Annotated in this window: 59 protein-coding genes, 5 pseudogenes and 1 riboswitch (1 of these 65 only partly in view); of the genes and pseudogenes, 50 read left to right on the forward strand and 14 right to left on the reverse strand. The window is 60.9% G+C overall.

Annotated elements, in window-relative coordinates; genetic code table 11:
* A pseudogene (locus ACEW8Q_RS13835) lies at positions 1-119 on the forward strand (IS110 family transposase); the annotation flags it as partial.
* 18 nt (positions 120-137) lie between these two features.
* On the opposite strand, the pseudogene ACEW8Q_RS13840 reads toward ACEW8Q_RS13835, so the two are convergent.
* From ACEW8Q_RS13840 to ACEW8Q_RS13865, 6 genes and pseudogenes are all read right to left on the reverse strand, one after another.
* A pseudogene (locus tag ACEW8Q_RS13840) lies at positions 138-698 on the reverse strand (recombinase family protein); the annotation flags it as partial.
* Positions 695-1,150, reverse strand: coding sequence for a DUF2924 domain-containing protein (locus tag ACEW8Q_RS13845; protein WP_373504641.1), 456 nt, complete (start codon positions 1,148-1,150; stop codon positions 695-697). The gene ACEW8Q_RS13845 and the pseudogene ACEW8Q_RS13840, both read right to left, overlap by 4 nt.
* Before the next feature lie 225 nt (positions 1,151-1,375).
* Positions 1,376-1,513 carry a hypothetical protein gene (locus ACEW8Q_RS13850; RefSeq protein ID WP_373504642.1) on the reverse strand — a complete coding sequence of 46 codons (138 nt, stop codon included), beginning with the start codon at positions 1,511-1,513 and terminating at the stop codon, positions 1,376-1,378.
* A gap of 49 nt (positions 1,514-1,562) precedes the next feature.
* Complete coding sequence (locus tag ACEW8Q_RS13855; protein WP_373504643.1) at positions 1,563-2,183, reverse strand: hypothetical protein; 621 nt, start codon at positions 2,181-2,183, stop codon at positions 1,563-1,565.
* A 145-nt stretch (positions 2,184-2,328) separates the two neighbouring features.
* Entirely contained in the window at positions 2,329-2,610 is a 282-nt protein-coding gene (locus ACEW8Q_RS13860; protein WP_373504644.1) for a helix-turn-helix domain-containing protein, read from the reverse strand.
* A complete protein-coding gene (locus tag ACEW8Q_RS13865; protein WP_373504645.1) occupies positions 2,607-3,350 on the reverse strand; it encodes an ImmA/IrrE family metallo-endopeptidase in 744 nt (247 codons plus the stop codon). The genes ACEW8Q_RS13860 and ACEW8Q_RS13865 overlap by 4 nt, the downstream gene beginning before the upstream one ends.
* A gap of 290 nt (positions 3,351-3,640) precedes the next feature.
* Here ACEW8Q_RS13865 and ACEW8Q_RS13870 point away from each other — a divergent pair, with 290 nt between their 5' ends.
* From ACEW8Q_RS13870 to ACEW8Q_RS13920, 11 genes are all read left to right on the forward strand, one after another.
* Positions 3,641-4,213 carry a sigma factor gene (locus ACEW8Q_RS13870; RefSeq protein ID WP_373504646.1) on the forward strand — a complete coding sequence of 191 codons (573 nt, stop codon included), beginning with the start codon at positions 3,641-3,643 and terminating at the stop codon, positions 4,211-4,213.
* Positions 4,207-4,641, forward strand: a complete 435-nt coding sequence (locus tag ACEW8Q_RS13875) for a hypothetical protein (RefSeq protein WP_373504647.1) — start codon at positions 4,207-4,209, stop codon at positions 4,639-4,641. Before ACEW8Q_RS13870 ends, ACEW8Q_RS13875 begins: the two co-directional genes overlap by 7 nt.
* A gap of 188 nt (positions 4,642-4,829) precedes the next feature.
* Positions 4,830-5,267 (forward strand): hypothetical protein, encoded by a 438-nt coding sequence (locus ACEW8Q_RS13880; RefSeq protein ID WP_373504648.1) that lies wholly within the window; start codon positions 4,830-4,832, stop codon positions 5,265-5,267.
* Positions 5,268-5,391: 124 nt separating this feature from the next.
* Entirely contained in the window at positions 5,392-6,276 is an 885-nt protein-coding gene (locus ACEW8Q_RS13885) for an ATP-binding protein (RefSeq protein WP_373504649.1), read from the forward strand.
* 32 nt (positions 6,277-6,308) lie between these two features.
* Positions 6,309-6,989: a hypothetical protein gene (locus ACEW8Q_RS13890; RefSeq protein WP_373504650.1), complete on the forward strand. Its 681-nt coding sequence runs from the start codon at positions 6,309-6,311 to the stop codon at positions 6,987-6,989.
* 4 nt (positions 6,990-6,993) lie between these two features.
* Positions 6,994-7,224 (forward strand): hypothetical protein, encoded by a 231-nt coding sequence (locus ACEW8Q_RS13895; protein WP_373504651.1) that lies wholly within the window; start codon positions 6,994-6,996, stop codon positions 7,222-7,224.
* Positions 7,221-7,589 carry a DUF6511 domain-containing protein gene (locus tag ACEW8Q_RS13900; protein ID WP_373504652.1) on the forward strand — a complete coding sequence of 123 codons (369 nt, stop codon included), beginning with the start codon at positions 7,221-7,223 and terminating at the stop codon, positions 7,587-7,589. Before ACEW8Q_RS13895 ends, ACEW8Q_RS13900 begins: the two co-directional genes overlap by 4 nt.
* A gap of 16 nt (positions 7,590-7,605) precedes the next feature.
* The gene (locus ACEW8Q_RS13905; RefSeq protein WP_373504653.1) at positions 7,606-8,367 is read left to right on the forward strand and encodes a hypothetical protein; all 762 of its coding nucleotides are present in this window, start codon (positions 7,606-7,608) and stop codon (positions 8,365-8,367) included.
* Positions 8,364-9,110, forward strand: coding sequence for a hypothetical protein (locus ACEW8Q_RS13910; RefSeq protein WP_373504654.1), 747 nt, complete (start codon positions 8,364-8,366; stop codon positions 9,108-9,110). Before ACEW8Q_RS13905 ends, ACEW8Q_RS13910 begins: the two co-directional genes overlap by 4 nt.
* On the forward strand, positions 9,107-10,426 hold the full coding sequence (locus tag ACEW8Q_RS13915) for an ATP-dependent RecD-like DNA helicase (RefSeq protein WP_373504655.1): 1,320 nt from the start codon (positions 9,107-9,109) through the stop codon (positions 10,424-10,426). Before ACEW8Q_RS13910 ends, ACEW8Q_RS13915 begins: the two co-directional genes overlap by 4 nt.
* Positions 10,427-10,437: 11 nt before the next feature.
* Positions 10,438-13,011, forward strand: a complete 2,574-nt coding sequence (locus ACEW8Q_RS13920; RefSeq protein ID WP_373504656.1) for a VapE domain-containing protein — start codon at positions 10,438-10,440, stop codon at positions 13,009-13,011.
* A gap of 17 nt (positions 13,012-13,028) precedes the next feature.
* Here ACEW8Q_RS13920 and ACEW8Q_RS13925 read toward each other — a convergent pair.
* Positions 13,029-13,186 (reverse strand): annotated as a pseudogene (locus tag ACEW8Q_RS13925) (IS5/IS1182 family transposase); the annotation flags it as partial.
* 174 nt (positions 13,187-13,360) lie between these two features.
* On the opposite strand from ACEW8Q_RS13925, the gene ACEW8Q_RS13930 reads away from it, so the two are divergent.
* The 5 genes from ACEW8Q_RS13930 (at position 13,361) to ACEW8Q_RS13950 (ending at position 16,809) form a co-directional block, all read left to right on the forward strand.
* Complete coding sequence (locus ACEW8Q_RS13930) at positions 13,361-14,407, forward strand: sensor histidine kinase (protein ID WP_373504657.1); 1,047 nt, start codon at positions 13,361-13,363, stop codon at positions 14,405-14,407.
* An 81-nt stretch (positions 14,408-14,488) separates the two neighbouring features.
* Entirely contained in the window at positions 14,489-14,857 is a 369-nt protein-coding gene (locus ACEW8Q_RS13935) for a response regulator (RefSeq protein ID WP_373504658.1), read from the forward strand.
* A gap of 573 nt (positions 14,858-15,430) precedes the next feature.
* Positions 15,431-15,967 (forward strand): crossover junction endodeoxyribonuclease RuvC, encoded by a 537-nt coding sequence (locus ACEW8Q_RS13940; protein WP_373504659.1) that lies wholly within the window; start codon positions 15,431-15,433, stop codon positions 15,965-15,967.
* Positions 15,967-16,245: a DUF6378 domain-containing protein gene (locus ACEW8Q_RS13945; RefSeq protein WP_373504660.1), complete on the forward strand. Its 279-nt coding sequence runs from the start codon at positions 15,967-15,969 to the stop codon at positions 16,243-16,245. The genes ACEW8Q_RS13940 and ACEW8Q_RS13945 overlap by 1 nt, the downstream gene beginning before the upstream one ends.
* Before the next feature lie 3 nt (positions 16,246-16,248).
* Positions 16,249-16,809, forward strand: a complete 561-nt coding sequence (locus ACEW8Q_RS13950; RefSeq protein WP_373504661.1) for a hypothetical protein — start codon at positions 16,249-16,251, stop codon at positions 16,807-16,809.
* Between the two features lie 63 nt (positions 16,810-16,872).
* On the opposite strand, the gene ACEW8Q_RS13955 is transcribed toward ACEW8Q_RS13950, so the two are convergent.
* Entirely contained in the window at positions 16,873-17,550 is a 678-nt protein-coding gene (locus ACEW8Q_RS13955) for a gamma-glutamylcyclotransferase (RefSeq protein ID WP_373504662.1), read from the reverse strand.
* Positions 17,551-18,226: 676 nt separating this feature from the next.
* Between ACEW8Q_RS13955 and ACEW8Q_RS13960 the strand changes: the two genes are divergently transcribed.
* The 3 genes from ACEW8Q_RS13960 to ACEW8Q_RS13970 all read left to right on the forward strand — a co-directional run bounded on the left by ACEW8Q_RS13960 (position 18,227) and on the right by ACEW8Q_RS13970 (position 21,084).
* Positions 18,227-19,492, forward strand: a complete 1,266-nt coding sequence (locus tag ACEW8Q_RS13960; protein ID WP_373504663.1) for a site-specific DNA-methyltransferase — start codon at positions 18,227-18,229, stop codon at positions 19,490-19,492.
* Between the two features lie 210 nt (positions 19,493-19,702).
* The gene (locus ACEW8Q_RS13965) at positions 19,703-20,089 is read left to right on the forward strand and encodes a YkvA family protein (protein ID WP_373504664.1); all 387 of its coding nucleotides are present in this window, start codon (positions 19,703-19,705) and stop codon (positions 20,087-20,089) included.
* Positions 20,086-21,084 (forward strand): carbohydrate ABC transporter permease, encoded by a 999-nt coding sequence (locus ACEW8Q_RS13970; RefSeq protein ID WP_373504665.1) that lies wholly within the window; start codon positions 20,086-20,088, stop codon positions 21,082-21,084. The genes ACEW8Q_RS13965 and ACEW8Q_RS13970 overlap by 4 nt, the downstream gene beginning before the upstream one ends.
* A 109-nt stretch (positions 21,085-21,193) precedes the next feature.
* Here ACEW8Q_RS13970 and ACEW8Q_RS13975 read toward each other — a convergent pair whose 3' ends face one another.
* Both ACEW8Q_RS13975 and ACEW8Q_RS13980 read right to left on the reverse strand, forming a co-directional pair.
* Entirely contained in the window at positions 21,194-21,772 is a 579-nt protein-coding gene (locus ACEW8Q_RS13975) for a DUF3489 domain-containing protein (RefSeq protein WP_373504666.1), read from the reverse strand.
* A 106-nt stretch (positions 21,773-21,878) separates the two neighbouring features.
* Positions 21,879-22,100 (reverse strand): hypothetical protein, encoded by a 222-nt coding sequence (locus ACEW8Q_RS13980; RefSeq protein WP_373504667.1) that lies wholly within the window; start codon positions 22,098-22,100, stop codon positions 21,879-21,881.
* A 107-nt stretch (positions 22,101-22,207) separates the two neighbouring features.
* On the opposite strand from ACEW8Q_RS13980, the gene ACEW8Q_RS13985 reads away from it, so the two are divergent.
* The 10 genes from ACEW8Q_RS13985 (at position 22,208) to ACEW8Q_RS14030 (ending at position 29,890) form a co-directional block, all read left to right on the forward strand.
* The gene (locus tag ACEW8Q_RS13985) at positions 22,208-22,756 is read left to right on the forward strand and encodes an elements of external origin (RefSeq protein ID WP_373504668.1); all 549 of its coding nucleotides are present in this window, start codon (positions 22,208-22,210) and stop codon (positions 22,754-22,756) included.
* Positions 22,698-24,677 carry a phage terminase large subunit family protein gene (locus ACEW8Q_RS13990; protein ID WP_373504669.1) on the forward strand — a complete coding sequence of 660 codons (1,980 nt, stop codon included), beginning with the start codon at positions 22,698-22,700 and terminating at the stop codon, positions 24,675-24,677. Before ACEW8Q_RS13985 ends, ACEW8Q_RS13990 begins: the two co-directional genes overlap by 59 nt.
* Before the next feature lie 5 nt (positions 24,678-24,682).
* On the forward strand, positions 24,683-24,898 hold the full coding sequence (locus tag ACEW8Q_RS13995) for a phage head-tail joining protein (RefSeq protein WP_373504670.1): 216 nt from the start codon (positions 24,683-24,685) through the stop codon (positions 24,896-24,898).
* A gap of 4 nt (positions 24,899-24,902) precedes the next feature.
* The gene (locus tag ACEW8Q_RS14000) at positions 24,903-26,420 is read left to right on the forward strand and encodes a phage portal protein (protein ID WP_373504671.1); all 1,518 of its coding nucleotides are present in this window, start codon (positions 24,903-24,905) and stop codon (positions 26,418-26,420) included.
* A 4-nt stretch (positions 26,421-26,424) separates the two neighbouring features.
* Positions 26,425-27,453, forward strand: coding sequence for a head maturation protease, ClpP-related (locus ACEW8Q_RS14005; protein ID WP_373504672.1), 1,029 nt, complete (start codon positions 26,425-26,427; stop codon positions 27,451-27,453).
* A gap of 4 nt (positions 27,454-27,457) precedes the next feature.
* A complete protein-coding gene (locus ACEW8Q_RS14010; RefSeq protein WP_373504673.1) occupies positions 27,458-27,823 on the forward strand; it encodes a head decoration protein in 366 nt (121 codons plus the stop codon).
* Positions 27,824-27,873: 50 nt separating this feature from the next.
* Positions 27,874-28,308: a major capsid protein gene (locus ACEW8Q_RS14015; RefSeq protein WP_373504674.1), complete on the forward strand. Its 435-nt coding sequence runs from the start codon at positions 27,874-27,876 to the stop codon at positions 28,306-28,308.
* A gap of 63 nt (positions 28,309-28,371) precedes the next feature.
* Positions 28,372-28,743, forward strand: coding sequence for a hypothetical protein (locus ACEW8Q_RS14020; RefSeq protein WP_373504675.1), 372 nt, complete (start codon positions 28,372-28,374; stop codon positions 28,741-28,743).
* Positions 28,740-28,979, forward strand: a complete 240-nt coding sequence (locus tag ACEW8Q_RS14025) for a hypothetical protein (RefSeq protein ID WP_373504676.1) — start codon at positions 28,740-28,742, stop codon at positions 28,977-28,979. The genes ACEW8Q_RS14020 and ACEW8Q_RS14025 overlap by 4 nt, the downstream gene beginning before the upstream one ends.
* A 347-nt stretch (positions 28,980-29,326) precedes the next feature.
* Positions 29,327-29,890, forward strand: a complete 564-nt coding sequence (locus tag ACEW8Q_RS14030) for a hypothetical protein (RefSeq protein ID WP_373504677.1) — start codon at positions 29,327-29,329, stop codon at positions 29,888-29,890.
* 80 nt (positions 29,891-29,970) lie between these two features.
* Here ACEW8Q_RS14030 and ACEW8Q_RS14035 read toward each other — a convergent pair whose 3' ends face one another.
* Positions 29,971-30,297 carry a YnfA family protein gene (locus ACEW8Q_RS14035; protein ID WP_373504678.1) on the reverse strand — a complete coding sequence of 109 codons (327 nt, stop codon included), beginning with the start codon at positions 30,295-30,297 and terminating at the stop codon, positions 29,971-29,973.
* A 161-nt stretch (positions 30,298-30,458) separates the two neighbouring features.
* On the opposite strand from ACEW8Q_RS14035, the gene ACEW8Q_RS14040 reads away from it, so the two are divergent.
* The 7 genes from ACEW8Q_RS14040 to ACEW8Q_RS14070 all read left to right on the forward strand — a co-directional run bounded on the left by ACEW8Q_RS14040 (position 30,459) and on the right by ACEW8Q_RS14070 (position 39,249).
* Positions 30,459-31,226 carry a sulfite exporter TauE/SafE family protein gene (locus tag ACEW8Q_RS14040; protein WP_373504679.1) on the forward strand — a complete coding sequence of 256 codons (768 nt, stop codon included), beginning with the start codon at positions 30,459-30,461 and terminating at the stop codon, positions 31,224-31,226.
* A 49-nt stretch (positions 31,227-31,275) separates the two neighbouring features.
* Positions 31,276-31,336, forward strand: a riboswitch (Fluoride riboswitch).
* A gap of 100 nt (positions 31,337-31,436) precedes the next feature.
* Entirely contained in the window at positions 31,437-32,645 is a 1,209-nt protein-coding gene (locus ACEW8Q_RS14045) for an MFS transporter (protein WP_373504680.1), read from the forward strand.
* Positions 32,642-33,016 (forward strand): EamA family transporter, encoded by a 375-nt coding sequence (locus ACEW8Q_RS14050; RefSeq protein ID WP_373504714.1) that lies wholly within the window; start codon positions 32,642-32,644, stop codon positions 33,014-33,016. Before ACEW8Q_RS14045 ends, ACEW8Q_RS14050 begins: the two co-directional genes overlap by 4 nt.
* 789 nt (positions 33,017-33,805) lie before the next feature.
* Positions 33,806-34,198 carry a FixH family protein gene (locus tag ACEW8Q_RS14055; protein ID WP_373504681.1) on the forward strand — a complete coding sequence of 131 codons (393 nt, stop codon included), beginning with the start codon at positions 33,806-33,808 and terminating at the stop codon, positions 34,196-34,198.
* Between the two features lie 74 nt (positions 34,199-34,272).
* Positions 34,273-35,601 carry an efflux RND transporter periplasmic adaptor subunit gene (locus ACEW8Q_RS14060; protein ID WP_373504682.1) on the forward strand — a complete coding sequence of 443 codons (1,329 nt, stop codon included), beginning with the start codon at positions 34,273-34,275 and terminating at the stop codon, positions 35,599-35,601.
* Positions 35,598-38,762, forward strand: coding sequence for an efflux RND transporter permease subunit (locus tag ACEW8Q_RS14065; protein ID WP_373504683.1), 3,165 nt, complete (start codon positions 35,598-35,600; stop codon positions 38,760-38,762). Before ACEW8Q_RS14060 ends, ACEW8Q_RS14065 begins: the two co-directional genes overlap by 4 nt.
* Positions 38,763-38,772: 10 nt before the next feature.
* Positions 38,773-39,249, forward strand: a complete 477-nt coding sequence (locus ACEW8Q_RS14070) for a DUF411 domain-containing protein (protein ID WP_373504684.1) — start codon at positions 38,773-38,775, stop codon at positions 39,247-39,249.
* Between the two features lie 26 nt (positions 39,250-39,275).
* On the opposite strand, the gene ACEW8Q_RS14075 is transcribed toward ACEW8Q_RS14070, so the two are convergent.
* A complete protein-coding gene (locus ACEW8Q_RS14075; RefSeq protein WP_373504715.1) occupies positions 39,276-39,695 on the reverse strand; it encodes a helix-turn-helix domain-containing protein in 420 nt (139 codons plus the stop codon).
* 106 nt (positions 39,696-39,801) lie between these two features.
* Here ACEW8Q_RS14075 and ACEW8Q_RS14080 point away from each other — a divergent pair, with 106 nt between their 5' ends.
* From ACEW8Q_RS14080 to ACEW8Q_RS14105, 6 genes are all read left to right on the forward strand, one after another.
* Entirely contained in the window at positions 39,802-40,449 is a 648-nt protein-coding gene (locus ACEW8Q_RS14080; protein WP_373504685.1) for a DsbA family protein, read from the forward strand.
* Between the two features lie 28 nt (positions 40,450-40,477).
* Positions 40,478-41,134 (forward strand): L,D-transpeptidase, encoded by a 657-nt coding sequence (locus ACEW8Q_RS14085; RefSeq protein WP_373504686.1) that lies wholly within the window; start codon positions 40,478-40,480, stop codon positions 41,132-41,134.
* Between the two features lie 9 nt (positions 41,135-41,143).
* Positions 41,144-43,324: a heavy metal translocating P-type ATPase gene (locus ACEW8Q_RS14090; RefSeq protein ID WP_373504687.1), complete on the forward strand. Its 2,181-nt coding sequence runs from the start codon at positions 41,144-41,146 to the stop codon at positions 43,322-43,324.
* A 20-nt stretch (positions 43,325-43,344) separates the two neighbouring features.
* Positions 43,345-43,848: a copper chaperone PCu(A)C gene (locus tag ACEW8Q_RS14095; protein ID WP_373504688.1), complete on the forward strand. Its 504-nt coding sequence runs from the start codon at positions 43,345-43,347 to the stop codon at positions 43,846-43,848.
* A gap of 155 nt (positions 43,849-44,003) precedes the next feature.
* A complete protein-coding gene (locus tag ACEW8Q_RS14100; protein WP_373504716.1) occupies positions 44,004-44,435 on the forward strand; it encodes an SCO family protein in 432 nt (143 codons plus the stop codon).
* 4 nt (positions 44,436-44,439) lie between these two features.
* Positions 44,440-44,901, forward strand: a complete 462-nt coding sequence (locus tag ACEW8Q_RS14105; RefSeq protein WP_373504689.1) for a DUF411 domain-containing protein — start codon at positions 44,440-44,442, stop codon at positions 44,899-44,901.
* Here ACEW8Q_RS14105 and ACEW8Q_RS14110 read toward each other — a convergent pair.
* Together ACEW8Q_RS14110 and ACEW8Q_RS14115 are read right to left on the reverse strand one after the other, a co-directional pair.
* Positions 44,898-45,461, reverse strand: a pseudogene (locus ACEW8Q_RS14110) (chromate transporter). The gene ACEW8Q_RS14105 and the pseudogene ACEW8Q_RS14110 overlap by 4 nt on opposite strands.
* Positions 45,458-45,685, reverse strand: a pseudogene (locus tag ACEW8Q_RS14115) (chromate resistance protein ChrB domain-containing protein); the annotation flags it as partial. The pseudogenes ACEW8Q_RS14110 and ACEW8Q_RS14115, both read right to left, overlap by 4 nt.
* 159 nt (positions 45,686-45,844) lie before the next feature.
* On the opposite strand from ACEW8Q_RS14115, the gene ACEW8Q_RS14120 reads away from it, so the two are divergent.
* The 7 genes from ACEW8Q_RS14120 to ACEW8Q_RS14150 all read left to right on the forward strand — a co-directional run.
* Positions 45,845-46,579 (forward strand): response regulator, encoded by a 735-nt coding sequence (locus ACEW8Q_RS14120; RefSeq protein WP_373504717.1) that lies wholly within the window; start codon positions 45,845-45,847, stop codon positions 46,577-46,579.
* Between the two features lie 10 nt (positions 46,580-46,589).
* Complete coding sequence (locus ACEW8Q_RS14125; RefSeq protein WP_373504690.1) at positions 46,590-47,948, forward strand: ATP-binding protein; 1,359 nt, start codon at positions 46,590-46,592, stop codon at positions 47,946-47,948.
* A gap of 80 nt (positions 47,949-48,028) precedes the next feature.
* Positions 48,029-49,696 (forward strand): efflux RND transporter periplasmic adaptor subunit, encoded by a 1,668-nt coding sequence (locus ACEW8Q_RS14130; RefSeq protein ID WP_373504691.1) that lies wholly within the window; start codon positions 48,029-48,031, stop codon positions 49,694-49,696.
* An 11-nt stretch (positions 49,697-49,707) separates the two neighbouring features.
* Positions 49,708-52,863, forward strand: coding sequence for an efflux RND transporter permease subunit (locus ACEW8Q_RS14135; RefSeq protein ID WP_373504692.1), 3,156 nt, complete (start codon positions 49,708-49,710; stop codon positions 52,861-52,863).
* 13 nt (positions 52,864-52,876) lie between these two features.
* Entirely contained in the window at positions 52,877-53,245 is a 369-nt protein-coding gene (locus tag ACEW8Q_RS14140; protein WP_373504693.1) for a hypothetical protein, read from the forward strand.
* Positions 53,246-53,459: 214 nt separating this feature from the next.
* Positions 53,460-53,813, forward strand: a complete 354-nt coding sequence (locus ACEW8Q_RS14145) for a hypothetical protein (RefSeq protein ID WP_373504694.1) — start codon at positions 53,460-53,462, stop codon at positions 53,811-53,813.
* A gap of 79 nt (positions 53,814-53,892) precedes the next feature.
* A protein-coding gene (locus ACEW8Q_RS14150; RefSeq protein ID WP_373504695.1) for a multicopper oxidase family protein crosses the window boundary here: on the forward strand, positions 53,893-55,065 show its 5' portion. It continues 285 nt past the right edge of the window; 1,173 of the gene's 1,458 nt are visible here — the first part of the coding sequence; it begins with the start codon at positions 53,893-53,895; the stop codon falls past the right edge of the window.

Genomic DNA, 55,065 nt, shown 5'->3' on the forward strand with positions numbered 1-55,065 from the left:
CCCTCGTCAATGCCGGAAAGCCCGCCAAACTCGCCATCGCCGCGGTCATGCGCAAGCTGGTGATCCTCGCAAACGCTCTCATCAGGGATGACCGAACATGGACCGAAACCGCCCCTTGACCAAGACGGATAACTTCTGGCTTCCTGCTCATCGATGACGAGCTTCCGTTCCTTCGGCTTGTAGCCATAGGGCGGGGTGCCGCCCATGAAGATGCCTTTCATGCGGGAGGCTCTGACCTTGTCCCGGATGCGCTCCGCCGTCACCTCGCGCTCGAACTGGGCGAAGGACAGCAGGATGTTGAGGGTGAGGCGCCCCATGGAGGTGGTGGTGTTGAAGCTCTGGGTGACGCTCACGAAAGTAACATTGTTGCGGTCGAACACCTCGACCAGCTTCGAGAAGTCCATCAGCGATCGCGACAGGCGGTCGATCTTGTAGACCACCACCACGTCGACCAGTCCATCCTCGATGTCGGACAGCAGCCGCTGCAGGGCAGGGCGCTCCAGCGTACCGCCGGAGATGCCGCCATCATCATACTGGTCGCGGACCAGCACCCAGCCTTCCGAGCGCTGACTGGCGATATAGGCCTCGCAGGCCTCGCGCTGGGCGTCGAGGCTGTTGAACTCCTGCTCGAGGCCTTCCTCGGAGGATTTGCGGGTATAGACCGCACAGCGCAGCTTGCGGGCAGTAGGCTTGGTCATGCGTGCTTCCTCGCCGCGGATTTGATGCCGAAGAAGGTGAGGCCGTTCCACTGTGTGCCGGTAATGGCACGCGCAATGGCCGAGAGCGACTTGTAGGGGCGGCCCTGGTATTCGAAGTCAGTGTCACGCACCGTGACGCAATGCTCGATGCCCTGATACTCGCGGATGAGGCGCGTGCCGGAAATCGGCCTGCTGTCTGCCCGTGTCTGCCGCTTCGCCTTGCTGCCGCCGTCCAGTTCCTCACCCAGCCTCTCCAGCCGCCGCACGGTCTCGGGCTTCAGCCCACCGTAGGCGAGTTCCTGGATGCGGTAGGCGAGGCGGCTTTCGAGATAACGGCGATTGAAGGCGGGCGGCTCGGTCTCAAACAACTGTCGCCACTGCTTCTTGAGATCCGGCGTTGAGGTAGTCTTGAGAGCAACCAGGCGCGCTGGGATGGGATCGACATTCGTCATGCGTTTCTCCGCTGAAGTGGAGTTGCATGACTGCTCTGTCGGGGCGGCAAGTCGACGGAACTTTCTCCGCAGTCGGCAGATAAACCGCTGGACTGTCGTGCTTTCATGCGGATGACGCCTGCTGCCAGGATGCGGCCAAGTTCGGCGAGGCGTTCGGCCGGTGTCATCAGGTCGGGGGAGAGGGGATTTCTCACAGGCAGTGCTCCATGTGTCTCTGCCTGTGTATTACTTGTCGGTCCGCGATTTACTCTCAGGGGGTGCCTTGGCAGCCACCGCGACTATGCCATTGGTTGACACGGCGCCAAGCATCTCCATGGCGCCACTGGTCATGCCTTTCTGCACGGGCTCCACAACCGACGCCATGGTTTACCCTGCTTCAACGAACTGGATTCAGTACCGAGCTTTGCCATGCTCAAGTTGCGGCCATTGACCCCACTTGCGGCTTCCCTTCTGATCGCAGCCGCTGCCACAGCGGCCTGATCTTTTTCTTGATCGTGCTGTCGTCAGGTACGCGCTTTCCCTTGCCTTCAAGCCAACCGGCGATGTGCTGGACGAGTTCAGCTTGTGTCTCAGGAAGGCCATCGAGATAAATGACAGCGCACAGCTCGACCCATATGTCATCCCAGTCGAACTGTGAGGGTGCGCCGCGCCGGCTGGTGTCTCCCGTGGTGCTCGTGCCCATGATCGCGGGATTTGCCTTTTCAAACCGCACCAATTCATCATGGGCGATGACCAGATCGACCTTCTGCACAAGATGCTGGTTGTTGCCGGCCGCATTGTCGATCATGGCAAATTCTTCCGGCTGAGCAAGGAGCGTGGTGATGGCGAACTCACCCTGCTTGAAAACACGCCAGGCATCGCTGCGCTGTATAGGCACGAGTTCGATGATATAGCTGTGGCTGGTGGCGATGCGGTCGGTCACACCTGCAGCCGATGGGCGGCAGAGGCCGTAGGTGACCCGCAATCCGGCGACTGTTGCCGAAACAGTCAATGACCCAGCCAGCACAAAGGCCATCATGTCGCGCTCGGACATGCTCCAGCGCTCGAGAACTTCGTCGATGTGATAGAAGGGCTTTTGCAACTGGGTCATGGTTACGCTCCCGGAAAACAACAATGTTGGCGGTCCGGCAGAGCGCCGCCCTGCAGGTGTGAATCGTGAATAGGTTCAACCATGCCGCCTAGCGGCGCATGCCGGTATTGAAGCGCCGGTAGAGCGTGACGACCTGGGGGAGATCTTTCTGCATGTCCGGTGGCAACCGTGCCGCCTGCAGGAAGATCTCATCGACACTCATGCCGAGAAGGCTTGCGGTGCGTTCGATGAGTTCGTCCCGCGGTGCCTTCTCGATACCCCGCTCGATCCGCGACCAGTAGGCGGGCGAAATACCGATCCTCGCCGAAAACTCGTTGAGGCCGAGGCCCAGTTCGAGGCGGCGGTGGCGAATGTAGGGGCCAAAGCTCATTTCAAGTCTCCCAGACTTTTGCGACGGCCGATCAACCCATACAGGCTGAGCCTGACGCTGATGAACCGCGGCGAAACCCCAAACTCCTGCGCGAGGACATCGGTGATGCCGGCAAGCGCATCAGAGTCATTTACGGCGGAAACAGTGGGCCAGGCAGGATGGCCAAAGCTCCTGGTCTTGGTTGTTTCAAGCCTTTCCTCCCGCGCATGCGTGAGCAGGCGGCGGTGCAGCGCAAGGGCGGGGACAAGAAGTGCCCCCATGAACTCGTTGGCGAACCATTCGGAGCGGGTTTCGGCCGTCGTGAAGTCGCGGGCCGCGGATTCCGCTGTGCGATACTGCCTTCTTGTTCCACAACGATCGGAGAGTATCTCAGGAGCGTCGAAGACGACGTGGCCCAGTTCATGCGCCGCGGTGCTGAGCAGCAGGTCAGGTCTCGTTTCGAGCAAGGGGCCGTTGATCGAGACACTGACAGTGCCTGAGGTTTCCGTATCGATCTCGCAGACGCCGTAGACCTCGTGACCGTCAACATCATGAACGCGGTTCTCAAGGTCCCAGCCGACCTCGATCACCCGGCCGTTGATCGCAAGGCGCGGACAAAGGCTGGCGATGGATGAGGCCTCGAGCGGATGTTCCGGATTGGCAGGCAACACCTGCTTTCTTAAGCTGCTGGCGAGGGCCCAGATCCTTTCCGCACCCGGCGGCTTTCGGATGCCGAAATCGAAATCAAGCGTGGGGATCATGCGGTGCCTCCGGGCGGTGTCGTCTTGTGTGTTCACTATATGTTCCATTTGGCTCCTGAGTCCAGAGGTCGCAGGTGGCCCTGGGGATTTATTCCATGAATTCTTCCCCCCATTTAATCCCCGCCAGTCGCAAAATCGCCGATAAGCAATTGTTCCTACAGCTGCAATCGCGGGAATAATTCCTGTGGAAAGACTTATTCCCCATTGTTCCCCATTGCGCCTCGCTTTCCCCGGAGAGCCCGTGCTGTCCTCGTGGTGTTCGAAACGACAACGCCACATCGGAACGCACCATGCAACGCCAACACACATCGGACGATTTACTCGACGAGGCGAAGGCAAGCTTTGCCATCATCGCCGCGCAGCACCGCGGACATCGCCTCGCCCGGCAGATTTCGGATCCCGCGCGTGATCGCGAAGATCACCGCCAGGATATCCTTCTCGACCTGATCTCGCGTGCGGACCGCTTTGATCCGGTTCGCGGATCATGGGGCGCGTTCGTCACGGTTGTGACACGGAACGCAGCGCTCACCATTCTGCAGCGGCATGCACATTCGGTTGCGATCACTGGATGCAATGACGAAGTGCGTCCTGCCGAGCAGCGTCATGTTGAGGCGGCCGCTATCCTGGCGATCGACACGATGGTCGTGCAACAGCGCCTTCCTGCGTCCTTGCAGAACATTCTCGCTCATGTTGCCGAAACTGGAACTGTGACTGATGCCCAGCGCAGGAGTGGCCAGCCTGCTGCCTCTTTCTACCGCGGCCTTCGCCAGCTGCGTCTCAGGCTCATCGCCGCAGGCCTCGCGCCTACGCGCATCACCAACACCAGCCACGTGGCCTCGAGCAATTGGGAATCCCCATGCTGAAATCGGCAAACCACTCGACCTGCCCTTCAGTGCAACCAGCACTTATGCCGAAGGACATCATGAATGATGTCGATCTCTGCGTCTGGGTCGCGGAGGCAAAGCCGGGTGACCGGATCGTCTATTACCGCGGCCACCTCAGCCGGGACCGTCAAACCCATGGTGAAGGTTATCCTGAGCCCGTGCGACGCAAGATCGGCGAGATCGGCAACTGCGCCTGGATGCTTGCCGACGAGCACTGGGTGCACCTCATGCAGAAGCGCATCGGCATCGGCTTCTGGGAATACATCGCCGTGCGCAAGGCGGAAACGCCGAAGCTCAAGCCTGTCTACCGCGTCATCCAGTCGCTCGCATCGAAGGGCGCCAAGGAAAAGCGGGACTCGCCTGCAGGGCTGACGGCGACGGTTAATGCGACCGGCCCGCCGGGATGACGCATCACTCGTAACTTCCGCCAAATTTCCACCTCCCGAAACAATCACCGGCTGGACAAGTCCTCCGCGCCGCACAGGAAAGATATTGCCTGATGGTTCCTTCCGTTCTCCTGACCAAATGTACCGACGAGGCATTGCCTCTGAAGCGGGACACATCGGTTTCTGTTGCTGATCTCCCGGCACTCGCTGTGAAGCAGATCGCCGACCTGCCAGCATCAGAGCTGGCCCGCCTTCGGCAAGAAGCCGATTCCAACCAACGCATCGCCAGATCGATCACCACTTCACTCGAAGCTGCACTTGACTACCGCTATGGGGCGCGGGCCAAACAGGTTCGTGCCGCTGATGCAAAGGACACCGGGACCGTGCGCTTTGAAGACAACGGTTTCATCATCGTGGCGGACCTGCCGAAGCGGGTCAAATGGGACCAGCGGCGCCTGAAGGAGATTGTCGACCTGATCAGCTCCGGCTGGGGCGAGGATCTTGCCGAGTATGTGAAGGCGAAGTTCGAGGTTTCCGAGCGCGCTTACGAATCCTGGCCGGCGCGGTTGAAGGAGTTGTTCACGCCGGCGCGCGCCGTCGAGACGGGACGGCCGAGCTACGAGCTCATACCGCCCAAGAGCTTCTGAACAAGATGGCGGGGTGGTCCGTGCCGCAAGGGCGGGCAGGGCTGTCCTTCGGCGCCCGGTCAACACCCCGCCATCTCTCCCATGTCTCGCAGCCCATCATCGTCATTTCGAGAGGAGCCACATCATGCCACTGAAGATCGTGACAGCCGACGAACGGCTGTCGAAAGCCAACCTCAAGAGTTCCTGCGCGATCTTCGGGCCACCAGGCGCCGGCAAGACGCACTTGCTGACGACGCTTCCCGCTGACAAGACCGTTTGCTTCGATCTCGAGGCCGGGCTCAAATCGGTGCAGGACTGGCAGGGTGCCAGCATTCCGATCCGTGACTTCGTGAGTTTCCGCAAGCTCGCCATTCTGGTTGGCGGGCCTGATCCTGCAGCGCATCGCGATTCCTACTATGGCGAAGCCTACCACGCCGCGGTGCGTGCCGAATATCGCGACACAGGTCTGGAGGAATTCCTCGCATCGCGGCCGATCCTGTTCATCGACTCGATCACCGAACTGACGCGCCAGGCCATGGCCTATGCCAAGCAGCAGCCCGAGGCTTTTTCCGAGAAGACCGGCAAGCCCGATGTCCGCGGAGCCTATGGCCTCCTCGGCCGCGAAGTCATCCAGTCGCTGAAGCATTTCCAGCACGCACCGGGAAAGACGGTGATCTTCGTCGGTGTCCTCGAGAAGGTAACAGACGACTTCAATCAATCGACATGGCAGCCGCAGCTGGAAGGTACGAAAGCCGCGCGCGAACTGCCGGGCATCGTCGACCAGGTCATGTCGATGCACCTGTTCTCAGAGAAGGAAGACGGTAGCTACGTGCTGGACGAAAAGTCTTCCACCCGCCGCCTCGTCTGCCAGGCCGGCAATCCCTTCGGACTGCCCGCCAAGGATCGCTCCGGCCGATTGAGCGTCACCGAGCCCCCCGATCTTGGCGCCGTCCTCGCCAAGATCAACGGCAGTTCCCGGCCCAGCCGTCCGATCCCGGCTGATGCCGCCCCTGACCATCACACCGCTTGAACCAACCCCCAAAAACCTAAGGAGAAGATTCCATGTTCGACTTCAACGATGCCCAGCAGCAGATGTCACCCCAGGGTGAGCTCATACCCGATGGCGTATTCTCGCGCGTGAAGCTTAACGTCCGCCCCGGTGGCACCAATGGTGCTGTGCCCATGGATGCCAAACTTCTGAAGTCCTCCGACCGGAGCGACGCGCTCATGCTCAATTGCGAGCTCACGCTTCTGGACGGTCCCTATGCGCGGCGCAAGTTCTGGCAGAACTTCACGGTTGCCGGCGGCCGCCGCGATGACAAGGGCGACTCCATCGGCTGGAATATCGCCAAGTCGTCGTTCCGCGCCATGATCGATTCTGCCACTGGCCTTGACCCGAAAGATGAAACGCCCGCGGCGTGTGCCAAGCGCAAGCTTGAGGGACTCAGGCAGCTCGACGGCATTGTCTTCGCAGCCCGCATCATGATCGAGCCAAAGAATGACGATTATGCCGCGAGCAACCGGATCGCCAACGTCGTCGTCCCCGGTGATCCCGAATACGCGAAGGTCATCGCCGGGCAGCCGGTGCCGCCTGATCCCGTCAACGCCGCACCACGCAAATCTCGTGCCGACGGGGGAGCGGCCGCACCGGCATGGTCTCAGCCGCAAGCCTCCGCACAAGGACCGGCCGTTTCTCCTGAAGCAAAGCCTGCGGCCTCGATACCTCAATGGCTCAACTCCTGATCCCATGACGGAAGACGAATGGCAGGCCCACATGACGCGTGAGGCCGCGAAGGAGATCGGCGCATGGCTCGAGGCAAGAGGAAAGCTGGACCAGCCCATTCACAGCCTCACCCTACGCGATCTCGAGGCCATCGCACAGAACGCCATCTCGAAGTTCATCGTGATGGCCTCGCACCGGATCGTGCAGGACCCGGACAACACCGCCGATCTCCGCCGTTTCCTGAGGAGCGGGTGATCCATTGCGCCGTCTGCAATCGCGAAGCGCTGGGCTTCGGCTTCTGCCTGGCCCTGCGCTTCGACCTTTATCCCCACCACCATTTCTGTTCCACGCGCTGCCTCGAGCTTGGGGCAGCGATCGCCACGGAGACGAACGGCATGATCGACAAGACCGCCCGCGAGATACAGGCCCTAAAGGATGCCCGCCGTCCGTTTGCCGAGGCGCTGACCGAACTCGGCTTGATGCCGGTGTTCCATGACCGCAAGGCTGAAGACATCGAACAGCTCATCGAAGCCGTGGTGACAGGCTACGTCGACAGCATGCTGCGGCAGGCCAACGTGCCCGAGCGCACCGGCACCTTCAATGACCCGATCCCTTTCTGAACGAAGGGAAATGCCAATGCTCATCGACCTCAATCATGGGTCTGGTGCCTGCTATGAAGCAGAGGCCAGTCTTTCATCAGCGGTGAACGCCTACATTGATGATGCGCTCATCGCGCGTCACCGCTTGCAGGTCCCGCGAACCTACCTTGGCGCCAGTCGCATTGGTGAGGAATGCAGCCGCCGCCTTGCTTATGAATACATGCGAACGCCAGAGGATCCGGACAAGGCCTTCTCCGGTCAGACATTGCGCATCTTTGCCGTCGGTCATCAATTCGAGAACCTCACCATTAGCTGGATGAGAGGTGCGGGCTTCGAGCTACGCACTCAACGCCGTGATGGTGGTCAGTTCGGCTTCGAGACAGCGGGCGGCAGGATCAAGGGGCACATCGATGGCGTCATTGTCAGTGGGCCTGACATCGGTGTGCGATGGCCAGCACTTTGGGAGCACAAGGCCGTGAAGGCAAAATCCTGGACCGATGTCGTGAAGCGCGGCGTCGCGCACTCGAAGCCCGTCTACTACGCGCAGCTCCAGCTCTACATGGCCTATATGGAGCTCGAGGTGGCGCTGTTCACCTGTCTCAACAAGGATACGCAGGAACTCCACCACGAACGCGTGGACCTCGTTCCGCACGTTGCGCAAGCACTCTCCGACAAGGCCGCCGACATCATCCGCGCCGTCGAATGCAACGACTTGCCGTCCCGCATCGCTGCGAGCCCCGATTTCTACATCTGCCGTTTCTGTCCGTTTCACTCATCATGCTGGGAGATGAACTCATGAAAGTGCCCGCCGCTTACGAGTTGAAAGCATTGTATCACGCACGCCGCTCCAGCTTCGACGAACTCGGGGAGATACGCGGTCTGGTGAGTGCTCCCGTTTACGTCTTTCCCGACCAGGACGTTTTCGACAGCGACAAAATCACGGAGTTATGCCGCTCAACTCTCGATCAAGAAATTTGCCTTCCGCATGAGCAGGTCATCTTCGAGGTGAAGGACAAGCTGGGAGAATGCGAGTCGTACATTCTCTATTGCCGTAACCTCGGCCCGGATGCAGAGGCCTTCCTGCTGATCAAGGGTGTCGAGCGGAATCTCTGGGTTGGCCCGCTCATGCGGCTCATCTTTCGCGTTACCGGCGAACTCGAGACATTTGCCAATCCCAGGCATGTTCATGAAGACGCAGCAGTTGAACTCTTCGCATATGTTTCGGCTGGCATGTATGTGCGGGCACTGAACATTCTTGCCATGAGCCCCGAAATCCATAGCGCCAGTCTACCACTGCCCGGGCGCCGGAAATGCGAGAAGGCCGGTGTCACGGGTTGGGTATGGCACACCGTCAGCATCGACCCTTCGAAGCTGACCGTGCGTGGCCCCGGCCAGGGCGGTACCCATGCAAGCCCTCGCTGGCATATCCGCCGCGGACACTGGCGCAATCTCGCTGGCGGCCGCCGTGTGTTCGTGCGCGAATGCGAGGTCGGAGACATGTCCCGGGGTGGCGTCGTCAAGGATTACGAGGTTGCTGCATGAATGCCTTCACACCCTCCGACGCCCAGGCGAGGGCAATCGCTGAGATCAAGGACTGGTTCGTGAACCGCTCTCAACATCAGCAAGTGTGCCGGCTGTTTGGTTATGCCGGAAGTGGCAAAAGTACGGTGCTGCGCTTTGCGTTGGAGGAGCTTGGCCTCAGCACGTCCGTGTCCTCAAGGCATTGTGTGCCGGATGTGGTGACCTCCACCTTCACTGGCAAGGCGGCGCTCGTACTGCGGCGCAAGGGAACGCCAGCGCGCACGATCCACAGCCTGATCTACAGCGTGATCGAGGCGACCGAGGATGAGGTGGCAGCCGCCGCAGCGAAGATCGATGAGGAAAAGCAACAGGCACGCGGGCTCACTGGCTTCGAGAAGACGACAGTGGAGGCCGCTATCGAAGCGATGCGGCAGGCGCTGGCGCAGATGAAGCAGCCGCGCTTTACGCTGAATCCGCAGAGCGATGCGGCGCTGACGAAACTCATCGTTCTCGACGAGGTGTCGATGGTCGACGAGGACATGGCGCGCGACCTCATGAGCTTCAAGAAGCCGATCCTTGTCCTGGGCGATCCGGGCCAGCTGCCGCCGATCAAGGGTGAGGGAGCGTTCACCCGCGATGCGCCCGACGTCATGCTGACGGAAATCCACCGCCAGGCGGGCGAAAGCGCCATCATCCGACTCGCCACCATGGCGCGGCAGGGCGAGGCTATCGGCTTCGGGCAGTATGACGCCCATGTCGCCAAGATGCGCAAGATGGATGTGACGCCTGAGCAGGCATTGAGGGGAGGCCAGGTCATCTGCGGCCGCAATGCCACGCGGTTCGAACTGAACAATGCCATGCGCAGGGCAGCGGGATTCAGTGATGGCGGCACCCTGCCGTCCGGTTCCATGGAGAAGATCATCTGTCTCAAGAACCAGAATGATTTCGGACTGATCAATGGCATGTTCATCACGCTGGAAGACATCGTCGACGAGGGCACGCACTACTTCTCGGCCCAGGCGCATGATGAGGATGGGCAGCCTGTCGGGCCGCTGCTTGATGCCGATGGCAGCCGCGGAAGGCTTCGCTTCTATAAGGGTCACTTCGAGGATCATCTGTCTTTTGATCCCCACCGCCACGACTGCGACTGGAAGATCAAGCGGCAGCTGTCGGAGGCGACATATGGTTGGGCCATCACCTGCCACAAGGCGCAAGGCTCGCAATGGGAGAATGTCATCGTCTGGGACGATGGCCTGGGGCAGAGCGAGGCCGATCGGCGCCGCTGGCTCTATACCGCCATCACGCGTGCCGAGCGCGGGCTTGTGATACTGGCCTGAGGTGCAGCCGCATGATCGATCTCAACGACGTCTGGCATCCTCCGGCGCAATTCGACCTGCCCGAGATCCGACGCCGCCTCTCCGCCACCGCGCCGGACTGGTTGCCGGAGCTGTTTCCCCATGCGCGCATGGCGGCGGACCGCAGGGCGCTGCGCTGTGCCGATCTCTCGGGCCGGGCGCCACGGGGCGAGGGCTCCTGCATCCTTCATCTCAAGGGGCCCTATGCCGGGACCGGCTATGATCACGCGACCGGGGAATTTGCCGCCGGCATCGATCTCATCCATCACGCAACGGGGCTTTCCGACCGGGCGCTGTTTGCCGAGGCAGCCCGTCTGGCGCGGCTTGATACGCCGGCGCCGAGGATGACGGTTGCGGCTTCCAGGCCCGACCACAGCCTCGACATCGCACGCATCCTTGAATCCTGCCAGCCGCTCGCCGGTACGCCCGCCGAAACCTATCTGAGATCTCGGGGCCTCGAAGATCCATGCTCTCCTGACCTGCTCTATAACGTCGACCTGACCGACTTCGAGACGGGACGCGGCTGGGCGGGCATGGTGGCAATCGTCCGCGACGGCCGGGGTGAGCCGACGGGCGGCATACATCGGACGTTCCTGCTGGATGACGGCTCGGCCAAGGCACCGCCGGGCAAGAAGATGCTGGGGCCTGTTGCCGGCGGTTCGGTACGGCTGTTCTCCATGACGCCCGCGGGTCAACTTGGTATTGCCGAAGGAATCGAAACGGCGCTTGCCGCGCATCGCATTTTCGGGATCCCCGTCTGGGCGGCGCTGTCGGCCGACGGCGTGCGCCGCTGGCAGTGGCCGGAAGGCGTGTCCCATGTGACGATCTTTGCCGATGCCGGGGATGCAGGACGTCAGGCGGCCGCTACCCTTGCAGATCGGCTCAATAATGCAGGGATTGCTAGCCGAATCGTTCACCCTCTTCATGGGGACGATTTCAATGATGATTTGCAGCGCGGGGCCGCAGCTGATGATTACCCCGACGAAATGGTAATGCCGCCGACCAATGCTTTAGAAGCGGATGAACCCACGCCAGTCTCCGCAGTTGCACCCCAGGATGACCATGCCGAGCTGATGACAGCAGCGGAGGCGCTGAGCAATCCGCCCGACCTCAAGGCTCTCAGCACGCTCCTGGGTCGCCTCGCGCTCGCCCACCTCGAACCCCTGACCGAACGCCAGGTCGTTGCCCGCATCAAGACCGCCACGGGAATCGCCGCTTCGATTCTCGAGAAGCAACTGGCCGAATTGCGCCGCCGCGTGAGCGCCACCGGTGATCCAAACACTCTAATCGCGAGGCCCCGCTGGTTCCGCCGCCTGCGGCTGGACCTCGCAGGGACGCCCGAGCGCAACGAAGCCAATGTCATCATCGCGCTCACCTCCGATCAGGCCTTCGCGGGCATCCTCGCCTTTGACGCGTTTGCCCAGGAGATCATGGTGCGCCGGCCTCTGCTATGGGATAGCCCGGACGCTGCCTTTCCACGCGAATGGGAAGATGGCGACGACATTCGCACCGCTGAATGGCTGCAGCTGCGTGGCATCAACGTTGCGCCCGTTGTCGTGGGCCGCGCCGTTGGCGCCGTGGCGCGCGAGCATCGCATTCATCCCGTCCGTGATTGGCTTGATACGCTCAAGTGGGATGGCACGCCCCGGATCGAGACCTGGACCAGCACCTATCTCGGCGCCAAGCCTACGACGCTTCATCACGCCATGGGTGCGTTGTGGCTGATCTCTGCCGTCGCCCGCATCTATCGCCCGGGCGTCAAGGCCGATCACATGCTGATCCTCGAAGGCCCGCAGGGTGCGAAGAAATCCACAGCACTGAAAGTGCTCGCGGGTGAGCACTGGTTTACTGACGAGCTCCCCGAGCTGGGCTCCAAGGATGCAGCGCTGCACATGCAGGGAGTGTGGATCGTGGAGATTGCCGAACTCGACGCCATCGGCCGCGCCGAGGTCTCGCGCATCAAGGCGTTCCTTACACGCACCACCGATCGCTTCCGCCCGCCCTATGGCCGCTACACCATCGAGGTGCCGCGGCAGTGCGTGTTCGCTGGCACCGTGAATCCGGACACATACTTGCGCGATGAAACCGGCAACCGCCGTTTCTGGCCGCTGCGCTGCGGCGCGATCGATATTCCAGCGCTGGCCCGTGATCGCGATCAGCTCTGGGCCGAGGCTGTCCACCGCTACAGATCCGGCGCCATCTGGTGGATCGAGGACCCGGCGTTGCTGACGGAGGCGAGTGCCGCACAAGATGCACGCTACCAGGCCGATGCATGGGATGCCCGCATCGACCGCTGGCTGACGCATGATGTGCGGAGGGTCAATCGCGGCTTTGTGGGAATCGATGACTGGCGCAAGGAAGAAGTCGAACGCACCGAACCGATTTGCGACGTCGCGGTGGGTGAGATCCTCGAGGGCGCGCTCAGCATCGAACCTGCCAAGTGGACCAAGCTCGACCAGATGCGCGTCGGGGCTTGGTTGAAATCACGGCAGTGGGGGAGATACCAATGCCGGACCGGAGAAACGCGCGCATGGCGCTACCGCAAGCTGCCGGCAGAAAACGGGTGAGGACCCCACATCTCTCGCTCCGTCGGACTCGACGTCAGCTGCACTGGCAGACCATTACGATCGACCACCACAAGAATTTGGTTGTCATCCCGCCGCAGGACCCTCCCAAAGATTGACGCTGATTCCTCGTGATGCAGGCTCCATGCTGATGCACGCGAACAATGGCGGAAGCGATGTGCACTTCAAGCGGATCGCCATTCATCCGCCTTGTCTTCACAGCCTATTCATTAGGTTTCCTGTCTCCGAGGTGGTAGTCTTCGCTCTCAACAGGTGAGAGACAGCAGTCTCTTCCTCTTTTCTCATCACTTCATCATCTTGTTTACCCTGTCTGCTGGCAGTCGAGGACGCTATGACAGACACTCTCTCCACCCATGTCGAATCCGCCAGCACGCTGGCCGTCATTGCGTCGTCCAATGAACCGCTCCTGTTCTTGACGGATGACCTTCGGCTCATTGCAGCCAGTGCCTCATTTTGCCGCGTCTACAACATTGCCCCAGCCTCCGTACCCGGCCGTCCGCTGTCCGAGATCGGGCACGGCGAATGGGGGATACCTCAGATAGCGTCCTTGCTGAAGGCTACGGCAGGAGGTTTGGCAAAAGTCGAGATGTACGAGACAGACCTCATAAGACGAGAGCAGGAGACCCGCCATCTGGTGTTGAATGCCACCAGATTGGAAGATGGCGACGCGGAACACACGCGGCTCTTGCTGGCGATCACCGACGTGACAGCCATCCGAGCAGAAGCGAAGTTGAAGGCAGACCTCATCCGCGAGAAAGAGATACTGCTCCTTGAGGTGCAGCACAGGGTCGCCAACAGCCTCCAGATCATCGCCAGTATTCTGATGCGTAGTGCCAGACAAGTGCAGTCAACAGAAGCCCGTGGTCACCTGCACAATGCCCATCATCGTGTCCTGTCAATTGCCGCAGTGCAGCGGCAACTGGCCCAGTCCAGTCTAAACGATGTTGACGTGGCCCCCTATTTTCACCAGCTTTGCGAAAGCCTCGGCACTTCGATGATTTCGGACCCCACTCAAATCAAGATCGTCGTCAGGGCAGACCACGCCTTGGTACCGCCGGGTGTCTCGGTGAGCCTTGGCCTTATTGTGACGGAACTCGTCATCAATGCCTTGAAACATGCCTTTCAGGAAAAGGCCTCCGGTCAGATTCACGTCAGCTACCACCGACATGACACGGGTTGGACGTTGTCAGTCGAAGACACAGGCAGTGGCATGCCAAGCGGACCAAATGCAAAGCCGGGACTGGGAACGGGCATTGTGGAAGCTCTCGCCACGCAGCTTGATGCGGCCGTTGAAGTTACAGACAACTCTCCCGGCACGGCTGTGACGCTCGTTCATGTTGCAACGAAAGATGGAACTTACCGATCAGCGGCAGCTTAACGTGTGAATGGTCCGCAGCACTTGCGATGGCGTAGTCGCCATCACAACAATAAAAATCACGGCGGCCCTTGGGGATATGCAATGACAATCGCAAGGTCCACAATTCTGGTGGTTGAAGATGAGTCGCTGATCAGAATGAGCGCCGTTGACCTGACCATTTCAGCAGGTTTTCGGGCAGTCGAGGCCAAGAATGCCGATGAGGCAATCGGCATACTCGAAGCACGGCACGACATTCACCTCGTGTTCACCGATGTCGACATGCCGGGCTCCATGGACGGGCTCAAGCTATGCCACCACATCAGAGACCGCTGGCCTCCCGTCAAACTACTAGTGGCCTCGGGTAAGACTGTTGTTGCCGAAAGCCAGCTCCCAGATGGGGCAATGTTCTTCTCTAAGCCGTACAGTAACACCTCGATTGTCGAAGCTATGACGCGGCTGCTTGCTGCTTGAGTGTCTTGCGACTGCAGTATGTCGCGACGGCGCTTGCTATGGCGCTGCAAGTAATGGCTTTCCGTGCAAGAGTTTTCCCACAAGGCCCTTCATGCGATGGATGCATGTTTTCATGCGGTGTCATGATCGTGTCCTAGCGAGGTATCCGTCTCGAGGCAGAGCTTCTATCGCGGCGTGACGAGCGCGCTGAAATTGCTTCTCCGGCCCCGCCATTTTGTCACCACCTCGGGTTCTGTCACCACCTCAGTTCTCAGGTGGTGACAGAAATAATCGTGATAAATCAACGTTGTCACCACTGTCACCACCTGCACCACCAACTTCTTTTCCTTTTGCTATAGGAGTGTGTCCCCTGTTTTTTTCTTCCACATACGATGTAAGGGAAAAAGGTGGTGACAGGTGGTGACAGTGGTGACAGCGTTGTTATTGCTTGGGGTTTTTTGTCACCACCTTGCGACGGAAGTGGTGACAGGTGGTGACAAAGGGCAACAAGCTGATTTCACTTGATCCACATCGCCCCGTGTGATTCTCTGAACGAGACCAAAGCCGAAGGCCCACGATCCGTGAGCCTTCACCATGAACCCTGCCGATAACCGCCTAGCATCGCCCAATGCCGCTTCAGCCGCAGCAAAGGCAAGCCCATCGATTCCATCCATCCTCGCCCTCGATCTCGGCAGCACCACAGGGTGGGCTGTGCGCAACAGCCGCTGTCGCATCCTGCATGGCACGGCTGAATTCCGGCCCACCCGCTTCGAAGGCGGTGGAATGCGCCACCTGCGCTTCGGCAAATGGCTCGACCAGACGCTCGATGTCACCGGCGGCATCGATGCCGTGTACTTCGAAGAGGTGCGCCGGCATGCCGGAACCGACGCCTCTCACATCTACGGCGGCTTCCTTGCTGCGCTGACGTCCTGGTGTGAGCTACATGGCATCGCGTATCAGGGAGTGCCGGTTGGAACCATCAAGCGCTTCGCCACCGGCAAGGGCAATGCGGACAAGGCCGCAATGATCGCCGCCATGCGCGAACGCGGCTTTGAGCCTGCAGACGACAACGAAGCCGATGCCATCGCCATCCTGCTCTGGGCTCTCGAGACGAATGGAGGGGTGCAGTGATGTCGGCCGAGATGTTCCTCAAGCACGCTGCCAACATTGTCAGCGAGCGCCGTGCGCAATACGGCGCAGCTAGCACCGCCATGATGGCTCTCGCCACACGATGGTCAGTGACGCTGGGCCAGCCAGTCACACCTGCTCAGGTTGTCCTGTGCCTCATCGACCTCAAGCTTGCCCGCCTTGCGCATGATCCAACCAACGAGGACTCCGCAGTTGATGTCTGCGGCTATGCCGCGGTGCTGCGCGAACTCATCACAACATCATCAACGGAAGGTGTGTGAACCATGGTCCGTGGACGCAAACGCAAGCCTGGCAAGCGCTACCCCTGTGGCAAGCGCACGAAACAGGAGCTGGAGAAGGATGCCATGAGCACGGTGATTGACGCACGCCAAAGGCAATTCGGTGTAACAGCAAAGCAGGCACGAGATGAACGGCTGGGGACGGCATTGGGCCGGCTCGCCTTCAAGCAGATGATCAGCGAAACACAATACCAGGCCGGCGTCGCCTTTGCCCAACTGTATCACCACCATCACGTGGCGATCGGCCTGCCATCCCCCAGCCCGCGCTCGGTGGCAGGTCTCCTCATCAACGAGGGTATTATCGGCAGCGCTCCCAGCGAGCCCGTACTCGAGGTCACCGAGAAGCTGAAGCGGCGGTTCCGTGATGCAACCGATGCGCTCGATGCGTGCGACCGTGAGCATCGCCTGTCAGCGGGCAGACGGCCTACGCTGCTGATCTACCGTGTTGTCTGCACCGACGAGGACGCCATGCACTGGAAAGAAGAGGACTTGGGCAACCTGCGAGTGGCCCTCAATGCGCTGGTGCGGGTGTTCCGCTTACGGTGATTTGCAGTGACGTTTGATGCGTTCCCGTCTTCGGACGGCAGCGCCGTGTAAGCGCCAACTGGCTCAGCGACGGTCCCAGCGTTCGACTTCTTCTGCCACCAACCTTTGCAGCTGCCAGAGATTGCGGTCGCGGATGCCGTGTTCCTCTAGCTTCAGTACAGTCTGGTAAAGATATTCAGCGCTGGAACCATAGTGGCCACACGCGTGGGCAAGACGCAAAGCCACCGCCTCAAGCGGCAGTCGCAGCGAGATGCCCCGCCCCGACGGGCCCGCCCAGAACACCAGAGCGCGAATCGATGCTTCAGCGGTCACGACTGAGATCCACCGGGCCATGCCTAAATCTTCGTGCGCGGTAATCTCGCGCCGCACGAGCCGATGAACAATGTCGGAAACTTCTGCTTCGGGCAGTCGAAGCAGAAGGCCTGCGCATCGGCCGCCACGGGCAAGCGCCATCATGAGGCCAGGGAGTTCTGGTGTTCCTCGCCAGCGTGTCTGCTCGATGCAGAACGCCCGATGCCATCCAAGTGCCGTGCCGCGCCGATATTCCGCAACCCCAAAGCTCGGGTTCCAGATCAGTGAGCCATAGCCGAAGACCCAAAGAGGACCCTCTGGTCGGTCCGCGAGCAGCCGCTCAGTCAATGCTGACCGTACCTCATCCCTTAGGGGCGTGTAATCAGGATTCGGACCCGGATCGATCTCGGCCCGAAAACAGCGGGCAACCAACTCAGGCGTCAGCGCCAACTTGCGCCCGCGCCTATCTCTGACATGTAGATCAGCTTCCAATGTCACGTCTCTAGCCCAAAGGAACGACAGCCAAGATAAAGCACAGTCCTCGTTCGTGATCCCAGCACCGCCGTTGTGATCACAATGCCAACTAATGCATACTACATCAACGCATCACTTTTGTCCCATTTCTTGAAGCGCTTTCCCCAAAGCGGTCGTGCAGGCCTTGCGGTTGTGAGTTCTAATTGGTATGCGAGTGGAACTGGAATCCAACTTACTAGAAAAATGTTCAGATTACTTGAAATTGTCTGTTGACATGTGTCAGCGGCACCAATAAAAGTTCTGTTATTGAAAGCTCAGAAATGTGTCCGGAGTTGAGCTCTTCCGATGTGACGAGCCAGATGAATTCACGGGTCCTTCCGCGTAGAGAAGCGTAGAGGGGGGGCTCAGCGCAGCATCCCGCTAGCGTCAGGGTTCCAATTTGGGGTCCCAGTTTCCAGTTTCCACCCCACAACGATCGCATCACGCGGACAGCATCGATTGAAAACACGCCCGTTTTATCGGGTCTTTCGTATTTTAAGCTTTGGCGGTGTTGGTGGAAACCTTGGGTGGAAACCTCCGGTACAAGGTTCCATTTTCCAGGCACCAGGTTTCCACTTCGGGTTCCACCCGGTTTCCACGCCATGAGGTATCGATGATCCCCGAGAGTTACGCCCTCGAGCGCGTGGACGTGTCTGTGCTGTCAGGTTTTGCCGGCAATCCGCGCACGCATTCCGAAATCCAGATCAAACAGATCGCTGCCAGCATCCGTGAATTTGGCTGGACCAATCCGATCCTCGTCGATGCCACGGGCACAATCATTGCCGGACACGGGCGGCTTGCGGCGGCGAAGGAACTGGGACTGCAACAGGTGCCGGTCATCCGGTTGGGCCATCTGTCGGACGCGCAGCGCAAGGCACTCGTCATTGCCGATAACCAGCTGGCGCTCAACGCCGGATGGGACGAGGCAGCGCTGTCGGTGCTGATCCAGGAACTCGACGCCGAGAAGTTCGAACTCGACCTCCTGGGCTTTGCGACAGACGACCTCGACCGCTATCTTGCGGGCCTCGATAATGGAGACGCAGCGGCCGCTGAGGAAGCTGAACTTCCCGAGTTTCCTGTCGTCGCAACATCACGGCCGGGCGATCTGTGGATCCTTGGGAACCATCGGCTACTGTGTGGTGATGCCAGGGTCGTCACAGACGTTGAGCGTCTGATGGACGGCCAGCTCGCGGACATGGTTTTTTGCGATCCACCTTACAATGTCGACTATGGCAATTCCGCCAAGGACAAAATGCGCGGCAAGGACAGGCGCATCCTCAATGATGCCTTGGGCGAGGGCTTCTATCAATTTCTCTACGATGCCTGCGTCAACATGCTGATGGTGACCAAGGGCGCCTTTTACATCTGCATGAGTTCCTCCGAGCTCCACACGCTACAGAAGGCCTTCACCGACGCCGGCGGCAAGTGGTCGACATTCGTCATCTGGGCGAAGAATAGTTTTACGCTGGGCCGTGCCGACTACCAGCGGCAGTATGAACCCATCCTCTATGGCTGGAAGCAGGGTGCCGACCACTTTTGGTGTGGGGCCCGCGACCAGGGCGATGTGTGGTTCGTCGACAAGCCCCGTGTCAACGATCTCCACCCCACCATGAAGCCGGTCGAACTCGTCGAGCGTGCGATTCGCAACAGCAGCAAGAGCCGCGATATCGTTCTCGATCCTTTTGGCGGTTCTGGTACGACGCTCATCGCTGCTGAGCGCTCTGGCCGGTCAGCACGACTTCTGGAACTCGACCCCAAATACATGGACGTGATAGTCGAGCGCTGGCAGAATCTCACAGGCGGTGTCGCAGTGTTGGAAGCCGAGGACCGGACCTTTGATGACGTGAAGGCGAGCCGCTGTGTTGTTGCAGCACCTTGACCCGCTATTATTGATTGATCTTCTCGCAAATTTAGCCCCAAGGTTGCGATCTGAGCCTCGGAGCAAAGTTTTATGGGTCCTCGACGCTTCGAGCTCGTGGTCTGCGTGGATGAGTAATCATTGCCATCTCCTCCGCAGGTCTTGCCTTTTTGAACAGGCAATCAGCCATCTTATGAATTAAACTGACATATGGCGTCAAATTTCAACTGTATGACGAAGCAGCTGCACGCTTGGGCACGCATTATCAAGAGAGATGTGCATGCCCTCTATCTGGCAAGCCGTGATCCGCGCGTGCCGTGGTATGCCAAAGCGCTGGCAGTTGTCGTGGCCGGCTACGCAATTTCGCCGATTGACCTCATCCCGGATTTCATCCCGGTACTGGGATATCTCGATGACGTAGTGCTCTTGCCCCTGGGAATCTATCTCGTGGTGAAGCTTATTCCACCAGATATCATGGCAGAGCATCGTGCCCTGGCAGACGCCGCCCAGGAACGGCCTGTCAGTCGGCTGGCCGCGGTGATAATCATATTACTCTGGATTGCATCGGTCATACTGGCAGGCTGGCTGGCTTACCATTATCTGTGGGCGGCACCGTGAGTAGACTTGGCAAGGTTTTCACCTACACAATTCTTTTGATCTGGACGCTTGTGTGTCTCATCCCGATTTATTGGGTGGCGATTACCTCCTTCAAGAGCGTGGAGAACATCGACAAGCCGCCCGGCTATTTTCCATTTGTCGATTACATACCGTCTCTGGATGCGTGGCGCTTCATCCTGTTTGACCAGAGTGAAAGCCTCGTGACGCGCTTTCTCAATTCGGCGGTGATTGGGGGTGCAGCTACAGTTTTGACGATTGTTGTCAGCGGTATGGCAATCTACGGGTTGACCCGGTTTCCACCGGCAACCCGCTGGACAACTATTGCATGTGCCGCCGTTGCAGCCGCGTGTGCTTTGGCAGGCATTTCAGTCTCGGGTGAGTTACTGCGGGGCGGGCTTTTCGCCGGAGCAGTAGCCAGCTTAATCCTGGCCGTCGGCCTCCGCAGGCGAGGGCCTGCCATGTCGGCGTCCACCATTATAGCCCTGATGCTGGCAACCCGCATTTTGCCGCCCATCATCCTGATGATTCCACTCTACATGCTCGCCATGGTGACCGGTACACGGGATACGCATGCGGCCATGATCTTTGTCTATACCGCCATCAATGTGCCAGTGGCCGTCTGGCTTCTCCTGCCGGTTCTTGGCCCTCGGGCAACCGAGCAGGAAGAGGCCGCTCAACTCGATGGTGCTTCTCACTTCGGCATTTTTTTCACCATCCTGCTGCCGATGGTGAAGGCGGGTGTCGCAGCCGCCGGCCTGATTGTCTTTTTGATGTGCTGGAATGAGTACCTCTTCGCAGTTTATCTGACGGCTGACCACGCGCTGACGTTACCGCCTTGGGCAGTGGGTCAACTTTCCATGAAAGAGGCGCAGGTTGGAGGAGAGGCGGAAGAGTGGGCGCACCTATCGGCGGCCACGATCCTGATGATGATTCCCGCTCTGATATTTAGCGTTTTTGTCCAGAAACATCTCGGCCGCAGTATTGTTGGCAGATAGCCGGTTCCAAGATTGTTAAGGCTATGGTCAAGCGTTGTGGCACTGGTCGTGACCTGTGCAAAAGCAGTATTAGGCCGCTGGCCAAGAGGACTGCGGTCGCTGACGGCGTTTACGGACGCACCTTGTACACGCGGCCTCGGGTTTCGATCTTCTCGGACTCGATGGTGAGGCCGAGCTTCTTCTTGAGGGCACCTGCCATCGCGCCGCGCACCGTGTGAGATTGCCATCCGGTTGTGGCGACAAGATCTTCGATGGTGGCGCCTTCCGGGCGCTGCAGCATTGCGATTATGGCAGCCTGTTTGGTGCCGTCACGCGTTTTGCGTTCCTTGGGAGCAGTCGCGGGTGTGAGCGGGGCTTCAACGTCGCCTGTGATTATTGCCGCTTCCGAGGATGTGGGAGATTCTGCGGCCGTGAGTGCGGCTGCTTCGGACTCTATCCCGAGTGCCGCCACTCCCGCTGCCGTGATGACGAGCGTGACGCCGTAACCATCGCCAGTCTCGCACCACAGGGGGGTACCAAGCTTGCGATTTGCTTCAACCTCTTCGAGGAGGCCCTTTTCGATGAGCGGATTGATCACCTTGTGGGCGGCGGCGCCCTTGAGGTTCGGCGGCAGTGGCAGCGCCAGATGGTTATCACGCTGCGCGGCAGCGCTGAGAACGATGAGTTGGGTATCGGAAAGTCTTGTCATTGGCGGTCGGCTCCTTTGGGCCGTGAGCCAGCGGGGATCGCCGGCTTCTACGACCCCGAGCCCCGCAATCAGACGGGGGCGGAGACTCGGCGTCCAATGAAGCGCTCTATTCGGCGTGCTCGCCTTCGTGGAAGGCGCTGTCGGTGATGCGCTTGAGGAGTTCGGCGTAGTGGCTGAGCGTTCCGACGTGACCCCAGTGGATCGTCTCGGGATCAGCACCGAAGTGATCGTCGCTGAGGGCCCGAAGGCGGGCGAGCATCGCGTCGATCTCGGCCTTCTTCGCGATGAAGGCGGCACCCGCCTTGCTGTTGTCTGAGGGTTTGCGCATCTGCTTGCTCCTTGAGCCTCGTTTGATGATCACACATTTGCTCTGTACACAGATCTTATCAAGTCGACCGGCAGCAACATGATTGCTCTTTCACGAGGCTGTAGATCATGGGATTGTCGATCCGCGCCTACGCCGCCCATCGCGGTGTCAGCCATACGAGTGTCCGGAAGGCCATTGCCTCGGGACGGGTGACGCTGGAGCCGGATGGCAGCATCGACCCCGTAAAGACCGACCGCAGCTGGGTGCAGAATGCAGATCCGTCGAAGGCCCGTGCGCCCCGGATCCTCAAGCCAGTGCCGGAAGCGGCTGTGAGCGCGGTGCGGGAGACCCTCTCGGAGTCGGGTTCACCTCTTGTGGGCGGCATGAGCTACCTGCATGCCAAGACGGCAGAGAAGGTGCTCACCGTGCAGTTGCTGCGCGAGAAGCTCAGGCGTGAGAAGGGCGAAGTGGTCGAACGGGACTATGCCATCGAGCAGGGGTTCGCCTTTGCCCGCCGCATCCGAGACAGCTGGACTGGCTGGCCCGCACGTGTCGCAGCCCTCATGGCGGCCGATCTCGTGGTAGACGTCCACAAGCTCGAGGCGCTGCTCAATACCCATGTCCGCGAACAGCTCAAGGCCTCAGCGGGAGACGACCTCAATCTCCGCGGCACATGACTACGAAGGCAACCGCCAGTTTCTCCGAAGCCTCACCGATGGCCTGACGCCGGACCCGCCGATGACCGTTGCGGAGTGGGCGGACACCTATCGCATCCTGTCCGGCAGGGCCGCAGCGGAAGCTGGAAAGTACAGGACATCGCGCACACCCTACATGCGCGAGATCATGGAGAGCCTGTCGCCCTCGAGCCCCATCGAGCGGGTGGTGTTCATGAAAGCAGCTCAGACCGGGGCGACGGAGGCTGGAAACAACTTCATCGGGTTCATCATCCACCAGGCACCGGGTCCAATCCTTGCCGTGCAGCCGACGGTGGAACTGGCCAAGCGCAACTCGCAGCAGCGCATTGATCCACTCATTGAGGACAGCGCCGAGCTTCGGAAGATCGTGGCGCCGGCACGCTCCCGCGACAGCGGCAACACGGTGCTGGCAAAGCGGTTCCCCGGCGGACAGCTTGTGCTGACCGGTGCCAACAGCGCAACGGGGCTTCGCTCCATGCCGGCCCGTTATGTGTTCCTCGACGAGGTCGATGCCTATCCCGGTGATGTGGATGGAGAGGGGGACCCGATTGCACTGGCCGAAGTCCGCACCGCCACCTTCGGACACCGCAAGAAGCTGTTCCTGGTTTCGACACCGACGATCAAGGGTCTGTCACGCATCGAACGCGAATACGATGCCTCGGATCAGCGGCGCTATTTCGTGCCGTGCCCGCATTGCGGAACCATGCAGTGGCTGCAGTTCGAACGGTTGCGCTGGGAGAAGGGCAGCCCGGGAACAGCTGCCTACATCTGTCAATCCTGCGAGTTACCGATCACGGAAGCGGCCAAGACCGAGATGCTGGCGAAGGGCGAATGGCGTGCCACGGCAGAAGGCAACAATACACGGACCCGCGGCTATCATCTCTCAGGCCTCTATTCGCCGGTAGGCTGGACCAGCTGGGCCGACATCGCAAGAAGCTGGGACGAGGCCCAGCACAATGACGCGGCGCTCAAGACGGCCAAGAACGTGCTGCTGGGCGAGACCTGGATGGAGTCGGGCGAAGCGCCCGACTGGCAGCGCCTCTATGACCGGCGTGAACAGTGGAAGGTTGGCACCGTTCCGGAAAACGGACTCTTCCTCACGGCTGGTGCCGACGTCCAGAAGGATCGTATCGAGGTCGATGTCTGGGCCTGGGGGCGGGGGCTTGAAAGCTGGCTCATCGATCATGTTGTGATCGAGGGCGGACCCAGCGATCCGGGCTGCTGGCTCAAGCTGACAAGGCTTCTTTCGCAGACCTGGGCCCATGCCAGCGGCCAGCACATGACGATTGCGCGGCTGGCCATCGACACAGGCTTCGAGACCAGTGCTGTTTATGCGTGGTCTCGGGCTGTGGGCTTCGCACAGGTGGCACCCGTCAAAGGCGTCGAAGGCTTCAACCGGGCGAGCCCGGTGACAGGTCCAACATTCGTGGATGCGACTATCGCAGGCAAAAGGCTCCGACGCGGTGCGAGGCTGTGGACAGTCGCCACCTCGACCTTCAAGGCCGAGACCTATCGCTTCCTGCGGCAGGACCAGCCGACCCGTGAAGAAATTACTGCCGGTGCGATGGTCCCGCCCGGCACCATCCATCTGCCGGACTGGGCTGATGGCGAATGGTTGAAACAGCTGACCGCCGAGCAGCTGGTAACGGTCAAGACGAAACGCGGCTTCCAGCGGCTCGAATGGCAGAAGCTTCGCGAACGCAACGAAGCGCTCGATGTTCGCGTCTATGCCCGCGCAGCCGCATGGATCGCCGGTGCCGACCGCTGGTCGGAGGCGCACTGGCAGGAACTGGAGCGGCAGTTGGCTGTCGATACTGAGGGGCTTGCTGGCCCTGAGCCGGTCAAATCCAGCGCCCGGCCGTCGGCGCAGCGTCGGACGGTCAGGTCGAGTTACATGGGGTGACCGTGATGGCGACACTCACAGATCTCCGCGCCAGGCGTGAGACACTGGCGGTGCAACGGTCATCGGGCGTGGCCCGCGTCAGCTACGAGGGACGGAGTGTCGACTATCGCAGCGTGGCCGAGATCGACCGCGCCATCGAGGCACTCGATCGCGAGATCGTGGCCGCTGAGGGGCGCCGCATCGTCCGGCATCTGCGCGTGACGACGGCAAAGGGGCTCTGACGCCATGGGCCTGTTCGATCTGTTCCGCCGCCGTGGGGCCGGCGGCCCGGCTGCCATGCGTGCTCGTCTCGAAGGGGCCATGGCGAAGCGGCGATTACGGGGATGGAACCCGCCGCTCGAGAACATCAACACGCTGGTGGCCTCGGGCGGCCCGCGGCTTCTGGCACGCGCGCGCGAACTGGTCGTCACCAATGGCTATGCCGCAAATGCCTGCGAGGCTTTCGCGGCGAACCTTGTCGGCGATGGCATCAAGCCGTCGTCGCTGACGGCAAATGCGGAACTCCGCGATCGCATCCAGCGGCTCTGGCTCGCCTGGACCGACGAGGCGGATGCCGACGGGCTGACCGATTTCTACGGCCTGCAGGCAATGGTGGCGCGCGAGATGTTCGTGGCGGGCGAATGTTTCGTCCGGCTGCGCCCGCGCCGGGCGGAGGATGGATTGCTGGTGCCGCTGCAACTGCAGCTCCTGCAATCGGAGATGCTGCCCTTCGACAAGATGGAGACGGGATCAAACGGCAACCGCATCCGCTGCGGCATCGAGTTTGACGCCATCGGCCGGCGCGTGGCCTATCATTTCCGCAGACGACATCCCGGCGACAGCACCGACCAGGGGATGGTGATCCCTGAGACAGTGCGTGTGCCGGCTGCCAACGTGTTGCACATTTACCGGCCGATCGACGCCGGCCAGATCCGTGGCTTGCCGCATGTGGCGCCCGCCATGGTGCGGTTGTTCCTGCTCGATCAGTACGACGATGCCGAGCTCGACCGCAAGAAGACCGCAGCGATGTTCGCAGGCTTCATTACCAAGACCGCACCGGAAGAATCCATGATGGGCGAGACGCATGCCGACCCTGAGGGCACTGCCATTGCCAGCCTTGAGCCCGGCACCATGCAGGTGCTGCTACCGGGGGAGGACGTGAAGTTCTCGAGCCCTGCCGACGTGGGCGGTGGTTACGAGGCCTTCCAGTACCGCACACTGCTCGCCGTCTCGGCTTCGCTGGGATTGCCCTATCACCTGGTGACGGGGGACGTGCGGCAGGCAAATTATTCGAGCTTGCGCGCCGAGCTCGTCGAATTCCGCCGCCGCATGCAGCAGCTCCAATACGGCGTCATGGCACATCAGCTCTGCCGCCCGATCTGGGCGCGCTGGATGGAAACGGCATTGCTGGCGGGCGCGATCGAGCTTGATGATGCGGTGACCGCGCGCGCAGTTCAGTGGATTCCACCGCGTTGGGACTGGGTCGATCCCTTGAAGGACATCCAGGCACAGGTACTGGCGATGGAGGCAGGCATCACCTCACGGCGCAAGGTGGTCGAAGCCACAGGCTACGACATCGAGGAAGTGGACCGCGAGAACGCCACGGACATGAAGCGTGCCGCCGATCTGGGCCTTGGTTATCGCACCGGCCCCGGCACGACGCAGGGTGCGCGGGCAACCCCTGCAACCCGGCCCGATCCCGGCGATGGCACGAGCGATAACAACGGCACCGGGACGACCGATCCCGCTACCGAACAGGAGTAATTCCATGAACAGCTGGTACACGATCCGCGCCCGCGCAACGGGTGCGGAAGTGGCGATCTATGACGAGATCGGCGCCCATGGCGTCTCGGCGAAAGGCTTCCTCGCCGAGCTTGGCGCGCTGCCCGAGGGAACGCCCATCGATCTCAGGCTGAACAGCCCGAGTGGGTCGGTCTTTGATGCTGTGGCGATCTATAACGCGATCAAGCGCCATGAAGGCCCAGTCACGGTCTGGATCGATGGCATCGCCGCCTCGGCTGCCTCCTACGTGGCGATGGCGGGCGACGAGATTGTCATGCCTGAGAACGCCTTCCTGATGATCCACGATCCGGCCGGCCTCGTGATGGGCACGGCGGATGACATGCGCGCTATGGCTGATGCGCTCGACAAGGTGAAGGGCAGCCTGGTGCAGGGCTACGCCTCGAAGTCCGGCCGCGACCCGCAAAATATTGCCGCGTTGATGGCGGCCGAGACCTGGTTCGACGCGAAGGAAGCACTGGACGCAGGACTTGCCACCCGCATCGCCGAGCCCGTGCGCATTGCCGCGCGCTTCGACATCGCCCGCTTCCGCAATGCACCCCCTGCGCTGATCGAGGCGGCGGAGCCCGACACGCCGGAAACCGTTCCGGAAGGGAACGGTTTGGAGGGCGACCCGGTCGTCAGTGGCCTCGAACCGGATGACATTGCTGATGATGCCAGCGCCGATGAACAACCCGGCTCTGCCGAGGGGCATGTCAAGCACGCCAACATGCCCGCACCCGCGAGTGGGGCACCGGCCGATGCCGCGGCAATCCGAGCGGAGACCATCGCACATGCCCGTGCCGTCATCGATCTCTGCCGCCTCGCCCGTCAGCCGCAGATGGCGGGCCGCTTCCTCGAGCAGAACGCAAGCCTCGACGAGGTTCGCGCTGCACTTCTGGCCGCGAAGTCAGACGCCGAGCCCGAGATCACGCCGCACCACCCGCAACCCGGCCGCAAGTCAGCCGCCCGCCCCTGGGGCGAAATTGTCGCCCGCACCTTCAAACTGAAAGGATGACCCCATGACCACACTCGTCGAAGGCAAGCACGCTGGCCACTTCCTCGTCTGGGAAGCGTTCCGCGACTATACCCGCGAAACCGTCACCATCGCGTCCGGCACGCTCGAGGCCGGCACCGTGCTCGGCAAGATCACGGTCGGTGGCAAGTATGCCGCACACAATCCTGCAGCCACCAACGGCACCCAGACGGCCGTCGCCGTGCTCTGGGGCAAGGCCGATGCGTCGGGCGGGGATGCAGCCGCCCTTGCTGTCGTCCGCGGCCCGGCAATCGTCAATCGCCACGACCTCGTCTTCGCAGGCACTCCGTCCGGACCAGAAATCGCCGCGGCGCATGCTGCTCTGCTCGCCGTCGGCATCCTCGTCCGCTGATCCTGCCCGTCACTACCCCTCACAGCAATCCCTGAACCGGAGGCATTCCCATGGCCACAATGGACATCTTCGAAGGCGATGCCTTCACCATCATCGAACTCACTCGCGCGCTCGAGAACATCCCCTTCAAGCCGGCACTGCTCTCGGGCTCGAATCTCTTCAGCCCCCGTGGCGTGCGGGCGCGCACCGTGATGATCGAGAGCCGGGACGGCACGCTGTCGCTGATCCCGTTCTCGGAACGAGGCTCGGCCTACGAGCAGCAGGTGACCGGGTCCGAGCTCGTCTTCATTGCCGAGACAGCAATGTCGACGATCCGCAAGAAGACGGCTGATGGCGCTTTGGAAATGCCATCACCGGCATCTGGCGAAGTGACGCTGAAGCTCAACCCGGCAGAAACCCGCCTGTTTGCGGTCGGCCGCCTGAGAAGCCGCTACGAGTTCGAGCGGCGTATTGGTGGCACCGAGGAAACATTGGTGTGCGGGTGACGCTGCATGCGGCAGGTTACACGCCGTCAGTGGTGGATCACGGCGATCTTGCAGATACCAGCAATGAACTCGCCACTGCCAATGGCTAAGGAACTTCCCGGTCTTGTTCGCCGTCGCCGCGCTGAAGCGGCACTGTGGCGTGGGCTGCCCAAGATGGTAGATGCCCAGCAGGCGCGCGTTGTACCCGATTTGCCGTTGCCGCCGAAGCCCGTCACACAGTCGAAAGAGGCCAATGCCGCCATCCTTGCGGGCGGCGCCGGTGCAATCGCAGCCGCCAGTGAGGCCATGCCACTGATCAGGGAAGGTGTCGGTATCTTGCCCGTCCTGGTGGAGTCACTGGGACGACCAGCGTTTATTGCAGCGCTCATCACTATTGCAGCAGCACTGGCCATCTGGGTCTGGCGCCGCCAGCGTCTGCTGGAGCAGGGCGCATGATGTTCTCCTGGCTACTCTCGCCCCTCGGACGCTGGCTGTCACTGGCAGGCACATTCGTTGCCACACTCACCGTCGTGTGGCTCAAGGGCCGTGCCGCCGGAAAGGCAGCGTGGGAGGAAAAACGTCACGCAGCACGCGAAAAGGCCATGAAGCAATCAAAGGAGATCCGACATGACGTGCAAACTGACAGCGATGCTGCTCTTGATTGCCGTCTCGATCGCTGGATGCGCGACTGACCCACTCACCCGCAGTGATTGTGACTGGGCACAGCCTATCAAGCCGTCACGAAAGGATGTGCTGACGCGGCAGACCAAGGAGCAGATTGCGGCCCACAATGAGGTGGGCGCGCGGCTATGCAGATGGACGAGATAGTTGCAGGAAGCTTGTCCGCACGCTGCAATACAGAGCAAACTTGATCCAACTTCTCGAGGCAGGCTCATTTTCTGGCCTCGTCCCTGAGGGCATCGAACAGGTAAATTGTTCTCTTGAAGGTGCTGACCTCAGGCATCCACAAAGCACGGTACCGACTCAGCCGATATGTGATAGCCTTTTAGATCAGATATTCACGCGGCAGGAGTCTCGGATGGCACAGAAGCCAACTCGCAAGGCGATTTCCAAACGCAAGACTGTAGCGGCCAAGGCGGTGAAGAAAGCTTCCAAAGCGAAAGGAGTGGCCAAGAAGCCTGTAAAGTCAGCAGCCCGGAAGACAGTGGCGAAGAAAGTATCCGCCGCCGCATCCAAACGCACATCCGCAAAGAAAGTGCCTGCGAAGAAAGTCAAGGCGAAGGCCGAGAAGCCGTCAATTAAGGTCTCTTCAAAAAAGTCAAAGCCCTCTGCCAGGAAGGTTGCCAACCGTACCCTTGCCAAAAAGGCTGTCAGCCGCACCCCCGCCAAAAAGGCCGCACCGCCGAAGAAAATCGCACTCGCCAAGATACCCAAAACGACGAAGCCTCCGAGGCAAGTTGCTGCTCCTGACATTGCAGCCGCGCGGGCATCGGCCGCCGCTGTTTCAGAACCGCCGCACCCCGGAATGATGGGAGATGGTACCGAAGAGCAGAACCTGAACCAGCCGGGTGTACCAGGAGCTAGAATCACCGGAGAAGACGTCGAAGTTGCGTTCGGGGAATCCAAACCCGACAGCAACTGAATTCAAGATGCCGGAGCCGGCCGAATCTGGATGCAGTGAACTCGCTGTGGTGATGTGTCCGACGGGTTCAAATCATCGATCTAGGCGGTGCGCGGCCCCCAGAGGATGATTCCCGCACCGACAATGCACACCAACGAACCGATCAGATCCCATCGGTCAGGCTTGATGCCATCAACAGCCCAAAGCCAGCCAATGCTGGCTGCGATGTAGATGCCGCCGTAAACCGCATAGGCTCGACCGGCATTCTCTGTCGGGGCGAGCGTCAGCAACCAGGCAAAGGCAACCAGCAGGACAATGCCGGGCAACAGCCAGAGCGGGGACTTACCGTGGTTCATCCAGGCCCAGAAGGCGAAGCACCCAGTAATTTCGGCAATTGCGGCAGCAGCGTAAATCATGAAGGCATACATTGTTGCAAAGTCTCTTCTGGTGGTTCTAACGTGTCAACGGCTCGGGTTCACAAGCTCTAGCCGTGACATGTCGTTTGGGAAAGGGGTTAAGCCAAAGAACGCCGAGGCCGATTGTAAGACATATGCAGCATGACGTCATATCTGGTCAGCTATAACGCAGTGTGTATAAACCGGTACTCATGCTGCTCTCTTTAAACGCTGAACTCCTGCTCGCCCTGTGCATGTTTCTGGGTGCGGTGCTTTACACCTCGGTCGGTCATGCCGGGGCGTCGGCGTATATTGCCATGATGGCGCTGTTCAGTGTTCCGGCAGTGGTCATGAGGCCCACGGCCCTTGTCCTGAATATCCTGGTCGCCAGCTTCACGTCGTTCCGGTTTATCAAGGCGGGCCTCTTCCGCTTTCGCACACTCTGGCCCTTCCTCGTCGGTGCGCTGCCGATGGCGTTCCTCGGCGGCTATATCCAGCTCCCCGGCGAATTTTATCGGCCGCTTGTCGGTGTCGTACTCCTGATTGCCGCTGTGCGGCTGCTGTGGCCCTCGGAACTCCGCAGCAACCGGGAATCTTCTGACCCTCCGCTGTGGCTCGCGGTGTTGGCCGGGGCGGTCATTGGCCTGCTCTCGGGGCTGACGGGAACGGGCGGCGGTATCTTCCTCTCACCGCTCCTGCTGTTCTTAGCGTGGTCAGAGACGCGCACGGCCTCGGGTGTGGCGGCGGTGTTCATTCTCTGCAATTCGGTGGCGGGCCTGCTTGGCAATATCGCGTCAGTGAAGTCACTGCCTCCTGACCTACCGCTCTTCGCAGCGGCTGTGCTGCTCGGCGCTGTCATTGGAACAACCCTCGGCATCAGCAAACTCGCTCAACAGGGGGTATTGAAGGCTCTCGGGCTGGTGCTCATCGTTGCCGGATTCAAGCTCATTGGCGCTTATTGAACACGCTGCGAACCTTTGACGGCTCTGCCCCGCTGAGCTAGGCTTCTGTCTTTGTGATGGGGATGGGGCTCCCCGATAACCGCCGCAAGGCTGATAGCTCCTGCTGCAAAAGGGCCGCTCTGGCTCTGTCGTGGTGGGAGTGTGTCTGTGCCTTCACACTCGTCATGCAGACCTGACGTTGCCTGAACAGTTGAACGGAAAGGTGATGTCATGGCAACGTCCAAACCCTCGGTATCGCAGCTGGCGAGAATCCCTCGCGGAGTCTGGGCCCTCGGCTTTGTGAGCATGTTTATGGACATCTCATCCGAGATGATCCATGCGTTGCTGCCCATCTATCTCGTGGTGGTGCTCGGCACCTCCGCACTGACGGTGGGACTCATTGAAGGCATCGCCGAAGCAACCGCCAGCATTACCAAAATCTTTTCAGGTGCGCTGTCGGACTGGCTCGGCAAACGCAAGCTGCTGGCTGCCATCGGTTATGGGCTTGCTGCCTTTACCAAGCCGATATTCCCGCTGGCCACTTCGGTGAGTTGGCTGGTGGCGGCACGATTCATCGACCGTATCGGCAAAGGCATAAGGGGTGCGCCGCGTGATGCACTGGTGGCCGACATTGCACCGCCTGAACTGCGCGGTGCGAGCTTCGGCCTCCGGCAGTCTCTCGATACAGTCGGGGCATTCCTCGGTCCGCTGGCTGCCATCGGGCTCATGGCTGCCAGCGGCGACAATTTCCAGCTCGTGTTCTGGATTGCTGTTGTCCCGGCTTTCATCGCCTTCGGTCTGATGGTGTTCGGTGTCGAGGAGCCCGCAAAGCATGAAGAGGGCGTAAAGAAGCCCCCGCTGCGCTTTGCGGACGCGAAAAAACTCAAGGGGGCATTTTGGGCCGTCGTGGCCGTCGCCTCGGTGCTGACGCTGGCCCGGTTCTCCGAGGCCTTTCTGGTGCTCCGTGCCCAGAATGTCGGGTTCCCGATTGCCTTCATCCCGGCCTTCATGGTGGTCATGAACATCGTCTATGCGCTCTCTGCCTATCCGGCCGGAGTGCTGTCGGACAGGTTTGGCCGCTATGTCGTGCTGATGGCGGGCATTGTCCTGTTGATCGTCGCTGACCTCATCCTGGCCTGGGGCAACACGATTCCGATGGCACTGCTCGGCGTCGTGTTCTGGGGGCTGCATATGGGGCTCACCCAGGGACTCCTCGCCACCCTCGTGGCTGATACCGCACCGCCTGAACTGCGTGGCACCGCCTTTGGCGTGTTCAACTTTGCAGGTGGCATTGCCATGCTCTTTGCCAGCCTCATTGCAGGCGGCCTTTGGGACGCTTACGGCCCGGCGGCCACCTTCTATGCCGGGGCGGCTATTACGGCCGTAGCACTCGCCGGGCTGGTCATCGTTCGTGCCCGCTATTCTGCGAGGGCCGCCTGACGGCGATGTTTGCCAAGGTCGGCATTGAGAATATCAATTCCGATTTTGCCACCTTCATTCGCACCATCGTTATCCTGTTCGTGGTGGCCGGGTTGCTGGCGATCACCGGGCAATGGCAATCGCCATCGACCGTATCCAGCCGGCCCTATCTCTTCCCGGTACCTTCGGGTTCCGCCACGGGAGCCTCGTGCCTGTGCTACTTCCGCGCCCTCAAAATCGGAGACGCAGCGCGGGTGGCGCCCATCGACAAGCTGAGTGTAGTCCTGGTGGTGATCTTTGCAACGATCTTCCTCGGAAAGCATCTATCTTGGCCGAACTGGCTCGGTGTTGCCTTCATTGCGGCCGGGGCCGTGCTTGTGTCCTTGAAGTAGGCGCATTCGAGCAGATCATTCAGTGGCGCGGATTGCCACCGCGCGCGATCATCAAGTGGTGTACCTGATGGTGCATCCCAACCGTGAGAATTCCAAAGAAGCCGAGAGCCTTGGCTTTCTCCTGATCGGCCAGATCACAGCCGTGTCAAGCGCTGGATTCGTATTTGAGCACTCTCAAACCCTCGAACTCCCCAGCCTCCATCCAACTACTTCAACTCGTTCTACTGTGCATGTGTCGGCGAATACCGCACGAAGATGTGACACAGAGCGGACCATACCCACGATTGATGTACGATCTCAGATATGGCAAGAAAGGCTTATGAGAACGACCTGGCTACGTTATTGTTGCTGTATTCTTGGCGTTCTTGCCATGCTGGGAAGTGTGTTGTCTGTACCACTCGTCTCAGCCGATGCATTTGCGCCGAAGTCAGACATGAGCATGCCGTCCATGACGATGTCAGATGTAGGGGCAGAAGGCTGTCAGAAGCAGGCCGCTGCATGTGCTGACTGCGGAGATACGAAATGCCCAAATCTGACTAGCTGTCTCATTGTCTTTGTAAACTCGCTGCCGGCCCCTGCAGCCATCGCGTACCGCAGCGTAGTGGGCGCGACGGAAAGTTTTGCCTTCTCGTCAGCGACTGCTCCGGCTGGCATGCTCATTCCTCCCTTAATCCGGCCTCCGATCGTCTAAGCTTCACCGATGGTATTTTAGCGCCGCATTCAATGCTGCGCTGATGTGCGCGCGCCAGAGCGACGTGCGCAGGGCTCAGACTTATGGAGATTATCAACATGCTTCGTTACATCATGAAGGCGGCTGCTCTGGGCACCGTTCTTCTCACCAATTCTGTGACGGCCTCGGCCGATATCAAAGACTACGAGTTTCAACTCGTGACCAATGAGTTGAAACAAGGTGAGGCCGAAGTTGTCGTCAAGCTCGTCCGCAAACCATCTGGCGACGCAGTTCCCGATGCTGTGATCTTTGCTCAGAGAATCGATATGGGTCCAGATGGCATGGAAACCATGCAAAGTTCTATAGAGGCCATAGCGTCTACAGAACCTGGCACTTACCGGTTCAAAACCAATCTGACTATGGTAGGCAACAGGGCTTTTTCGCTCGCTGCAAAGATCCAGGGCGAGACAGGCACTCTTGAGAACAAGCTCGTCCTCAAGGCCACGAAGTGAGACGCGCCTTGAGAACAGTTGTTACCGTCGCGGTCATCTCGGCTGCAGCGGGAGCCGGGGTGTGGGCTGGCCAGATGGGCCTTGTGAAGATCCCATCGGAAATCTCTGGTGCTGTTTGGACTGTCGGACATCCTCAGCCAGCCCGCGAAGTTATCTACTACCGTGATCCGACCGGAAAGCCGAACTACTCACTGACACCCAAGAGCACTGTTGATGGTCAACCATACGGACCAGTCTATGCTAGCGAGGAAAAGGGTTTCGGGTCAGGAGACAACGAGGTCGTTGCTGCCCCAGAGCCTAAAATGGATCGGAAGATCAAGTTCTACCGCAATCCGATGGGCTTGCCTGATACATCCCCCGTCCCCAAGAAAGACTCGATGGGAATGGACTACATCGTCGTCTATGAGGACGAGGACCAGAGCGACCCTTCCATTGTCAAGGTAAGCATCGAAAAGGTGCAGCGCGCTGGCGTCAGGACCGAGTCTGTCGCGCGACGGATATTATTGGAACCAATCCATGCACCGGGCTCGATCCAGCTCGATGAGCGCCGCGAACGTTCCCTCACGCTGCGAGCCGAAGCATTTATCGAGAAAGTTTATGCCGGTGCAACAGGCCAGCATGTGAAGGCTGGTGAGCCGCTGTTTCGCTTCTACAGCCCGCAAATTGTCCAGGCGTTGGTCGACTACCGGCTTGCGGTGGCCGGCGGCCAAAAGCAGGCAGGCGCGCGCAAGCTCCTCAATCTCGGCATTCCGGAAGAGTTCATTGCTGCCATTCCGGCAAAAGGCGACATTCCATTCTCGATGGACTGGCCTTCACCCGTCGATGGCGTGCTGATGAGCAAGACGGTTGTTGCCGGGGCTCGCGCCATGCCGGGAGATGAACTCTATAGGCTGGCAGATGTCTCCACAGTATGGGTGATTGCCGATGTGTCCGAGGCAGACGTTGGCCGGGTCAAAATCGGCGACCCCGCGCAAGTCACCCTGCGGTCCTATCCGGGCGACATCTTCCGCGGAAAAGTCGCCTTCATTCTCCCTGAGCTGAAGGCCGAGACCCGCACAGCGCAAATCAGGATCGAGTTGCCCAATCCGGAGCACAAACTGCTGCATCGCATGTATGCAGATGTTGAGATCGATGCCGGACAATCCGCAAAGGTACTGGCAATACCGGCATCAGCGATCATCGACAGCGGCAGCCGGCAGGTGGCCATTGTCCAGGTAGGCGAAGGCCAGTTCAAGCCGACGGAAGTTCGCGTTGGGCGTCGAGGATCCGAGTATGTGGAAATTCTCGAAGGACTGAAGGAAGGGGAGCAGGTCGTCACGCGGGCCAATTTCCTGATCGACGCCGAAAGTAATCTGCAGGCTGCGCTGACCGGGCTTTCGGCTCCGGAAGGAGCCGCGCCGTGATTAGCAAAATCATTGAGTGGTCGGCCCGCAACATGGTGCTGGTGATCATTGGCACGCTGTTTTTGGCGCTTGCAGGCGCCTATGCAGTCAGGACCACGCCGCTCGATGCCATCCCTGACCTCTCGGATACGCAGGTCATTGTCTATACCGAGTTTGCGGGCCAGGCACCGCAGGTTGTCGAGGACCAGGTTACCTATCCGCTCACCACATCGCTTTTGAGCGTACCGAAGTCCAAGGTGGTACGTGGCTTCTCGTTCTTCGGCGTGTCCTTTATCTACATCATCTTCGCGGACGGTACGGACCCTTACTGGGCGCGCTCGCGGGTGCTCGAATACCTGAACGCCGCAGCCAGACAATTACCGCAGGGTGTCACCCCATCGCTGGGCCCAGACGCCACGGGGGTCGGCTGGGTCTACCAATATGCCCTGACGGGCAAAGGCCGCGATCTGGGCGAGCTCCGCACTACGCAAGACTGGCAGCTGCGCTATGCTCTGGCCAAGGCCGAGGGTGTGGCCGAGGTGGCAAGCGTTGGCGGCTTCGTCAAGCAATACAGTGTGGTCGTCGATCCCCGCCAGATGCAGAGCTTTGGCATCTCATTGAACGATGTGCGCAATGCCATCCGTGCCAGCAATATGGATACCGGCGGCCGCACGGTCGAGATTTCCGAGACGGAATATGCCGTGCGCGGACGTGGCCTGTTCCGCAATGTAAAGGACATTGAGACGATCGTCCTAAAGGCAGAGGGTGGCACGCCGGTCCTGCTGCGCGACGTGGCCCGCGTCGAGTTCGCGCCCGACGAGCGGCGCGGCATCACCGAGTTGAATGGCGAAGGTGAAGCCGTTGGCGGCATCGCCATCCAGCGTTATGGTGAGAATGCCCTGTCAGTGATCGACAACGTCAAGGCCCGGCTTGAAGACGTAAGGGCCAGTTTGCCAGAGGGCACCGAAGTGCAAACGGTTTATGACCGCTCCGATCTCATCCATCGTGCCATTGAGACGCTGAAGAGCACGCTGCTGGAGGAAAGCCTCATTGTTGCCGCCGTCTGCGTGATCTTCCTGCTGCACGTCAGGAGCGCACTGGTGGCGATCCTCATGCTGCCTGTTGGTATCCTGATTGCCTTCGCGCTGATGCGCATGCTTGGGCTATCATCCAACATCATGAGCCTTGGTGGTATCGCAATAGCCATTGGCGCCATGGTGGATGCGGCAATCGTCATGATTGAGAATGCTCACAAACACTTGGAGCGGGCAAAGCCGGATACACCACGCATCGACATCATTGTCGCAGCAGCGAAGGAAGTCGGACCGGCGCTCTTCTTCGGGCTTTTGGTCATCACCGTGTCGTTCTTGCCGATTTTTGCTCTGGAAGCGCAGGAGGGTCGCTTATTCAAGCCCCTGGCCTACACCAAGTCTTTCGCCATGGCGGCAGCGGCGGTACTGTCGATCACGCTAGTACCCGCGCTGATGTATCTGTTCATCCGAGGGCGCATTGTTGCCGAGCACAGAAATCCACTCAATCGATTTTTGATCTGGCTCTATCGCCCGGTGATCAAGGGCGTGCTGAAGGCAAAGATCTTTACGGTTGTGGTAGCCATTGGGGTTCTGGCTGGGAGCTATTGGCCTGCCATGCAACTCGGCTCCGAGTTCATGCCCAACCTTGACGAGGGTACGTTGCTTTATATGCCAACGACCTTACCGGGACTTTCCGTTACCAAAGCGGCCGAACTGTTGCAAACCCAGAACAAGATCATCAAGACCTTCCCGGAAGTAGCATCGGTCTTCGGCAAAGCGGGACGAGCCAACAGCGCGACCGACCCCGCCCCAACCGAGATGATCGAGACAGTCGTCAATTTGAAGCCCAGATCAGAATGGCGTCCAGGCATGACCGCCGATTCGCTGATTGCCGAGATGGATAAGTCTCTGCAGTTTCCCGGCGTGTCGAATGCCTGGACGATGCCGATCAAGGCGAGAATCGACATGCTCTCCACCGGCATTCGAACGCCCGTTGGCATCAAGGTGTTTGGTCCCGACTTGAACGAGATCGAGAGACTTGGCCGCGAGATTGAGAAGGCCCTGCGCGCCCTACCGGAAACCTCGAGCGCCTTCTCCGAGCGGGTGATTGGCGGATACTATCTCGAGATCACGCCCGATCGCGAACGGCTGGCCCGCTACGGAATGATGGTCCAGGACGTGCAGGACACCATCGCCATGGCACTGGGTGCGGAGTCGATCACCACTGCCGTCGAGGGACGTGAACGCTATGCTGTCAACCTGCGGCTGCCGCGGGACCTGCGCTCTGATCCCCAGTCGATTGCGCGCAATGTGCGGGTCAGCGGGTCCAATGGCGTGTCGGTGCCGCTGGGTGAGGTCGCCGACATCAAGCTCACCACGGGGCCGTCGACCATCCGCACCGAGAACGCCCAGCTTGCCGCCTATATCTTTGTCGATACCCGCGACAGCGACATTGGCGGATATGTCGCCAAAGCTCAGCGCGCTGTCTCGGAGAACGTCAAGTTCCCGCAAGGCTATTTCATTACATGGAGTGGCCAGTTCGAATACCTGCAGCGGGCCAAGGAGCGACTGCAGATCGTCGTGCCGGTTACATTGCTCATTATCTTCCTGCTGCTTTACCTGAACTTCCGCAAACTGACTGAGACACTCATCGTTATGTTGTCACTGCCTTTCTCGGTCGTCGGCGGCTTGTGGCTGATGTGGTGGATGGGATTCAATATGTCGGTCGCCGTAGTAGTCGGCTTCATCGCCCTCGCCGGTGTTGCGGCTGAAACTGGGGTTGTCATGTTGATCTATTTGCAGAACGCTTTGGCAGAGTGGCGGCACCGTGCGGATGCCCAAGGCCGAATATTCACCAAAGCAGACTTGCATGGAGCAGTTATGGAAGGAGCGGTTGACCGCGTGCGCCCCAAGATCATGACGGTCGCTGCTATCATGGCGGGGTTGCTGCCTATTCTGTGGAGCAGCGGAACTGGCTCCGAAGTCATGCAGCGCATCGCCGTACCGATGATCGGCGGCATGGTGTCATCGACTGTCCTGACCTTAGTCGTCATTCCCGCCATCTTCGCGCTTGTCGAGGGCGCAAGAATGCGAATGAGAAAGAAGCGCGAACTCGATCCGTCACATCTTGGACCTGCAACCCAGACTTAGGAGGATAACTATGAAAAACTTCGGCATGAACCGCCGTACTTCAATCTGCAGTCTCATTGCCATCGCGGCGGGCGGTCTGTTTCCAACAGTGGGACGCGCCGCGGGAGACGCCTTGCCTCCCGTCAGGGCGTATCGCAATCCCGGTTGTGGCTGCTGTGAGAAATGGGCTGGCCTGATGAAGGAGGCAGGATTCGCAATCACAATGGAGGACGACAACGATCTGGCTGGCCGAAAGGAGAAACTCGGCGTTCCGGCCGAACTTTCAGGATGCCATACGGCTCTGATCGCCGGGTATGTCATCGAAGGTCATGTGCCGCCGAAGGACATTCTGCGGCTACTGGCCGAGAAGCCAGACGCCCTTGGTCTTGCTGTGCCTGGAATGCCAGTGGGTTCACCAGGAATGGAAGCTGCGGAAGAAGCAGACGCTTACGACGTAATCCAGTTTGCTCGGAATGGATCGCAACGAGTCTTCGCCCGATACACGTAATGCCACAGTTGTAAATCGGGAGGTGTTCAGTGCTCGCCGCCGCAACGCTTGTGGTCGCTGAGCACCTCGATGACTCGGCAATGGCTCACACGGCCATGGCCGCACTCTTCGACCATGCGTTTCAATTCTTTGCGAAGAGCCTGAAGTTTCTTCAGTCGTAACTCGACTTGTTCGAGATGCGAACGGGCGATGATGTCGGCGGCGGAGCAACTCGTGTCCGGATTGTCCGACAAATGCAGCAATTCCCGGATTTCTTCAATGCCGAAGCCGAGTTCGCGGGCGTGACGGATGAACTTGAGGCGACGCGCGTCCTCCGGACCATAGAGCCGGTGGCCACCCTCGGAGCGTGCAAAAGGCCGGATCAGACCGATCTCCTCGTAATAGCGGATGGTTTGAACCTTTGTGGCCGCGATCACGGCGAGTTTACCGATAGCCATGCCAGCCATGGAATTTCCTCTTGAATCTCCAGTGGCTGGAGATTGTATCAAAGAATCAGCGACGCTCAAAGGGCGGCGGCTAGACAACGCCGTCATATGACAGGAACGGAATACCATGAATCGAAGGCAATCCATTATTGCGCTGGGAGCAGCAGGTCTGATGGGGGCCAGTTTCGCCAGCCAACGCTCCTTTGCGGAGGAGGAAGCCGCCGAGGTCGCCAAGCGTCTGCTGGACGCTGCGTCCCCACTTGGAGATCGCTCGCTCGGCAAAGCTGACGCTCCCGTTGTGATGATTGAGTATGCCTCGGCGACGTGCCCGCATTGCGCCGAGTTCCACGAAATGGTTCTGCCGCAAATCAAGTCCGAGTACATCGAGACCGGAAAGGTCCGCTTCATCTTTCGGGAATTCCCGCTGGATCAACTGGCGCTTGGCGCCTTTATGCTTACCCGATGCATCTCCGAGGACAAGTATTTCGCGACACTCGATCTCATGTTCCAGAAGCAGAAAACATGGGCGCAGGCCAAGAACCCAGCCGACGAACTGTTCAAGGTCATGCAGTTGCCAGGCATGGACCAAGCGGGGTTTGAAGCTTGCGTGAAGCGTGAGGAACTTGCCAAGGCCATCGTTGAATCGTCAAAGAAAGCTGCAAAGGACTTCGCCATCAAGGGAACGCCAGCGATCTTCATCAATGGCCAGTTCATAGATGCACACGAGGACATGGCGTCGGTCAAGATCGCCTTGGACAAGGCCATTGGCCAGTAGAGCGCCAACGAAACCAACAATTCGGAATTTGAAGATGAAGCGAAGAGAATTATTGACCGGCGCGCTGGCCGCAATTGCCACGGCATCATTGGGCGTTTCGGAAGCAGTGGCGGAGAAGTTCCCGATTTTCCGCGCCGAGATTCAGAAGGTTCCGCCCAAATATCGCAAGCGGACCGTGCGATTTCTGAGTGACTACCCGGTGGGCACCATCGTTGTCGATACGCGCAACAAGTTCCTGTATCTCGTTCAACCAGGTGGCAGGGCAATCCGCTATGGCATCGGCGTCGGGCGGCAAGGCTTCTCGTGGTCGGGCGCTGCTGTGATCAAGCGCAAGGCCAAGTGGCCGACATGGACACCGCCTGCTGCCATGGTGGCGCGCGATGAGTTCGCAGCCCAGTGGGCGAACGGCATGCCCGGCGGCCCGAAAAACCCGCTCGGCGCAAGAGCACTTTATCTGTATCAGGGCAATGTCGATACACTATATCGCATCCATGGAACGTTTGTCCCGTCGTCCATAGGCAAGGCAGTTTCGTCAGGATGCATTCGCATGATCAATGCCGATGTCGCGGACCTTTATGAACGCGTTCCGGTGGGAACGGAGGTCGTCGTCCTGCAAGGCCGATCGCCGTTCGTAGCTGAAGATATGCCGCCTGCGAAGCGCAAGCGGAAGTTCCTGTTTGAATAGGATCGACATATGACAACGACGGCCCGCTTCCGCGTGCAGGGCATGGATTGCCCCTCCTGCGTCAGCAAGATCGAGACGGCCGTCAAGCGTATCGCGGGCGTCGAGACCGCCAAGGTCGGCCTGCAATCGGAGACCCTCACGGTCGAAATGGCCGATGCGGCCAGGAGCGAGGCTGTGGAGAAGGCTGTGACCTCACTGGGCTACAAGGTCGCCCGGCAGGCCACCGCCGTTGCACCGCCGCAATCCGCGAACGCCGTTGCCCACTCAGGCCATGACCACTCCGGGAATGCTCACGACGAGCCCAGTTCCGAAGCCGGGCATTCCGATCACGGCGAGGCCATCGATGGCCCGTGGTGGCGGTCCTCCAAGGGCGTGTTGGTCATCATCACTGGCGCCATGACTGCTCTGGCCTATCTCGATCACTACATCCTTCCCTATGGCTCGAAATATGCCTTCCTCGCCGCCGCACTAGTTGGCACTGCCCCGGTCGCCAGGCGCGCCTTCATGGCGCTGCGCAACGGGTCGCTGTTCACCATCGAGATGCTGATGACCATCGCCGTCATAGGCGCCATTGCCATCGGCGCCACGGAGGAGGCAGCGATCGTCGTGTTCCTGTTTGCAGTGGGCGAGTTGCTCGAAGGGGTCGCGGCGGGCCGGGCGCGCTCCGGCATTCGTGCACTGGCGAAAATCGCGCCGCAGACCGCCATGGTGGAAACGCCGTCCGGCCTCGTCGAAACGCCCGTGGCGCAACTCGCCCTCGGCAGCATCGTCGTGGTGCGGCCGGGCGACCGCGTGCCGGCAGACGGCGTCATCGTTTCGGGCAATTCCGCGCTGGACGAATCCGCTCTTACCGGCGAGTCCATGCCGCGGTCCCGCGGCGAGGGCGACATGGTGCTGGCCGGCTCCATCAATGCCGAATCCGTACTGCGCGTGCGGGTGGACAAGCCGGCGGGCGACACGCTGATCGCTCGCGTCGTCCGCCTCGTGGAGGAGGCGGCGGACGCCAAGGCACCCTCCGAACGCTTCATAGAACGCTTTGCCCGCTGGTACATGCCGATGATCTGTGTTCTGGCGCTGGCCGTGGCGCTCGTTCCGCCGCTCCTCTGGCATGCGCCTTGGGACGTGTGGATCTATCCCGCGCTGACGCTGCTGCTGATCGCCTGTCCGTGCGCGCTGGTGATCTCGACACCTGCCTCCATAGCGTCGGCGCTTGCGGCTGGCGCGCGGCGCGGACTCCTCGTCAAGGGTGGCGGCGTACTGGAGGCCATCGGCAAGGTGAAGCACATCGCCTTCGACAAGACCGGCACGCTGACGGCGGGCAAGCCCGTGGTCACCGACGTTGTTGCGCTGGGCGGGACTCAGGACGGTGACGTGCTGCGTATTGCTGCCGCCGTCGAGTCCCATTCATCGCACCCGCTGGCGGTGGCCATCGTGGCGGCCGCGAAGGAGAAGAACATCGCCTTCACGGCGGTCGACTCCGAAGTCCTTCCCGGCAAGGGTCTGAAGGGTGAGGTCGATGGCCGGACCATCACCATCGGCGCGCGCGGCAGGCTCAACGTCACGCGCAAGGATGTGCTCGCGCGGGCGTCCGAACTCGAAGCCGAGGGAAAGAGCGTCTCCGTGCTGCTTGCGGGCGATCAGCCCATCGGACTGATCGCACTCCGCGACGAGCTGCGCGAGGACGCCATCGCCGGTGTGCGCGCGGTGAAGGCGCTGGGTCTGATCCCGATCATGCTGACAGGCGACAACCGCGCCAATGCGGAAGCCGTGGGCAGGATCCTCGGCATGGAGGTCAGGGCGGAGCTTCTGCCGGAAGACAAGCTCGCCGTCATCCGCGAGAAGAGTGCGGCAGGCGGCATCGCCAAGGTTGGCGACGGCGTCAACGACGCACCGGCACTTGCCGCCGCCACGGTGGGGATCGCCATGGGATCGGGCACTGACGTTGCACTCGAGGCTGCAGATGCCGCCGTCCTGAACAATCGCATCTCCGATGTCGCGGGCCTCGTGCGGCTGTCGCGCCAGACCACGGCCGTCATTCGTCAGAACGTGGCGGTTTCACTTGGCTTCAAGGTGTTGTTCCTCGTCACCACGATCGTCGGCCTCACCGGCCTGTGGATCGCCATTCTCGCTGACACCGGTGCCACGGTGCTCGTCACTCTGAATGCGCTACGCCTGCTTCGTTGGCGCTGATGACCACCAAGGAAGCAATCATGAGTTTGGCCTTGCTGCGCGCTGCCGCAATCACTGCCTTCGCTCTTCTTGCGGGTACAGGCAACGTCCTGACAGCAGAGACGGGCGGTCCGTGGAAGCTTGGAGATATCGTGGTCGAGCAGGCCTGGGCCCGGTTGGCTCCGGGCGGAGCACGAACGGGTGCCGTCTATCTCACCGTTCACAACAAGTCCGGCCAGGACGATCTGTTGCTCGCTGTCGACAGCCCCGTTGCAAAATCGACCGCAGTTCAGGTGACCATCGTTGAAAACGATGTTGCCAGGATGGAGCCGCTGCCCGCAGGGGTGAACCTCCCGAGCCACGGGGAAGTGGTGATGCGCCCGGGCGGCATGCACATCATGATGACGGGTGTATCCGCGGACATGAAGGTTGGCAGCCTGCTGCCGGTCAAGATGGTGTTCCGGGACGCAGGCTCGCTGGACTTCGAGGTTCCGGTGGTTCCGCTGGGTGCCTTTGATCCCGCCGAACAGCACCTGAAGCACTGAGTATGGTTCGCCGGTTCTGGATACATGGAGTAGCTGCCGTACTGGCGTTGTGCGCCGGTGTCGCCATTGTTGTTTATCTCGAGACCGGGCGGATGGAAGGCCCCGCCATTGAGATCGGGGGAGCCTTTACAATGATGGATTAGGACGGGCAAGTCATCACTCAGCAGGACCTCGATCAGACGGCGGTTGCGCTGTTCGCAGGGTTCACGCACTGCCCTGACGTTTGTCCGACGACATTGCTGCGGCTGTCGAACCTCCTGGAACAGCTTGGCGGCGATGCGGACAAGGTTCGCGTCGTCCTCGTTTCGGTCGATCCCGAGCGTGACACGCCACAAGTCCTCAAGTCCTACCTGGAGGCTTTCGAAGGTGACTTCACCGGCATGACCGGCACGCCCGAACAGCTGAAGGCCTTCGCAAAGGCGTACAGGCTCTTCTACGAGAAATCCGGCACCGGCAGTGATTATACCATGAACCACACGGCGGGCGTCTTTCTCTTCAAGAAGGGAGGAGCCTTCCAGGGCACGCTCGACCAGCATGAGCCGGATGATACGGCCTTGCGCAAATTGAAGATGTTAACAGGAGCCTGACCCCATGATCCTCTCGCGCAGAACAACTCTTCTGTTACCGCTCCTTCTGTTTATGAACCGTACCGCGGAAGCCGGGGCACGGCGCCTCGAGGTAATGTCCACCAATGGATGCGGTTGCTGCGTTGCCTGGGTCAAGCATCTGGAAGCGGAGGGCTACACGGCGACCGTGACCAACCTGCCGATGGCAGACCTGGTCCTTAAGAAGATGGCGGCCGGATTGAGGCCTGAACTCTATTCCTGCCATACGGCCATGATCGACGGTTATGTCATCGAGGGTCATGTGCCAGTCCGTGACATCAACCAACTCCTGCGCGACCGTCCCGATGCAATTGGTCTCACCGTGCCGGGCATGCCAACGGGATCTCCCGGCATGGGTGAGCCAGACCCCTCTAACCCCTATGAGGTGCTGCTGGTGCGTCGCGACGGAACGACGGATGTGTTCTCTCGTCAACCTCAGGCAGGCTAGCGTTTCGAGCTGCTGTTGTCTGCTTGAACTACTCGCTGGCGGTGCCGTCGGGGGCAGGCTGCAGCGGCGATGATGATGATCGGGAACGGCACGGTGAAGCAGTAGAGCGCTGTAAACGCGAGTGCGGCAATCCACCAGTCAACTCGCTTCTTGAGAGCGCGTTTTGCGACGCACAGCAGTGCTTCAATGACGATCGCGAGGATGGCTGCCTTGATGCCGTGGAAGATGGCGTCTACGACCGGAGGCCTCCCAAAGGCGGCACAGAGCATAGACAAGACAAGTACGACGAGCGCGCCTGGCAGGACGAACAGCAGGCCCGCCGCCAGACCGCCTTCCACGCCGTGCAATCGCCAGCCGGAGTAGGTGACGAGCTGCATTGCCTCCGGACCGGGGAGCAGCATGCAGAAGTTGAGAGCAGACAGCTATTCATTCTCCGTGAGCCATTGACGTTCATCGACGAACTCGCGGTGCATGAGCGCGATTTGCCCCGCCGGTCCACCGAACGACAGGCAGCCAATCCGTGCCCAGACCTTCACGGAATCACGGAAAGATGCTGTCACGACTTCACCTTGCTGGTGGGCCAGTTATGGGTCTCGTCCGTGGCGTCACGGCACCAGCGGTAGAAGGCATCGTAGATCAGCATTCCGGCCTCGAGCTGGGGCAGGTCCTCGCTGAACATGCGCGACAAGCCCATTGAGGCGGCAAGAAGCCCTGGTGCCTCAGGAGATAGGTCGAGCCGGGCCGTGTCCGCCGCCCGCACGATAGTTGCCAGTTTCAGCAGGGGATACCTGCGCCGGTTCGGGCGGTTGGCGTTGTTCAGTAATGGGCGCTGCCAGGGTCGGCCAACAGCTTCGTAGCCGGGCGCATTGATTCCGCTTGGATTGGAAGGTAGCGGTGGGTGTGCTATCGCTCGGCCGACAGCATGCGCCGCGATGTAACAGCAATGTCTTTGGATCCAGCCGAACTATTTCAGGCCCGACCGACCATTCTTTTGGTCGATGACGACGTTCAGATTCTGGAACTCGTGGCCAGATTTCTGCGGTCCAGCGATTTTACCGTCCGCACTGCGCGGGACGGTCGGGAAATGAATGCTTCCCTGGCCGACAGCCCGGTCGATCTGATCGTGCTCGATCTGATGCTCCCCGGTACCAGTGGATTGGTTCTCTGCCGCGAACTGCGGAAGACGTCGCCTGTCCCGGTGATCATGCTCACCGCCAAGGGGGACGACGTTGACCGGATTACCGGCCTCGAGGTTGGCGCCGACGACTATCTCGCCAAGCCTTTCAATCCGCGCGAACTCCTCGCGCGGGTGAAGGCGGTTCTCCGGCGGACGGCGGCAAGTCTCACCCAATCCCGGACGCGCCACAGGGGCTTCGGCTTCGCCGGGTGGAAGCTCGACTTCCTGAAACGCGAGCTGACCCGGTCGGACGGTGTCGTTGTCGATCTGTCGGTGGGAGAGTTCGATCTTCTCGTGACCTTCCTTGATGCGCCCCAGAGGGTGCTCAGCCGCGAATATCTTCTGGACACCGCGCGCAACCGGACGCTCGAACCCTTCGACCGGGCAATCGACGTTCAGGTGAGCCGGTTGCGCCGGAAAATCGAAGACGGCGGGGAATTGATCAAGACAGTGCGGGGTGCCGGCTATATCTTTGCGCCCAATGTCGAGCGGTTCGGCTAGAGGGGTCCACATGCTGAAACGGGGATTGGACCTGACATTGAACTGGCTGGACAGTCTGGCCGTTCGGACCATGCTGGTGGTGCTGCTCGGCATCGGGTCCATGCACGTCGCCAGTCTCTGGACCTATCAGCGCGCCCTGATCGCGGAGGCAGAGTTCGCCAACGAGGCCCGGCTTGCAGACCGGCTGCTTGCCATCAAGCGCTCCGTCCTCCGCGCAGCTCCCGGCGCCCGCGAGGCGGTCGCCCACGACATGTCGGGAGGCGCCATCGAGGCGCACTGGAGCAGGGACGCGCTGGCGGTGGAGGGTGGCTCTGGCGCCAGCAGTTGGCAAAGCCTGGGTGAGCAGTTGCTGGCCCTCGCTCCGGAACTCGGCGAGAACGGGCTGGTGATTGGCGCCAGCGGCCAAGCTGTAAATGATCCGCACCTCGCTGTGATATCGATGCGCCTGCCGGATCAGACCTGGGTCAACGTGAGTCTCCTGTCTTGGGCGCCGCAACCGTCGAGCGTACATGGAACACTCCTCTCCACCAGTCTCATGGCGGCAGGGGCACTGGTGATTGCGCTCTTGCTGGTCAGAGCGCAGACGAGACCGCTCTCGACCTTCGTCAAGGCGGCGGAACGCATTGCCCATGTGCCTGCTGTTGAACCTGTCTCCGAAACGGGCCCGAGAGAGGTTCGTGCTCTCGCCACGGCCTTCAACGACATGCAGCGGCGCATCAAACGGCTGATTGACGACAGAACGCATGCGCTTGCGGCAGTTTCGCATGATCTCAAGACCCCGATCACGCGGCTGCGGTTTCGCACCGAGGAAATGGACGACACGGCGCTCCGTGCGGCCGTTGCCGCAGATCTCGACGAGATGGAGCGCATGATCGACCAGACGCTTTCATACTTGAGGGAAGAGCGTGGGGAAGAGGAGGTAAAGCCCGTCGACCTGGTTGCGATCCTCGAGACGGTCACCGACGATGTCGCCGATTCCGGCAGGGAAGCAAGGCTCGAGGGCAGTCCCGCTGCGGTGGTGTGGGGCCGGCGCCTCGCGCTCAAGCGGGCCTTTGCCAATCTCATCGGCAATGCCGTCAAGTACGGTCTCAGGGCTCAGACCCGGGTGGAAGACGCGGCCGACCATGTGCGAGTCACGATTACGGACGAGGGTCCGGGGATCGCTACCGAGGACCGGCTACGGGCGCTCCAGCCGTTCGTCCGGCTCGAGCCATCCCGCAACAGCGAAACGGGCGGATTCGGGCTGGGCCTCACAATCGCAGATTTGGTCATCCGCGGGCACGGCGGCCAGCTTGAACTGACAAACGGCAGCGAAGGAGGTCTGGTCGTGACGGTTCTCCTACCCAAGCGCCAGCCGGCTGCCGTCTGATACACTCTGTTACAGAGCTGAAATAATTCCAGGCACTGTCTCCGCTATAGGGGTCCCGGAAATCTTCCCGGAAGGACCAGATGCACGGATTACTGAAGCTTGCTGTGGCCGTTCTCGGTTTTCAGATCGCCGGCATATTGGCGGCGGCTGCCCACGAGGGGCACGACCACGGCGCGCCACCGCCCCCTGTCTCGACCACGGTCGCCCCCCGCATGGAAGCGTCCTCCGGCGACTTCGAACTCGTCGCGATTGCCGGGTCCAGTGACGTCGTCATTTACCTGGACGGTTTCCGCACCAACGAGCCGGTGAACGCAGCCGAGATCGATGTGGATACCTCGGGGGAGACCCTCAAGGCCACGGCTACGGGAGACGGGATTTATGTGGTGAAGCCGAAGTGGGCCGGCTCTCCTGGTGGCCACGATCTTGCCTTCACCATACAGGCCAACGGCCTGATCGACGTGCTGACCGGAACGCTCTCCATTCCCCCGCCGCCGGCACCTCCCCCGGAACCGGAGCAGATTCTCAGTGGCTTTGTGCCGCCCGGCGTCGTTGCGGCCGCGCGCGAGCGCATTGCCAAAGCCGATCTGGCGCTGTGGACGATCGCCGGCGGATCATTCCTCCTGGGGCTTATCGTTGCCCTGTTCTTCCGCCGAAGGGGCCCCGCCGTGGCAGCCATTGCTGCAGGCGTCCTGCTGATGAGTGACCCGGCCGAGGCCGCGTCCTCGCCTCAGCCAGGCCAGGCCTCTATCGCGGTGCGCGATATGGCGCAGCGCCTGGCCGACGGCACGATCTTCGTTCCCAAGCCGACCCAGCGGGTTCTCGCGATCCGTACGCTCTTTACCGAGGAACAGGACCATCCGGGAACTGTGGAGCTCCCCGCCCGCGTGATTCCCGACCCGAATGCGTCCGGCTTCGTTCAGTCCTCCCAGGGCGGCCGGCTGACACCGCCAAAGGGCGGCTTCCCGCGGCTCGGCGCCAAGGTCGAGGTCGGCCAGGTGCTGGCCGAAGTGATGCCCGTCATCGGTGCGGCCGATCTCAACAGCCAGGAGGCACAACTCCGCGAGGTCGAGCAGGAGATTTCGCTGATTGAGTCGAAGCTCAAGCGTTACCGCAAGCTCAAGGAAGTGGTGTCCGTCTCTGCCGTGGAGGATGCCGAACTCGAACTTGAAGGGCTGCGGGCGCGGAAAATGGTCCTCGCATCCGCCACCGCCGAGCCCGAGAAGCTCGTGGCCCCGGTTTCCGGCGTCATCGCCTCGGTGAATGCGGTCGCGGGTCAGATCGCGGAGCCGAGTGCGGTGATCTTCCAGATCATCGATCCCACCCGTTACTGGGTGGAAGCGCTGAGCTATCAGGCGCTCCCGATCGCAGGCGAGGGAGAAGGCCGGCTTGCGGACGGGCAGGTCCTGAAGGTGAGCTACCGGGGGACGGGGCTTGCCGATCGCAACCAGGCTGTTCCGATACAGTTCGAAGTCGAGGGCGATGCGGAGATGCTGAGGGCGGGCCAGCTGCTGACTGTCCTCGCGCATACCCAGTCCGATCGGAAGGGCATTGCCGTTCCGCGCACCGCAGTGATCCGGGGCGCAAATGGCCAGCCCATCGTCTACGATCACATCAGCGCCGAGAACTTCCGCCCCCGCGAAGTCCGAATCGAGCCGCTCGACGGCGATCGCGTTCTGATTGTGTCGGGCGTTGGTCCGGGCAGCCGCATCGTGTCGCAGGGTGCCGAACTCCTGAACCAGATTCGCTGAGCCGCAGCCTGATGTTCAACTTTCTCGTCACTCAGTCGCTAAAGAACAGGCTCTTCGTTCTGGCCATTGCCGCGATCCTCGTCCTCTACGGCGGCTTCACCGTGACGAAGCTGCCGGTCGACGTGTTCCCGGATCTCAACCGGCCGACCGTCACCATCATGACCGAGGCCGAAGGGCTGGCCCCTCCGGAAGTCGAGCAGCTTGTCACTTATCCCATAGAGACGCAGATGAACGGGCTGCCCGGCGTTTCCCGGGTGCGATCGACGTCAGGCGTCGGGCTTTCCATCGTCTATGTGGAGTTCGACTGGAACACCGACATCTACCGCAACCGGCAGCAGATCGCCGAGCGTCTGGCGCTCGTGCAGCAGCAAATGCCGGAAAACGTCGTGCCCCAGATGGGACCGATCAACTCGATCATGGGCCAGATCATGCTCATCGCGGTCACCGGACCCGATGATGTCTCGCCGATGGAACTGCGTGAACTGGCTGATTTCACGATCAGGCCGCGGCTTCTGACCATCCCCGGTGTGGCCCAGGTCATCCCGATTGGCGGCGAAGTGCGGCAGTATCGCGTTTCGCCCAATCCGTCGGCGATGCGAGCACTTGGCGTTTCCTTCGAACAGGTGGAAGCGGCACTCGCCCAGTTCGGCGCCAATACCGGCGGCGGCTTCACGGATCAGTACAGCCGCGAGTTCCTGATCCGAAACATAGGCCGCACACTGTCGCTCGACGATCTCCGGGGGCTGGCGGTTGCCACGGTGGGCGGGCAGCCCATAGCACTCGAGCAGATCGCGGACGTGGGCTTCGCGGCGCGCGTCAAGCGTGGCGAGGCCGGTTTCCAGGGCAAGTCGGCCGTCATCGTCTCGGTGGAGAAGCAGCCGGGCATCGACACGGTGCGTCTGACGCAGAATGTCGAGACGGCACTGGCGGAGATCACCGCCACGCTGCCGAAAGGCATCAAGGCCGACAACATCCTCTTCCGTCAGGCCAACTTCATTGAGACCTCGATCAACAATGTGAAAAAGGTCCTACTGGAGGCGGTGGCGGTGGTGGCGATCGTGCTCTTCGCCTTCCTGCTCAATGTGCGGACCACGGCCATATCGCTCACCGCCATTCCGGTTTCGATCCTGGTCACCGCCATCGTCTTCCACCTCATGGGTCTTTCGATCAACACCATGACCCTGGGCGGCCTCGCCATCGCCATCGGCGAACTCGTCGACGATGCCGTGGTCGATGTCGAGAACATCTTCCGGCGGCTGCGCGAGAACCGGGAAAAGGGCAACCCGAGAAGCGTCTTCGATGTGGTGGTCTCGGCCAGCCAGGAGGTGAGGTCCGGCATCGTCTATGCCACGATGATCATCGTCCTGGTCTTCGTGCCCCTCTTTGCTCTGTCCGGTATCGAGGGCCGCCTCTTCGCGCCTCTTGGGCAGGCCTACATTATCTCCATCCTTGCCAGCCTTGTGGTGTCGATCACGCTCACGCCGGTGATGGCCTACTACATGCTGCCCGGTATGAAGCGTCTCGACGAGCATGAGGGGTTTGCTGTCCGTGTCCTGAAGCGTGGGAACGCCGCCTTGCTCGGGTGGGCCTTCCGTCACCCCAAGACCCTGATGGCGGGTGCACTTGCGGGCGTGATCGCGGCGGCAAGCTTTGCAACGCAGCTCCCGCGGTCCTTCCTGCCTCCCTTCAATGAAGGCACGCTGACGATCTCGATGCTGTTCAACCCCGGGATCTCGCTGGCGGAGAGCCACAGGGTCGGCCTCATCGCCGAGCGCCTTATCATGGATGTGCCGGAGGTGAAGTCGGTTGGACGCCGCACGGGCCGTGCCGAACTCGACGAACATGCCGAGGGCGTGCACTCGTCCGAGATCGATGTCGACCTTCACGCCGAAGGCCGCTCGAAGAACGAGATCATCAACGATATCCGCTCGCGCCTCTCCGTCCTGCCGGTGTCGACCAACATGGGCCAACCCATCTCGCACCGACTGGATCACATGCTGTCGGGCGTGCGCGCGCAGATTGCCCTTAAGATCTTTGGCGAGGATCTCGACACCATCCGTGCCCTGGCGGAGGAATTCCGCCAGAAGCTTTCGGCGGTTCCAGGGGTGGTCGACCTGCAGGTCGAAAAGCAGGTGAGAATCCCACAGCTCGAAGTCATCGTGGACTACCGCCGCGCTGCGCTTTACGGACTTCAGCCCTCGGCCGTGACCGAGCAGCTCGAACGGCTCTCCAATGGCCGCATCGTTTCGCGCGTGGTGGACGGGAACCGCCGGTTCGACGTGGTCTTGAGGCTCCAGGACGAGCGCAGAACCACCCAAGGGCTCGGCGATCTCCTCATCGAGTCGCCTGCCGGATGGATACCGGTGCGCCAGATCGCAGACGTCGTCGAGACCGATGGCCCGAACCAGATCCTGCGGGAGAACGGCAAGCGCCGCGTGGTCGTGCTGGCCAACACCGACGGCTCCGCCGACATGGCGACCGTCATCGCGAATATCCGTAAGCTTGTCGCGGAGTCGAAGCTGCCGCCCGGCTTCTTCACAAGCCTCGAGGGCACCTTCCAGGCGCAGGAAGAGTCGATGCGCACGATCGGGCTGCTGTCGCTCGTATCGTTGGCCATGGTGTTCGCCATTCTCTTCAGCCGCTATCGCTCGGTCCTGTTCGTGGCCATCATCATGTCGAGCGTGCCCCTGGCGCTGATTGGTTCCGTGACGGCGTTGTGGATTGCGGGCCAGCCGCTCTCGGTTGCGTCCATGATCGGCTTCATCACATTGACGGGGATCGCGACCCGCAACGGGATTCTGAAGATCAGCCACTACATCAATCTGGCGATCCACGAGAACATGCCCTTCGGACCGGATCTGGTCATGAGGGGGAGTCTCGAACGGCTCACGCCGGTGCTGATGACAGCGCTTTCTGCCGGTGTGGCCCTACTGCCGCTGATGATCGACGCGCAGGCACCGGGCAAGGAGATCCTCCACCCCGTGGCGATTACCATTTTCGGCGGCTTGGTGACCGCGACGGTACTGGACAGCTTCCTGACGCCAACCCTCTTCCTCCGCTACGGCCGTAAGCCGCTCGAGCGCCTTGTCGCGCAGGCGCGGGAGAGGGCACGCCAGCAGGCCGCTGGCCATTCGTCGCAAAGTCCGCAACCTGCTGAAGCTTTCTGAATTGGAGATCCGCATGAAGAAGATCGTCGCCGTCCTTGGTTTCTGTTTCCTCATGATCATGCCTGCACTTGCGCATGCGCCCCGGCCTGGCCCCAATGGCGGCCTCATGGTCGATGCCGGGGATTACCATACCGAGCTCTTCGCGGATGGGAGTGAGACCGTGACGCTTTTCCTGTTCGACGTGAATGACCAGCCTGTGGAAAGTGCCGGTTTCAAAGCGAACGCCATTCTGATCGTTGGCGGAAAGCCCGCTCGTTTTGCGCTGGAGCCCGCCGGTGGGCAGAAGATGGTGGGCAAGGCGCCCGGGCTGGTCGAACCCGGCGTCAAGGGAGCGGTGCAGATCACCTTGCCGGACGGCGCCACGATACAGGCGAAGTTCTGACGGAGCGCTATTGATCGTGCTGTCCAAAGTACTGGCGGGTTCGGTATTTCACTCGGGTTCCTGGCCGGAGACCGGAGAGGGATGAGACGGGCGGGTGCGGCTCGGACTGGCAGCGCAACAATAGGTCTTGACCTTCCCAGCGTGGTAAGGTGCAGAAGCCTTGTCTTGCGGTAGGTCAAAGTTCCGCCGCACGAAATGCATAAAACTAGGTCCAATGTTCTCCAGGCTCCTCGCCATGCTGCTGCTCGTGCTGCTGGCCGTCCTTCCGGCGGCAGGCCAGGCGGTCGCTTTTGTAGGTGCTGAGCACTGCGCCCCGGCCTCCCACGCCATGACGATGGAAGCCCATGATGGCGCTGCTGCTGGAGCTGATTGCAACCATGGCGCCGCCCACCATCAGATGCCCTGCGCCATGATGGGGCTGTGCACCATCACTGGCTGCATGGAATTGACAGGCATCGTGACCCCTGAGGCTGTAGCCTTGGGGCAGCGCATGAGCTTCCGCGCTCCAGAGGCCCTGCAGGTCGATGGTCTGGCGCTTGCGCCGCCATTTGAGCCTCCGCGCGCCTGACGCAGTCCTAACTCTCTCCTTCATCCTTGATCTGATCAGTCGTGCGCCTCTTGCAGCGCGCCCAATGAAAGCATTCGACATGAACCGTAGAACCCTTCTATCCGGCACCGCATGCGCCGTCGCGCTTGGCCTTGCCGGCCGTCCGCTCTCGTCCGCCCGCGCTGCAGCGCCGCGCATCCTGACGGTCGACAGCCGTACTATCGAGGTGAACGGCCGCGCCGCCAAGGTCTTCAGCCTCACAGGTCCCGATGGCAAGCCCGGCCTCACCTTCAACGCCGGCGAGAATTTCGACGTCACTCTCAATAACCGGCTTGCCGAGCAAACGATGATCCACTGGCATGGGCTCACGCCGCCTAACCAGTTCGACGGCGTGCCGGACATGCCGATGCCGCTTCTCAAAGCGGGCGAACAGCGAACCTACAGCTTCCCCGTAGGCTCCGGCGGTACCCACTGGATGCATGCCCATACGCTGCAGGAACAGGCACTCCTGGCCGCGCCGCTGATCGTGCGCAGGCCCGAAGACCTGTTGGCCGACGAGCAGGAAGTAGTGGTACTGCTGCATGACTTCTCCTTCACGCCCGCGGCGGAACTACTTGCGAAGCTCAAGAGCGGAAGCGGCGGGCACGGGGAGATGATGCAAGGCATGGATCACGGCGCCATGATGCAGGGAAGCGGCGGCATGAAGGGCATGATGATGTCCGGCGGCAACATGGGCAGCATGACGATGCAGGGCGGCATGGACCTGAATGACATTGCTTATGACGCCTTTCTCGCCAATGACCGGACGCTGGACGACCCGGAGATCGTGCCGGTCGCAGCAGGCGGGCGCGTCCGTCTCCGCATCATCAACGGGGCGACGTCCACGGGCTTCACGGTCGACCTTGGAAACCTCTCGGGCGACCTTGTGGCCGTGGACGGACAACCCGTCGTGCCGATGTCCGGACGCCGGTTCCCGCTCAGCATGGGCCAGCGTGCCGACATCCGCGTGTCCGTGCCGAAAGAGGGAGGCGCATTTCCGGTGCTGGCATTGCGCGAAGGAGCGCCAGAACGCACGGGCCTCGTTCTCGCCACGCCGGGTGCCACGGTTGCCAAGATCGTGACGGCCGGTGACGGCGCGGGGCCGGTCCTGAGCCTTGACCTTGAAGCCCGAATGCTGGCGGCGGAACCGCTTGTCTCACGAACCCCGGACAGGACATTCATGGCGCATCTCTTCGGCAACATGGCTGATTACAGCTGGGGCATTGCCGGAGAG

Source organism: Aestuariivirga sp. (genome assembly GCF_041738905.1).
Lineage (GTDB): Bacteria > Pseudomonadota > Alphaproteobacteria > Rhizobiales > Aestuariivirgaceae > Aestuariivirga.

Bases quoted from the DNA above. Each gene is read 5' to 3' on its own strand.
- ACEW8Q_RS13845 (WP_373504641.1), bottom strand. From the start codon at position 1,150: ATGACGAATGTCGATCCCATCCCAGCGCGCCTGGTTGCTCTCAAGACT.
- ACEW8Q_RS13850 (WP_373504642.1), bottom strand. From the start codon at position 1,513: ATGGCGTCGGTTGTGGAGCCCGTGCAGAAAGGCATGACCAGTGGCGCC.
- ACEW8Q_RS13855 (WP_373504643.1), bottom strand. From the start codon at position 2,183: ATGTCCGAGCGCGACATGATGGCCTTTGTGCTGGCTGGGTCATTGACT.
- ACEW8Q_RS13860 (WP_373504644.1), bottom strand. From the start codon at position 2,610: ATGAGCTTTGGCCCCTACATTCGCCACCGCCGCCTCGAACTGGGCCTC.
- ACEW8Q_RS13865 (WP_373504645.1), bottom strand. From the start codon at position 3,350: ATGATCCCCACGCTTGATTTCGATTTCGGCATCCGAAAGCCGCCGGGT.
- ACEW8Q_RS13870 (WP_373504646.1), top strand. From the start codon at position 3,641: ATGCAACGCCAACACACATCGGACGATTTACTCGACGAGGCGAAGGCA.
- ACEW8Q_RS13875 (WP_373504647.1), top strand. From the start codon at position 4,207: ATGCTGAAATCGGCAAACCACTCGACCTGCCCTTCAGTGCAACCAGCA.
- ACEW8Q_RS13885 (WP_373504649.1), top strand. From the start codon at position 5,392: ATGCCACTGAAGATCGTGACAGCCGACGAACGGCTGTCGAAAGCCAAC.
- ACEW8Q_RS13890 (WP_373504650.1), top strand. From the start codon at position 6,309: ATGTTCGACTTCAACGATGCCCAGCAGCAGATGTCACCCCAGGGTGAG.
- ACEW8Q_RS13895 (WP_373504651.1), top strand. From the start codon at position 6,994: ATGACGGAAGACGAATGGCAGGCCCACATGACGCGTGAGGCCGCGAAG.
- ACEW8Q_RS13905 (WP_373504653.1), top strand. From the start codon at position 7,606: ATGCTCATCGACCTCAATCATGGGTCTGGTGCCTGCTATGAAGCAGAG.
- ACEW8Q_RS13910 (WP_373504654.1), top strand. From the start codon at position 8,364: ATGAAAGTGCCCGCCGCTTACGAGTTGAAAGCATTGTATCACGCACGC.
- ACEW8Q_RS13915 (WP_373504655.1), top strand. From the start codon at position 9,107: ATGAATGCCTTCACACCCTCCGACGCCCAGGCGAGGGCAATCGCTGAG.
- ACEW8Q_RS13920 (WP_373504656.1), top strand. From the start codon at position 10,438: ATGATCGATCTCAACGACGTCTGGCATCCTCCGGCGCAATTCGACCTG.
- ACEW8Q_RS13930 (WP_373504657.1), top strand. From the start codon at position 13,361: ATGACAGACACTCTCTCCACCCATGTCGAATCCGCCAGCACGCTGGCC.
- ACEW8Q_RS13935 (WP_373504658.1), top strand. From the start codon at position 14,489: ATGACAATCGCAAGGTCCACAATTCTGGTGGTTGAAGATGAGTCGCTG.
- ACEW8Q_RS13940 (WP_373504659.1), top strand. From the start codon at position 15,431: ATGAACCCTGCCGATAACCGCCTAGCATCGCCCAATGCCGCTTCAGCC.
- ACEW8Q_RS13945 (WP_373504660.1), top strand. From the start codon at position 15,967: ATGTCGGCCGAGATGTTCCTCAAGCACGCTGCCAACATTGTCAGCGAG.
- ACEW8Q_RS13950 (WP_373504661.1), top strand. From the start codon at position 16,249: ATGGTCCGTGGACGCAAACGCAAGCCTGGCAAGCGCTACCCCTGTGGC.
- ACEW8Q_RS13960 (WP_373504663.1), top strand. From the start codon at position 18,227: ATGATCCCCGAGAGTTACGCCCTCGAGCGCGTGGACGTGTCTGTGCTG.
- ACEW8Q_RS13965 (WP_373504664.1), top strand. From the start codon at position 19,703: ATGACGAAGCAGCTGCACGCTTGGGCACGCATTATCAAGAGAGATGTG.
- ACEW8Q_RS13975 (WP_373504666.1), bottom strand. From the start codon at position 21,772: ATGACAAGACTTTCCGATACCCAACTCATCGTTCTCAGCGCTGCCGCG.
- ACEW8Q_RS13980 (WP_373504667.1), bottom strand. From the start codon at position 22,100: ATGCGCAAACCCTCAGACAACAGCAAGGCGGGTGCCGCCTTCATCGCG.
- ACEW8Q_RS13985 (WP_373504668.1), top strand. From the start codon at position 22,208: ATGGGATTGTCGATCCGCGCCTACGCCGCCCATCGCGGTGTCAGCCAT.
- ACEW8Q_RS13990 (WP_373504669.1), top strand. From the start codon at position 22,698: ATGTCCGCGAACAGCTCAAGGCCTCAGCGGGAGACGACCTCAATCTCC.
- ACEW8Q_RS13995 (WP_373504670.1), top strand. From the start codon at position 24,683: ATGGCGACACTCACAGATCTCCGCGCCAGGCGTGAGACACTGGCGGTG.
- ACEW8Q_RS14000 (WP_373504671.1), top strand. From the start codon at position 24,903: ATGGGCCTGTTCGATCTGTTCCGCCGCCGTGGGGCCGGCGGCCCGGCT.
- ACEW8Q_RS14005 (WP_373504672.1), top strand. From the start codon at position 26,425: ATGAACAGCTGGTACACGATCCGCGCCCGCGCAACGGGTGCGGAAGTG.
- ACEW8Q_RS14010 (WP_373504673.1), top strand. From the start codon at position 27,458: ATGACCACACTCGTCGAAGGCAAGCACGCTGGCCACTTCCTCGTCTGG.
- ACEW8Q_RS14015 (WP_373504674.1), top strand. From the start codon at position 27,874: ATGGCCACAATGGACATCTTCGAAGGCGATGCCTTCACCATCATCGAA.
- ACEW8Q_RS14020 (WP_373504675.1), top strand. From the start codon at position 28,372: ATGAACTCGCCACTGCCAATGGCTAAGGAACTTCCCGGTCTTGTTCGC.
- ACEW8Q_RS14025 (WP_373504676.1), top strand. From the start codon at position 28,740: ATGATGTTCTCCTGGCTACTCTCGCCCCTCGGACGCTGGCTGTCACTG.
- ACEW8Q_RS14030 (WP_373504677.1), top strand. From the start codon at position 29,327: ATGGCACAGAAGCCAACTCGCAAGGCGATTTCCAAACGCAAGACTGTA.
- ACEW8Q_RS14035 (WP_373504678.1), bottom strand. From the start codon at position 30,297: ATGTATGCCTTCATGATTTACGCTGCTGCCGCAATTGCCGAAATTACT.
- ACEW8Q_RS14045 (WP_373504680.1), top strand. From the start codon at position 31,437: ATGGCAACGTCCAAACCCTCGGTATCGCAGCTGGCGAGAATCCCTCGC.
- ACEW8Q_RS14055 (WP_373504681.1), top strand. From the start codon at position 33,806: ATGCTTCGTTACATCATGAAGGCGGCTGCTCTGGGCACCGTTCTTCTC.
- ACEW8Q_RS14060 (WP_373504682.1), top strand. From the start codon at position 34,273: ATGGGCCTTGTGAAGATCCCATCGGAAATCTCTGGTGCTGTTTGGACT.
- ACEW8Q_RS14070 (WP_373504684.1), top strand. From the start codon at position 38,773: ATGAAAAACTTCGGCATGAACCGCCGTACTTCAATCTGCAGTCTCATT.
- ACEW8Q_RS14075 (WP_373504715.1), bottom strand. From the start codon at position 39,695: ATGGCTGGCATGGCTATCGGTAAACTCGCCGTGATCGCGGCCACAAAG.
- ACEW8Q_RS14080 (WP_373504685.1), top strand. From the start codon at position 39,802: ATGAATCGAAGGCAATCCATTATTGCGCTGGGAGCAGCAGGTCTGATG.
- ACEW8Q_RS14090 (WP_373504687.1), top strand. From the start codon at position 41,144: ATGACAACGACGGCCCGCTTCCGCGTGCAGGGCATGGATTGCCCCTCC.
- ACEW8Q_RS14095 (WP_373504688.1), top strand. From the start codon at position 43,345: ATGAGTTTGGCCTTGCTGCGCGCTGCCGCAATCACTGCCTTCGCTCTT.
- ACEW8Q_RS14105 (WP_373504689.1), top strand. From the start codon at position 44,440: ATGATCCTCTCGCGCAGAACAACTCTTCTGTTACCGCTCCTTCTGTTT.
- ACEW8Q_RS14120 (WP_373504717.1), top strand. From the start codon at position 45,845: ATGTCTTTGGATCCAGCCGAACTATTTCAGGCCCGACCGACCATTCTT.
- ACEW8Q_RS14125 (WP_373504690.1), top strand. From the start codon at position 46,590: ATGCTGAAACGGGGATTGGACCTGACATTGAACTGGCTGGACAGTCTG.
- ACEW8Q_RS14130 (WP_373504691.1), top strand. From the start codon at position 48,029: ATGCACGGATTACTGAAGCTTGCTGTGGCCGTTCTCGGTTTTCAGATC.
- ACEW8Q_RS14135 (WP_373504692.1), top strand. From the start codon at position 49,708: ATGTTCAACTTTCTCGTCACTCAGTCGCTAAAGAACAGGCTCTTCGTT.
- ACEW8Q_RS14140 (WP_373504693.1), top strand. From the start codon at position 52,877: ATGAAGAAGATCGTCGCCGTCCTTGGTTTCTGTTTCCTCATGATCATG.
- ACEW8Q_RS14145 (WP_373504694.1), top strand. From the start codon at position 53,460: ATGTTCTCCAGGCTCCTCGCCATGCTGCTGCTCGTGCTGCTGGCCGTC.